The organism is Streptomyces sp. NPDC003042 (genome assembly GCF_053591315.1).
In genome coordinates, this window is sequence record NZ_JBSFTP010000042.1 from 1 (window position 1) to 56,645 (window position 56,645).

General features: G+C 72.2%; 45 protein-coding genes, 1 tRNA gene, 3 pseudogenes and 1 riboswitch (1 of these 50 running past the window's edge). Of the genes and pseudogenes, 31 read left to right on the plus strand and 18 right to left on the minus strand.

Going from position 1 to position 56,645, the window contains the following annotated elements:
* The first annotated feature begins 114 nt into the window (after positions 1-114).
* Genes shc through ACWDYJ_RS20845 form a run of 4 tightly spaced genes read left to right on the plus strand, consistent with a single transcriptional unit; the run spans position 115 to position 5,244 of the window.
* Entirely contained in the window at positions 115-2,127 is a 2,013-nt protein-coding gene (shc, locus tag ACWDYJ_RS20830; RefSeq protein WP_451567061.1) for a squalene--hopene cyclase, read from the plus strand.
* A complete protein-coding gene (locus ACWDYJ_RS20835) occupies positions 2,127-2,795 on the plus strand; it encodes a phosphorylase family protein (RefSeq protein ID WP_451567062.1) in 669 nt (222 codons plus the stop codon). Before shc ends, ACWDYJ_RS20835 begins: the two co-directional genes overlap by 1 nt.
* Positions 2,796-2,800: 5 nt before the next feature.
* Positions 2,801-3,832 carry an adenosyl-hopene transferase HpnH gene (hpnH, locus tag ACWDYJ_RS20840; RefSeq protein ID WP_451567063.1) on the plus strand — a complete coding sequence of 344 codons (1,032 nt, stop codon included), beginning with the start codon at positions 2,801-2,803 and terminating at the stop codon, positions 3,830-3,832.
* Positions 3,829-5,244, plus strand: coding sequence for an aspartate aminotransferase family protein (locus ACWDYJ_RS20845; RefSeq protein WP_451567064.1), 1,416 nt, complete (start codon positions 3,829-3,831; stop codon positions 5,242-5,244). Before hpnH ends, ACWDYJ_RS20845 begins: the two co-directional genes overlap by 4 nt.
* A gap of 90 nt (positions 5,245-5,334) precedes the next feature.
* On the opposite strand, the gene ACWDYJ_RS20850 is transcribed toward ACWDYJ_RS20845, so the two are convergent.
* Positions 5,335-6,165, minus strand: a complete 831-nt coding sequence (locus tag ACWDYJ_RS20850; protein WP_451567065.1) for a tyrosine-protein phosphatase — start codon at positions 6,163-6,165, stop codon at positions 5,335-5,337.
* A gap of 317 nt (positions 6,166-6,482) precedes the next feature.
* Positions 6,483-6,651: riboswitch (cyclic di-AMP (ydaO/yuaA leader) on the plus strand.
* Positions 6,652-6,653: 2 nt separating this feature from the next.
* On the opposite strand from ACWDYJ_RS20850, the gene ACWDYJ_RS20855 reads away from it, so the two are divergent.
* The 3 genes from ACWDYJ_RS20855 (at position 6,654) to ACWDYJ_RS20865 (ending at position 9,968) form a co-directional block, all read left to right on the plus strand.
* A complete protein-coding gene (locus ACWDYJ_RS20855; RefSeq protein ID WP_451567066.1) occupies positions 6,654-7,637 on the plus strand; it encodes a LysM peptidoglycan-binding domain-containing M23 family metallopeptidase in 984 nt (327 codons plus the stop codon).
* Positions 7,638-7,801: 164 nt separating this feature from the next.
* Positions 7,802-8,587 (plus strand): SGNH/GDSL hydrolase family protein, encoded by a 786-nt coding sequence (locus ACWDYJ_RS20860; protein WP_451567067.1) that lies wholly within the window; start codon positions 7,802-7,804, stop codon positions 8,585-8,587.
* A 163-nt stretch (positions 8,588-8,750) separates the two neighbouring features.
* Complete coding sequence (locus ACWDYJ_RS20865) at positions 8,751-9,968, plus strand: MBL fold metallo-hydrolase (protein WP_451567068.1); 1,218 nt, start codon at positions 8,751-8,753, stop codon at positions 9,966-9,968.
* Between the two features lie 179 nt (positions 9,969-10,147).
* Here the strand turns inward: ACWDYJ_RS20865 and ACWDYJ_RS20870 are convergent, their stop codons facing one another.
* Together ACWDYJ_RS20870 and ACWDYJ_RS20875 are read right to left on the minus strand one after the other, a co-directional pair.
* The gene (locus ACWDYJ_RS20870; RefSeq protein ID WP_451567069.1) at positions 10,148-12,139 is read right to left on the minus strand and encodes a calcium-binding protein; all 1,992 of its coding nucleotides are present in this window, start codon (positions 12,137-12,139) and stop codon (positions 10,148-10,150) included.
* A 215-nt stretch (positions 12,140-12,354) separates the two neighbouring features.
* Positions 12,355-13,482, minus strand: coding sequence for a site-2 protease family protein (locus ACWDYJ_RS20875; RefSeq protein ID WP_451567070.1), 1,128 nt, complete (start codon positions 13,480-13,482; stop codon positions 12,355-12,357).
* Between the two features lie 305 nt (positions 13,483-13,787).
* On the opposite strand from ACWDYJ_RS20875, the gene ACWDYJ_RS20880 reads away from it, so the two are divergent.
* The 6 genes from ACWDYJ_RS20880 (at position 13,788) to ACWDYJ_RS20905 (ending at position 19,724) form a co-directional block, all read left to right on the plus strand.
* On the plus strand, positions 13,788-15,635 hold the full coding sequence (locus ACWDYJ_RS20880; RefSeq protein ID WP_451567071.1) for a glycoside hydrolase family 15 protein: 1,848 nt from the start codon (positions 13,788-13,790) through the stop codon (positions 15,633-15,635).
* A gap of 326 nt (positions 15,636-15,961) precedes the next feature.
* Positions 15,962-17,575, plus strand: coding sequence for a sensor histidine kinase (locus ACWDYJ_RS20885; protein WP_451567072.1), 1,614 nt, complete (start codon positions 15,962-15,964; stop codon positions 17,573-17,575).
* 89 nt (positions 17,576-17,664) lie between these two features.
* Positions 17,665-18,096, plus strand: a complete 432-nt coding sequence (locus ACWDYJ_RS20890) for a roadblock/LC7 domain-containing protein (protein WP_451567104.1) — start codon at positions 17,665-17,667, stop codon at positions 18,094-18,096.
* A 107-nt stretch (positions 18,097-18,203) separates the two neighbouring features.
* Positions 18,204-18,545 carry a DUF742 domain-containing protein gene (locus tag ACWDYJ_RS20895; protein WP_451567073.1) on the plus strand — a complete coding sequence of 114 codons (342 nt, stop codon included), beginning with the start codon at positions 18,204-18,206 and terminating at the stop codon, positions 18,543-18,545.
* Positions 18,523-19,110, plus strand: coding sequence for a GTP-binding protein (locus tag ACWDYJ_RS20900; protein WP_451567074.1), 588 nt, complete (start codon positions 18,523-18,525; stop codon positions 19,108-19,110). Before ACWDYJ_RS20895 ends, ACWDYJ_RS20900 begins: the two co-directional genes overlap by 23 nt.
* A 68-nt stretch (positions 19,111-19,178) precedes the next feature.
* Positions 19,179-19,724 carry a GAF domain-containing protein gene (locus tag ACWDYJ_RS20905; RefSeq protein WP_451567075.1) on the plus strand — a complete coding sequence of 182 codons (546 nt, stop codon included), beginning with the start codon at positions 19,179-19,181 and terminating at the stop codon, positions 19,722-19,724.
* Positions 19,725-19,757: 33 nt separating this feature from the next.
* On the opposite strand, the gene ACWDYJ_RS20910 is transcribed toward ACWDYJ_RS20905, so the two are convergent.
* Both ACWDYJ_RS20910 and ACWDYJ_RS20915 read right to left on the minus strand, forming a co-directional pair.
* Entirely contained in the window at positions 19,758-20,015 is a 258-nt protein-coding gene (locus ACWDYJ_RS20910) for a hypothetical protein (protein WP_451567109.1), read from the minus strand.
* A 232-nt stretch (positions 20,016-20,247) separates the two neighbouring features.
* A pseudogene (locus ACWDYJ_RS20915) lies at positions 20,248-20,555 on the minus strand (transketolase); the annotation flags it as partial.
* Between the two features lie 160 nt (positions 20,556-20,715).
* Between ACWDYJ_RS20915 and ACWDYJ_RS20920 the strand changes: the two are divergent.
* Positions 20,716-20,789: transfer RNA gene (locus ACWDYJ_RS20920), tRNA-Pro, on the plus strand.
* Between the two features lie 65 nt (positions 20,790-20,854).
* On the opposite strand, the pseudogene ACWDYJ_RS20925 reads toward ACWDYJ_RS20920, so the two are convergent.
* A pseudogene (locus tag ACWDYJ_RS20925) lies at positions 20,855-20,971 on the minus strand (integrase); the annotation flags it as partial.
* Between the two features lie 78 nt (positions 20,972-21,049).
* Between ACWDYJ_RS20925 and ACWDYJ_RS20930 the strand changes: the two are divergent.
* From ACWDYJ_RS20930 to ACWDYJ_RS20950, 5 genes are all read left to right on the plus strand, one after another.
* Positions 21,050-23,530: a SpoIIE family protein phosphatase gene (locus ACWDYJ_RS20930; RefSeq protein ID WP_451567076.1), complete on the plus strand. Its 2,481-nt coding sequence runs from the start codon at positions 21,050-21,052 to the stop codon at positions 23,528-23,530.
* Positions 23,531-23,600: 70 nt separating this feature from the next.
* Positions 23,601-25,106, plus strand: coding sequence for a hypothetical protein (locus tag ACWDYJ_RS20935; RefSeq protein WP_451567077.1), 1,506 nt, complete (start codon positions 23,601-23,603; stop codon positions 25,104-25,106).
* Complete coding sequence (locus ACWDYJ_RS20940) at positions 25,084-26,046, plus strand: hypothetical protein (protein WP_451567078.1); 963 nt, start codon at positions 25,084-25,086, stop codon at positions 26,044-26,046. Before ACWDYJ_RS20935 ends, ACWDYJ_RS20940 begins: the two co-directional genes overlap by 23 nt.
* 264 nt (positions 26,047-26,310) lie before the next feature.
* Positions 26,311-28,125, plus strand: a complete 1,815-nt coding sequence (locus ACWDYJ_RS20945; RefSeq protein ID WP_451567079.1) for an ABC transporter ATP-binding protein — start codon at positions 26,311-26,313, stop codon at positions 28,123-28,125.
* A gap of 259 nt (positions 28,126-28,384) precedes the next feature.
* Entirely contained in the window at positions 28,385-29,398 is a 1,014-nt protein-coding gene (locus ACWDYJ_RS20950; protein ID WP_451567080.1) for an alpha/beta hydrolase family protein, read from the plus strand.
* Between the two features lie 156 nt (positions 29,399-29,554).
* Here ACWDYJ_RS20950 and ACWDYJ_RS20955 read toward each other — a convergent pair whose 3' ends face one another.
* Together ACWDYJ_RS20955 and ACWDYJ_RS20960 are read right to left on the minus strand one after the other, a co-directional pair.
* Entirely contained in the window at positions 29,555-30,613 is a 1,059-nt protein-coding gene (locus ACWDYJ_RS20955) for an NUDIX domain-containing protein (protein ID WP_451567081.1), read from the minus strand.
* Positions 30,614-30,755: 142 nt separating this feature from the next.
* Positions 30,756-31,379, minus strand: coding sequence for a LysE/ArgO family amino acid transporter (locus ACWDYJ_RS20960; protein ID WP_451567082.1), 624 nt, complete (start codon positions 31,377-31,379; stop codon positions 30,756-30,758).
* 68 nt (positions 31,380-31,447) lie between these two features.
* Here ACWDYJ_RS20960 and ACWDYJ_RS20965 point away from each other — a divergent pair, with 68 nt between their 5' ends.
* From ACWDYJ_RS20965 to ACWDYJ_RS20980, 4 genes are all read left to right on the plus strand, one after another.
* On the plus strand, positions 31,448-32,359 hold the full coding sequence (locus tag ACWDYJ_RS20965; protein ID WP_451567105.1) for a LysR family transcriptional regulator ArgP: 912 nt from the start codon (positions 31,448-31,450) through the stop codon (positions 32,357-32,359).
* 171 nt (positions 32,360-32,530) lie between these two features.
* Positions 32,531-32,842 carry a hypothetical protein gene (locus ACWDYJ_RS20970; RefSeq protein WP_451567083.1) on the plus strand — a complete coding sequence of 104 codons (312 nt, stop codon included), beginning with the start codon at positions 32,531-32,533 and terminating at the stop codon, positions 32,840-32,842.
* A gap of 94 nt (positions 32,843-32,936) precedes the next feature.
* Positions 32,937-34,019 (plus strand): magnesium/cobalt transporter CorA, encoded by a 1,083-nt coding sequence (corA, locus tag ACWDYJ_RS20975; protein WP_451567084.1) that lies wholly within the window; start codon positions 32,937-32,939, stop codon positions 34,017-34,019.
* 210 nt (positions 34,020-34,229) lie between these two features.
* On the plus strand, positions 34,230-35,051 hold the full coding sequence (locus tag ACWDYJ_RS20980) for a chitosanase (protein WP_451567106.1): 822 nt from the start codon (positions 34,230-34,232) through the stop codon (positions 35,049-35,051).
* Here the strand turns inward: ACWDYJ_RS20980 and ACWDYJ_RS20985 are convergent.
* From ACWDYJ_RS20985 to ACWDYJ_RS20995, 3 genes are all read right to left on the minus strand, one after another.
* Positions 35,024-36,463, minus strand: a complete 1,440-nt coding sequence (locus tag ACWDYJ_RS20985) for a glycosyltransferase 87 family protein (RefSeq protein ID WP_451567085.1) — start codon at positions 36,461-36,463, stop codon at positions 35,024-35,026. The two genes, ACWDYJ_RS20980 and ACWDYJ_RS20985, sit on opposite strands and share 28 nt — an antisense overlap.
* Positions 36,464-36,607: 144 nt before the next feature.
* Positions 36,608-37,252 carry a TIGR04282 family arsenosugar biosynthesis glycosyltransferase gene (locus tag ACWDYJ_RS20990; protein WP_451567107.1) on the minus strand — a complete coding sequence of 215 codons (645 nt, stop codon included), beginning with the start codon at positions 37,250-37,252 and terminating at the stop codon, positions 36,608-36,610.
* A 14-nt stretch (positions 37,253-37,266) separates the two neighbouring features.
* Complete coding sequence (locus ACWDYJ_RS20995) at positions 37,267-37,977, minus strand: glycosyltransferase family 2 protein (protein WP_451567086.1); 711 nt, start codon at positions 37,975-37,977, stop codon at positions 37,267-37,269.
* Between the two features lie 143 nt (positions 37,978-38,120).
* Here ACWDYJ_RS20995 and ACWDYJ_RS21000 point away from each other — a divergent pair, with 143 nt between their 5' ends.
* Positions 38,121-38,279 (plus strand): winged helix-turn-helix domain-containing protein, encoded by a 159-nt coding sequence (locus tag ACWDYJ_RS21000; RefSeq protein WP_451567108.1) that lies wholly within the window; start codon positions 38,121-38,123, stop codon positions 38,277-38,279.
* 269 nt (positions 38,280-38,548) lie between these two features.
* On the opposite strand, the gene ACWDYJ_RS21005 is transcribed toward ACWDYJ_RS21000, so the two are convergent.
* Positions 38,549-39,622, minus strand: coding sequence for an NAD-dependent epimerase/dehydratase family protein (locus ACWDYJ_RS21005; RefSeq protein ID WP_451567087.1), 1,074 nt, complete (start codon positions 39,620-39,622; stop codon positions 38,549-38,551).
* Positions 39,623-39,884: 262 nt separating this feature from the next.
* Between ACWDYJ_RS21005 and ACWDYJ_RS21010 the strand changes: the two genes are divergently transcribed.
* Together ACWDYJ_RS21010 and ACWDYJ_RS21015 are read left to right on the plus strand one after the other, a co-directional pair.
* Positions 39,885-40,238, plus strand: coding sequence for a DUF805 domain-containing protein (locus ACWDYJ_RS21010; RefSeq protein ID WP_451567088.1), 354 nt, complete (start codon positions 39,885-39,887; stop codon positions 40,236-40,238).
* Between the two features lie 237 nt (positions 40,239-40,475).
* A complete protein-coding gene (locus tag ACWDYJ_RS21015) occupies positions 40,476-42,698 on the plus strand; it encodes an NADP-dependent isocitrate dehydrogenase (RefSeq protein WP_451567089.1) in 2,223 nt (740 codons plus the stop codon).
* Positions 42,699-42,799: 101 nt separating this feature from the next.
* On the opposite strand, the gene ACWDYJ_RS21020 is transcribed toward ACWDYJ_RS21015, so the two are convergent.
* The 4 genes and pseudogenes from ACWDYJ_RS21020 to ACWDYJ_RS21035 form a co-directional block, all read right to left on the minus strand.
* Positions 42,800-43,291: a hypothetical protein gene (locus tag ACWDYJ_RS21020; protein ID WP_451567090.1), complete on the minus strand. Its 492-nt coding sequence runs from the start codon at positions 43,289-43,291 to the stop codon at positions 42,800-42,802.
* Positions 43,292-43,575: 284 nt separating this feature from the next.
* Positions 43,576-45,843, minus strand: coding sequence for a terpene synthase family protein (locus tag ACWDYJ_RS21025; protein ID WP_451567091.1), 2,268 nt, complete (start codon positions 45,841-45,843; stop codon positions 43,576-43,578).
* 10 nt (positions 45,844-45,853) lie between these two features.
* Positions 45,854-47,266 carry a family 2B encapsulin nanocompartment shell protein gene (locus ACWDYJ_RS21030; RefSeq protein WP_451567092.1) on the minus strand — a complete coding sequence of 471 codons (1,413 nt, stop codon included), beginning with the start codon at positions 47,264-47,266 and terminating at the stop codon, positions 45,854-45,856.
* Positions 47,267-47,284: 18 nt separating this feature from the next.
* Positions 47,285-47,594 (minus strand): annotated as a pseudogene (locus ACWDYJ_RS21035) (hypothetical protein); the annotation flags it as partial.
* 383 nt (positions 47,595-47,977) lie between these two features.
* On the opposite strand from ACWDYJ_RS21035, the gene ACWDYJ_RS21040 reads away from it, so the two are divergent.
* Positions 47,978-49,402 (plus strand): hypothetical protein, encoded by a 1,425-nt coding sequence (locus tag ACWDYJ_RS21040; RefSeq protein ID WP_451567093.1) that lies wholly within the window; start codon positions 47,978-47,980, stop codon positions 49,400-49,402.
* A gap of 44 nt (positions 49,403-49,446) precedes the next feature.
* Here the strand turns inward: ACWDYJ_RS21040 and ACWDYJ_RS21045 are convergent, their stop codons facing one another.
* Positions 49,447-50,562 carry a family 2 encapsulin nanocompartment cargo protein terpene cyclase gene (locus ACWDYJ_RS21045; protein WP_451567094.1) on the minus strand — a complete coding sequence of 372 codons (1,116 nt, stop codon included), beginning with the start codon at positions 50,560-50,562 and terminating at the stop codon, positions 49,447-49,449.
* 303 nt (positions 50,563-50,865) lie between these two features.
* On the opposite strand from ACWDYJ_RS21045, the gene ACWDYJ_RS21050 reads away from it, so the two are divergent.
* The 3 genes from ACWDYJ_RS21050 (at position 50,866) to ACWDYJ_RS21060 (ending at position 55,151) form a co-directional block, all read left to right on the plus strand.
* On the plus strand, positions 50,866-52,284 hold the full coding sequence (locus ACWDYJ_RS21050; RefSeq protein ID WP_451567095.1) for a family 2B encapsulin nanocompartment shell protein: 1,419 nt from the start codon (positions 50,866-50,868) through the stop codon (positions 52,282-52,284).
* Positions 52,285-52,328: 44 nt separating this feature from the next.
* The gene (locus tag ACWDYJ_RS21055) at positions 52,329-53,240 is read left to right on the plus strand and encodes a geranyl diphosphate 2-C-methyltransferase (protein ID WP_451567096.1); all 912 of its coding nucleotides are present in this window, start codon (positions 52,329-52,331) and stop codon (positions 53,238-53,240) included.
* Between the two features lie 156 nt (positions 53,241-53,396).
* Positions 53,397-55,151, plus strand: coding sequence for a glycoside hydrolase family 71 protein (locus ACWDYJ_RS21060; protein WP_451567097.1), 1,755 nt, complete (start codon positions 53,397-53,399; stop codon positions 55,149-55,151).
* A gap of 210 nt (positions 55,152-55,361) precedes the next feature.
* On the opposite strand, the gene cobF is transcribed toward ACWDYJ_RS21060, so the two are convergent.
* The gene (cobF, locus tag ACWDYJ_RS21065; protein WP_451567098.1) at positions 55,362-56,114 is read right to left on the minus strand and encodes a precorrin-6A synthase (deacetylating); all 753 of its coding nucleotides are present in this window, start codon (positions 56,112-56,114) and stop codon (positions 55,362-55,364) included.
* A gap of 18 nt (positions 56,115-56,132) precedes the next feature.
* Here cobF and ACWDYJ_RS21070 point away from each other — a divergent pair, with 18 nt between their 5' ends.
* On the plus strand, positions 56,133-56,645 hold the 5' portion of the coding sequence (locus ACWDYJ_RS21070; protein ID WP_451567099.1) for a (Fe-S)-binding protein. It continues 243 nt past the right edge of the window; 513 of the gene's 756 nt are visible here — the first part of the coding sequence; the start codon lies at positions 56,133-56,135; its stop codon lies beyond the right edge, outside the window.

Sequence of the window (56,645 nt, forward strand, 5' to 3'; positions counted from 1 at the left end):
ACACATATGGGCCCATTACCCTGGCGCGGCGCGGCCCGGCCCCCCCCCCCCCGGCGCCCCCCCCGCCGACGGCACACCCCAGCACAGCAGAGGACACTGTTCGAAGGGGAAGCCATGACAGCGACGACCGACAGCGGCGGTGCTCCCGGCGCGGGGCCCGCACGCCGGCCGGCCGGTACACCGGACCTCCTGCGGGGAGTCCAGGACGCCACCGCCCGCGCCACCCGCAACCTCCTGGACCGCCAGGACCCCGAGGGCTGGTGGAAGGGTGACCTCGAAACCAACGTCACCATGGACGCCGAGGACCTGCTGCTGCGGCAGTTCCTCGGCATCCGGGACGAGGCCACCACACAGGCCGCCGCCCTGTTCATCCGGGGCGAGCAGCGGGACGACGGCACCTGGGCGACCTTTCACGGCGGACCGCCCGAACTCTCCGCCACCGTCGAGGCGTACGTCGCCCTGCGCCTGGCCGGTGACCCGCCCGACGCCCCGCACATGGCCCGCGCCTCGGCGTGGATCCGGGCGCACGGGGGGATCGCCGCCGCCCGGGTCTTCACCCGGATCTGGCTGGCCCTCTTCGGCTGGTGGAACTGGGACCACCTGCCCGAACTCCCGCCCGAGCTGGTGTTCCTGCCGCCCTGGGTGCCGCTCAACATCTACGACTTCGGCTGCTGGGCCCGCCAGACCATCGTCCCGCTGACCGTCGTCTCCGCGCTGCGGCCGGTCCGCCCGGCCCCCTTCGCGCTCGACGAGCTGCACACCGACGCGCGCAACCCGAACCCGGTCAAGCCGCTGGCCCCGGCCGTCAGTTGGGACGGGATCTTCCAGCGGATGGACAAGGGCCTGCGCGTCTACCGGCGCATCGCCCCGCGCAAGCTGCGCAAGGCGGCGATGGCCACCGCCGGACGCTGGATCGTCGAGCGCCAGGAGAACGACGGCTGCTGGGGAGGGATCCAGCCACCCGCCGTGTACTCCGTCATCGCCCTGCACCTGCTCGGCTACGACCTGAATCATCCGGTGATGCGGGCCGGGCTGGAGTCCCTCGACCGGTTCGCCGTGTGGCGCGAGGACGGCGCGCGGATGATCGAAGCCTGCCAGTCCCCGGTCTGGGACACCTGCCTCGCCGCCATCGCCCTGGCCGACGCGGGCCTGCCGCCCGACCACCCGGCGCTGGTCAAGGCCGCCGACTGGATGCTCGAGGAGGAGATCCGGCGCACCGGCGACTGGGCCGTGCGCAGGCCGCAACTGGCCCCCGGGGGCTGGGCGTTCGAGTTCCACAACGACAACTACCCCGACATCGACGACACCGCCGAGGTGGTCCTGGCCCTGCGCCGGATCAGGCACCCCGAGCCGGCGCGGGTCGAGGCCGCCATCGCCCGCGGAGTGGCTTGGAACCTCGGTATGCAGTCGAAGAACGGCGCCTGGGGTGCCTTCGACGCCGACAACACCAGCACCCTGCCGAACCGGCTGCCCTTCTGCGACTTCGGCGAGGTCATCGACCCGCCCTCGGCCGACGTCACCGCCCACGTGGTGGAGATGCTCGCGGTCGAGGGAAAGGCCGCCGACCCCCGCACCCGGCGCGGCCTCGCCTGGCTGCTCGCCGAACAGGAGCCCGACGGCGGCTGGTTCGGCCGCTGGGGCACCAACTATGTGTACGGGACGGGCTCGGTGATCCCGGCCCTCACCGCAGCCGGGACGGCCCCGTCCCACCCCGCGATCCGGCGGGCCGTGCGCTGGCTGGAATCCGTACAGAACGACGACGGCGGATGGGGCGAGGACCAGCGGTCCTACCAGGACCGCTCCTGGGCGGGGAAGGGCGCCTCCACCGCTTCGCAGACCGCGTGGGCGCTGATGGCCCTGCTGTCGGCGGGGGAGCGCGAGGGCAAGGCCGTCGAACGGGGCCTCGCCTACCTGGTGGACACCCAGTGCGCCGACGGCACCTGGGACGAGCCGTACTTCACGGGCACCGGCTTCCCCTGGGACTTCTCCATCAACTACCACCTGTACCGGCAGGTCTTCCCGCTCACCGCGCTCGGCCGCTACCTCTACGGGGAACCCTTCGGCCCCGACGGCAGGCACGGCACGGCGGCTCCTGCCTCGGCCACGGTCCTCGCCGAGGAGGTCTGATGGCCATCGGCGCCGACCCTCCCGAGGCGCCGGCACCGCTGCTGATCGCCTGCGCCCTGCGCATCGAGCAGGCGGCCCTGCGCAGCGCGGGGCGGGGCGTGAGCGAGGCCGGCGTCGTGCTGCGCACCGGCATGGGCCCCCGCGCGGCCGAACGGGCCGTCACCCGGGCACTGGAACGGCCCGGGATGGCGCGGGCCGCCGTCCTCGCGACCGGATTCTGCGCCGGACTGGTCCCCGGCATGCACCCCGGCGACCTCGTCGTCGCCGACGAGACCCGGGACCCGCACGGGACCGTCACGTGCACCGGCACCGCCCTGCTCGCCGAGGCACTGGCCCGCGCCGCCCCGGGCCGGACCGTGCACACCGGCGTACTGACCGGATCCGACCACGTCGTGCGCGGCCAGGGACGCGCACAGCTGCGCGCCACCGGCGCCGTCGCGGTGGACATGGAGTCCGCGGCCACCCTGTGGGGCGCCACCCGCGACGGCCCCTCTCCAGCGGGAGCCGGACGCCCTGTTGCGGCCGTCCGGGTGATCGTGGACGCTCCTGAGCACGAGCTCGTCCGTATCGGCACTGTCCGCGGTGGAATATCGGCCTTCCGTGTACTGCGTGCCGTACTGCCCGCGTTTTATGAATGGCACCGTTCTTTGCTGCTCCCCAGGAGGTGAGCCAGATGGCCATGCCGCTGCGCCAGACCATCAGGGTCGGGACGTATCTTCTCGAACAGAAGCTCCGCAAGCGGGAGAAGTTCCCGTTGATCGTCGAGCTGGAACCGCTCTACGCCTGCAACCTCGCCTGTGAAGGCTGCGGGAAGATCCAGCACCCGGCCGGAGTGCTCAAGCAGCGCATGCCGGTGGCCCAGGCCGTCGGCGCCGTACTGGAGTCCGGTGCGCCGATGGTGTCCATCGCGGGCGGCGAGCCCCTGATGCACCCCCAGATCCACGAGATCGTGCGGCAGCTGGTGGCGAAGAGGAAGTACGTCTTCCTCTGCACCAACGCGATGCTGCTCCGCAAGAAGATCGAGAAGTTCACCCCGTCCCCCTATTTCGCCTTCGCCGTGCACATCGACGGACTGCGCGAGCGGCACGACGAATCGGTGGCGAAGGAGGGCGTCTTCGACGAGGCGGTCGCCGCCATCAAGGAAGCGAAGAAGCGCGGTTTCCGGGTGACCACCAACTCCACCTTCTTCAACACCGACACCCCGCAGACCATCATCGAGGTGCTGAACTACCTCAATGACGACCTCCAGGTCGACGAAATGATGATCTCGCCCGCCTACGCCTACGAAAAGGCCCCTGACCAGGAGCACTTCCTCGGCGTCGAACAGACCCGGGAGCTCTTCAAGAAGGCCTTCGCGGGCGGCAACCGGCGCCGCTGGCGGCTCAACCACTCCCCGCTCTTCCTCGACTTCCTGGAAGGAAAGGCCGATTTCCCCTGCACGGCCTGGGCCATTCCGAATTACTCCCTCTTCGGCTGGCAGCGCCCCTGCTATCTGATGAGCGACGGCTACGTGCCCACGTACCGGGAACTGATCAACGACACCGACTGGAGCAAGTACGGCCGGGGCAAGGACCCGCGCTGCGCGAACTGCATGGCGCACTGCGGCTACGAGCCGACCGCCGTCCTCGCCACCATGGGCTCGCTCAAGGAGTCCCTGCGGGCGGCCCGCGAGACGATCGGCGGCAACCGCGGCACGTCGGCATGACCGGGGCAGGAGCGGAGCCGGGGGGCCGGGGCAAGGGCTTCGACCTGACCGCGCTGCTCGCCGAGCGCGGCGGGGAGCGCTACGAGCTGCACACCCGCCACCTCAACCACCAGCTGCCCCGGATGCTGCGCACCATCGGCTTCGACAAGGTCTACGAGCGGGCCGAGGGAGCCCACTTCTGGGACGCCGAGGGCAACGACTACCTCGACATGCTGGCCGGGTTCGGAGTGATGGGCCTGGGCCGGCACCACCCGGTGGTCCGGCGCGCCCTCCACGACGTGCTGGACGCCCAGCTCGCCGACCTCACCCGCTTCGACTGCCAGCCGCTGCCCGGGCTGCTGGCCGAGAAGCTCCTCTCGTACAGCCCGCACCTGGACCGGGTCTTCTTCGGCAACAGCGGCACCGAGGCCGTGGAGACGGCCCTGAAGTTCGCCCGGTACGCCACCGGGCGGCCCAGGATCCTCTACTGCGACCACGCCTTCCACGGGCTGACCACCGGCTCCCTGTCGGTGAACGGGGAGGGCTCCTTCCGCGACGGCTTCGCCCCGTTGCTGCCCGACACCAGGATCGCGCTCGGGGACCTCGCCGCCCTGGAACGGGAGCTGGAGCGCGGGGACGTGGCCGCCTTCGTCGTCGAGCCGATCCAGGGCAAGGGGGTCCTGGCCGCCCCGCCCGGATTCCTGCTCGCCGCGCAGGAACTGCTGCACCGGCACAAGGCGCTGCTGATCGCCGACGAGGTGCAGACCGGCCTCGGGCGCACCGGCGATTTCTACGCGTACCAGCACGAGCCGGGCGTGGAACCGGACCTCGTGTGCGTGGCGAAGGCCCTGTCGGGCGGCTATGTGCCGGTCGGGGCGACCCTGGGCAAGGACTGGATCTTCAAGAAGGTCTATTCCTCCATGGACCGGGTCCTCGTGCACTCCGCGAGCTTCGGCTCCAACGCGCAGGCGATGGCGGCCGGGCTGGCCGTGCTGTCGGTCATGGAGGACGAGGAGGTCGTCGCCAACGCCCGCGCCATGGGCGACCTGCTGCGCGGGCGGCTGGCGGCGCTCGTGGACGAGTACGAACTGCTGAAGGAGGTGCGGGGCCGGGGGCTGATGATCGGCATCGAGTTCGGCCGGCCGTCGTCCCTGGGGCTGCGCAGCCGCTGGGCCATGCTCCAGGCGGCCCGCAAGGGGCTGTTCGCGCAGATGGTCGTGGTGCCGCTGCTGCGCACGCACCGGATCCTCACGCAGGTCTCCGGCGACCACCTGGAGGTCATCAAGCTCATCCCGCCGCTGATCGTGGACGAGCGGGACGTGGACCGGTTCGTCGGAGCCTTCCGGGAGGTCATGGACGAGGCGCACGGCGGCGGCTCGCTGATGTGGGACTTCGGGAGAACGCTGGTGCGGCAGGCCGTCGGTCATCGCTGACCGACCGAGCGACTGGCCGGCCGGTCGGCTGGGCGGTCGCTCGGCTGGGCGGTCGACTGGCGGGCCGGCTGACGGCCTGCCGCACCGGCGTCAGTCGAGCAGCCGGTCCCGGAGCCGGGCGAGGGTCTCGGGCGTGAGCCCGAGGCCCTCGGCCAGGTAGCGCTCCACCCCGCCCCACTGCTCGTCGATGGTCTCGTACGCGGCGACCAGGTACTCGGCCCGCGCGTCGAAGAGCGGCGCCAGCAGCTCCATGACCTCGGGGGAGCGCGCCTCGGGAGCGTCGCTGCCGCGGCGCACCCGGTAGCGGTTGTGCGGGGCGTTCGACTCCAGGTAGTCCGCCAGGACGGCCTCGCGCTCGACGCCGAGGGCCAGCAGCGTGACGGCGATCGACAGACCGGCCCGGTCCTTGCCCGCCGCGCAGTGCATGAGCGCCGGCACGCTGTCCTCGGCGAGCGCGTGCACGACCCGGCTGTGCTCGGCGGTACGGGTACGGATGATGACGCGGTACGACCCCGCCATGCGGGCGGCCGCCCTACCGTCGCCCAGGAGGGCGCGGAGCTGGTCGAGGTCGCCGTCGCGGACCATCGTCCAGAACTCCCTGCCGTCGGCGGGGTCCGTCAGAGGGATGTTGACGTTGCGCACCCCCGGCAGCTCCACGTCGGGGCCCTCCAGGGCGTGGTCGGCGCCGTTGCGGAAGTCGAAGACGGTGTGGAGGCCGAGCGACGCGAGGAACTCTGCGTCGGTATCGGTGGCATGCGCCAGATGTCCGCTTCGGAACAGTCGTCCCGACCTGACCCTTCGTCCGTCGGTGGTCGGCAGCCCGCCCACGTCACGGAAATTGCGCACTCCGGTCAATTCCGGCGCGGGTTCGGGCCGCGCGGTGTCGGGCTGGGGTGTGGGCTGGGGTATTCGCTGGGTCACGTGTACTCCTCCGCTTCGTCCGGGGTGTCCGAATTACTCCGGTTGAGGTCAACTTGCCATAGACGGAGGCGAGATCGGGCCGGGCTCCGTGAGCCAGATCATACGGTGACCGTGCGTGCCTGATCGCGAAAGCCGAATTCCCATGCCGGGACGGTTGTTGGGGGCGTGGAATGGACGCAGGGTGACGGGAATTCCGTCGCCGCCTCATATCTGTGATTGCGTCAGGGAATTCGTGGCTTGTTGGGTGCGGGTCCACTCGATTACCTTCGCGACCAATCCGGGTGGACCGCCGAATCCTGCCGCCGCCCGGGAACCGCACCCGACTATCGACGCGCGCGGCAGGAGCGGGGGAACCAGGTAAGCCGCCGTTCCGGATCTCTTTCCGGAACGGCTCGGGGTGAAGCCGTACACGTCCCGTACGTGTAAGGCCGGACATCTCCAGTCCGAACCCGACAGCTCACCTCGCAGGCGACGGAGAGGAATTCGCCATGCCTTCAAAGGGTAAGCACCGCCGTCCGAAGTCCCGCTCCATCTCCCGAGGTCTCGCTGTCGCCGGTACCGGTGGCGCCGCCCTGGCGCTGCCCCTGATGGGCGCCGCGGGCGCCCACGCCGCCGCCCCCGCGGTGGTCCCGGCCGCCGCCCCGGTGCAGGCCGCGCAGCTTCCCCAGGCGCCTCAGGCCGCCCCCGCCGCGGCCCTCGCCGCCGCGCCGACCGTCTACACGGTCGCGCCGGGCGACTACCTCTCGAAGATCGCCGCCGAGCGTCAGCTCTCCGGCGGCTGGGAGCAGCTGTACGCCGACAACCGTGAGGCGGTCGGCAGCAACCCCTCCCTCATCCACCCGGGTCTGAAGCTGACGCTGGGCGGACAGAGCCAGGCGGCAGCGGAGCCGGCTCCCTCCGAGAAGCCGAAGGAGCCGAAGAAGGCGAAGGAGCCGAAGAAGCGGCAGGCTCCGGCGACCCCCTCGTCCGCGGGCAAGGCCTCGGCTCCCGAGTGGTCCTCGACCGGCTCTTCGGCGTCCGGCGAGGCGGCGTCCGGCGCGGGTACGGCCCCGGCCAAGACCTCCGGCTCCGGATTCGTGTCCCCGGTCAGCGGTGGGATCTCCACCCCGTACCGGATGGGCGGCAGCATGTGGTCCTCCGGTTACCACACCGGCGTCGACTTCATGGCGAGCAGCGGAACCACCGTCAAGGCCGTAGGCGCGGGCACCGTCGTCTCCGCCGGCTGGGGCGGCTCGTACGGCAACGAGGTCATCGTCAAGCACGCCGACGGCAAGTACTCCCAGTACGCCCACCTGTCCTCCCTCGCCGTCTCGGTGGGCCAGAGCGTCACCGGCGGCCAGAGCCTCGGGCTCTCCGGTTCCACCGGCAACTCGACCGGCCCGCACCTCCACTTCGAGATCCGCACCGGCCCGTCCTACGGCTCGGACATCGACCCGGTGGCCTACCTCCGCACCAAGGGCGTGAGCATCTGACGGCAGCCGCCGTCGGAGCACTGACACGCACGAGGCCGGGGCCCCGAGAGGGGTCCCGGCCTTCTGTGTACTTATTCCTTATCCCCCGGGTGGTATAGATCACGGTCCGTCAACCCCTCATTACGTTGGCGTAGGTTGGCGACGGGGGTGAAGGATGGCTTCCCGTGGCAGCGACGACGACGACACTCAAGACCATCGGCTCGTACGCGGCGATCGGGGACAGCTTCACCGAAGGCGTGGGGGACCCGGGACCCGGGGATTCGTATCTCGGCTGGGCGGACCGGCTCGCCGTACTCCTGGCGGATCAGCGTGACGAGCACGACTTCCGGTACGCGAACCTCGCGGTGCGGGGCAAGCTCCTCGACCAGATCGTGGCCGAGCAGGTCCCCAGAGCCAAGGCACTCGCGCCGGACCTGGTGACCTTCTGCGCGGGCGGCAACGACATCATCCGGCCCGGCAGCGACCCCGACGACGTGGCGGAGCGCTTCGAGGCGGCCGTGGCCGACCTCACCGGGACCGTCCGCCAGGTCATGATCACCACCGGCTTCGACACCCGGGGCGTGCCGGTCCTCAAACACCTGCGGGGCAAGGTGGCGACGTACAGCGCACACGTGCGCGCCATCGCCGACCGGTACGACTGCCCGGTCCTCGACCTCTGGTCGCTGAAGTCCGTACAGGACCGGCGCGCCTGGGACGGCGACCGGCTGCACCTCTCGCCCGAGGGACACACCCGCGTCGCGCTGCGCGCCGCGCAGGTGCTCGGATTCCAGGTGCCGACCGATCCCGACCAGCCGTGGCCGCCCATGAGGCCGCGCGGATCGGTGGACGTGACGCGGGACAACATCCAGTGGGCCCGCGAGCACCTCGTGCCCTGGATCGGGCGGCGGCTGCGCGGGGAGTCCTCCGGCGACCACGTCGAGGCGAAGCGCCCGGACCTGCTGCCGCTGTAGGACACCCCCCGGGCGTGTTGTCCGCCCGCGCCGGGCCGGCTCGTGGCCGGGCACGGCGCGGGCGGAAAACCGTCCGGCGGAATCCTTGGTGGCCGGTGCGCGTTGGGATGATCGTGGACGTACGACCGTCCCGCCCCAACCTGCACCTTTCCCAGGAGGCGCCTTGACCGGCTCCCTGCCCCCGCGTCCCCGGCTGCGCGCCCTGCGGTCCGAAGCCTTCGGCGCGGATCCCTCCGGCGAACGGCTCGAGCGGATCCTGCGCTCGCCGAACTTCGCCGACGGCGTCTTCCAGAACCCGGTGGGCGCCCGGACCAGGCCTTCCGGATCGATGGCCGAGTTCGCCAAGATCTACCTCCACAAGGAGCAGCGGGCCCGGCGCAGCCCCGGCGCGCCGGTCCCGGTCTACCCGACGACCCTCGCCGAACTGGCGAAGCCGCCGGTCAGCGGGCTGCGCCTGACGTGGATGGGGCACTCCAGCGTGCTCGCGGAGATCGACGGACGCCGGGTGCTCTTCGACCCGGTGTGGGGCGAGCGGTGCTCACCCTTCCCCTTCGCCGGTCCCAAGCGGCTGCACCCCGTACCGGTGCCGCTCGCCTCGCTGGGCGAGGTGGACGTCGTGGTGATCTCGCACGACCACTACGACCACCTCGACCTCCCCACGATCAAGGCCCTGGCCGGTACGGGCACGGTCTTCGCCGTCCCGCTCGGCGTCGGCGCGCACCTGGAGCGCTGGGGCGTGCCGCCGGACCGGCTGCGCGAGCTGGACTGGAACGAGACCACCAAGGTGGCCGGCCTGTCGCTGACGGCCACCCCGGCGCGGCACTTCTGCGGACGCGGTCTGCGCAACCAGCAGTTCACGCTGTGGGCGTCCTGGGTGGTGGCGGGGGACGAGCACCGGATCTTCCACAGCGGGGACACGGGCTACTTCCCCGGTTTCCAGGAGATCGGCGCCGCGCACGGGCCGTTCGACGCCACCATGATCCAGATCGGTGCGTACGCGGAGTACTGGCCGGACATCCACATGACGCCGCAGGAGGGCATGCGCGCCCACCTCGACCTCCAGGGCGGCACCCCGGGCGGCACGATGCTGCCGATCCACTGGGGCACCTTCAACCTGGCCTTCCACGCGTGGGCGGAGCCCGGGGAGTGGACGGCCGACGCGGCCGAGGAGGCCGGGCAGAAGGTCGCGCTCCCGGTTCCCGGCCAGCCCTTCGAGCCGGCCGGCAAGCTCCCCTCGGAGCGGTGGTGGCGCCCGGTGTCCCGACCGATCGCCCGCCCGTGGCGTCGGCCGGAGATCGTGGACGTGTCCTCGGGCGAGCCTTCCCAGGGCGATCTCGACCTGGCGGGCGGACCGGGACCGAAGCCGACCAGGACCACCTGACGAGGTGAGGGGCCGCCCAGGCCCGCGCCGCACGGGCCGGTAGAGGGCCGAGCGGCGGGCGTCGACGAACCGGTGGTCCGGGCGTGCGCGCCGCCCGGCGCCCCTGAGGCGGCCGGGCGGTGGTCGACCTGGCGGCGGTCCACGACTCAGTGGCCGCCGCCGTCGGGAGACCAGTGCGCTCAGGGGCAGCTGATACGGGTGTCACCCGCGTCGGTCGCGCACGAGTCCGTGCCGTAGCCGCCGTCCGCCCTGTCGTTGCCGGCGACGCCGTCGACGGTGTTGAGCGTGTCGTTGCCGTAGTTGCCGAGCAGGGTGTCGCGGCCGGGGCCGCCGATGAGGGTGTCGTTGTGGTGGCCGCCGTCGACGTAGTCGTCGCCCGAGCCGGCGTGGACCGTGTCGCTGCCGTAGCCCGGGCGGATGGTGTCGTTGCCGCCGAGGCCGCAGATCACGTCGTTGCCGTAGCCGCCGTTCAGGGTGTCGGGGCCGCTGGTGCCGGTGATCGTGCAGCCGCGGGCGTTGTTCACGGCGGTGCTCGCCGTCGCGCGGTCGTTGCCGGGCGCCGGGTCGGGCTCGGCCGCGTCCGCGGTGGCGGTGTCGGTGAGGGTCCCGGTGGCGCGGGGTTCGGCGACGACGGTCACGGTGGCGGAGGCGCCGGGGGCCAGGGTGCCGAGGGCGCAGTTCGCCGAGGTGGCGGTGGTCGTGCAGCTGCCCCCCGGGCCGGTCGTGGCCGAGATCACCGTGCCGGGGCCGGTGAGGGTGTCGGCGAGGGTCACGGCCGTGGCGGACGCGGCGGTGCTGGTGTTGCGTACCGTCACCCGGTACGTGGCCTGGTCGCCGATGCTGACCGAGGCCGGCCCGGTCTTGGTGACCGACAGGTCGACGTCGGCCGGCGCGGGGGGCCCGGCGGACTGGTAGCGGGCGACGACGAAGTTGTCACCGTAGCCCATCCCGGACGCGACGATCTTGCCGTCCGGCTGTACCGCGACCGCGCGTCCCTCGTCCCACGCGCCCAGGCCGAAGTCGGTGTGCACCAGGCCGCCGGTGCCGAAGCCGGTGTCCAGGCTGCCGTCCGTGTGGTAGCGGGCGAGCGCGAGATCGCTCTGGTGGCTGCCGACCGCGAGGATCTTCCCGTCCGCCTGGAGGGCCACGTCGGACGCGCGGGCGGTTCCGAAGGCGGAGGTGACCCTGCCGCCGCTGCCGAAGCCGGCGTCGAGGCTGCCGTCCTCGTTGTAGCGGGCCAGCGCGAAGTTGAGGTCGCTGTACCCGCCGGCCACGGTCTTCCCGTCCGGCTGGAGCGCGAGCCCGCGCGCGATGTCCTCCCCGGCGAAGGCGGTGGTGACCTGGCCGCCGCTGCCGAAGCCGGGGTCGGGGCTGCCGTCGGGGTTGTACCGGGCCAGGGCGAAGTCGGGGGCGGAGGTCGGTGTGACGGTGCCGGCCTGCCCGGCGGCGACGATCTTGCCGTCGGGCCGCACGGCCACGTCGAACGCCGTGGAGAAGCCGGCCGGGAAGGCGGTGGTGACCCAGCCGTCGCCGCCGCCGAATCCGGTGTCCAGGGTGCCGGCCGGGTCGAGGCGGGCCACCGCGAAGTCGCCGCCGACGCTGCCCGCGACGACGATCCGCCCGTCGCCCTGGACCACGACCTCCTGTGCGGACGAGCTGACCGAGGGGCCGAAGTCGGGGAACACCTTGCCGTTGTCGCCGAAGCCGGTGTCCAGGGTGCCGTCCGGGTGGAAGCGGGCCACCGTGAGCAGGCGGCGGCTGCCGTCCGGCAGGTCACTGTGCCCGGCGACCACGATCTTGCCGTCCGCCTGTACGGCGGCCCCGTACGCCTCGTCGTTGGACCCGCCGTTCATGTCGGCGACGGCCACGCCGTCCCCGCGGCCGAAGTCGGGGTCCGGGGCGCCGTTCGGAAGGTGGCGGACCAGCGTGAAGTCGCCCGGGCCCTCGAACTCCCAGACGGTGCCCACGGTGAGGACCTTCCCGTCGGCCTGGATCACCAGGCCTTGGCTGTCCTCGGCGTTGGCGATGTCGGTGACGACCTTTCCGCCCGTCCCGAAGGTGGGGTCGAGGTCTCCGGGAGCGGCCCGCGCCACGCCGGGCAGGGCGGCGACCACCGCCAGACTCGCCGCCGCCGCCCATGCCGTACGCACGCCGGTCCTGACTTTTGACACGGGGAACCCCTCTGCCGCTGCCTCTGCGCTGGGTGACAGCCCACAGCTTCCGGCCATCGCCCCGCCGGCCCGGTGCGGCCTGGCGGGGCTCGTCCGACCACGCGCCCGGTTCCACCCGTCCGGGTGAGCCCGCGTCAGCTCCGTGACGTCACCGGCACGTCGTCGACCACGGACGCTCCGGAAAGTTCTCCTCCCGCACGAGCGCGTCCCACCCGCTACGGCTCCGTGCCGCGGAGCGCGTGGCGCTGGAGGAGCCGGGAGATGTCGCGGGCGGTGATGATGCCGACCAGGTGCTGGCCGTCGATGACGAGGACGCGCATGTCGCTGCCCGGGCGAAGCGTTTCCAGTACGTCTTTCAGCAGGTCGCCCGGCGTGGACGTGGTGCACTGCGAGAGCGGGGTCGCCACGTCGCGCACGCGCAGCGTCGGCCGCTGAGGCACCGGTGTCCGGGCGAGTTGCGGCAGGTGAACCATGCCGCTGGGGCGCCCTTCGAAGTCGAGCAGGGGCAGGGCCGAGTGGCGCGCCCGCATCGCCACGTCCTCGACGCAGCGTTCCACCGTCACCCAGTCGGGACAGGTCTCCACAGGGCTGGACATGGCATCGGCCGCTCGTACGCCGCTCAGGGCTTCGGCCAGGCCGGCGTGCCGCCGTTCGGCGTTGGCGACGATCACGATGAAGAAGCCGATGACCATCAGCCACAGGCCGCTCAGCGCACCGCTCAGGACGTAGATCCACCCGACGGCGATCAGCACGAACCCGAGAACCTGTCCGCTGCGCGCGGCTGCCCGTTCGGCCCGGTACCGGTCGCCGGTGCGCCACCACATCACGGCCTGCACCACCCGGCCGCCGTCGAGGGGCGCGGCGGGGAGCAGGTTGAACACGCCCAGCATGAAGTTGATCCACCCCAGCCACACGAGGACAGCGGCAGGGACCGCCCAGCCGGACAGCGCGTGCAGCCCGATGCCGGCCCCGAGCGCCGCCGCACCGACGAGCAGGCTGGTGAGCGGTCCGCTCGCGGCGACGAGGAGGGCCGCGCCGGCCGCTTGCGGCCGGCCCATCTGCGTCATCCCGCCCAATGCCCAGAGCGTGATGTTCTCCACCTTGATGCCCTTCCTCCGGGCCGTGACCGCGTGGGCCGCCTCATGGGCCAGGAGGCTCGCGAGAAGCAGCAGGCCCCCGGCGAGGCCGGCGACCGTGTAGGTGGCAGGTGACTGATCCGGAATCCAGGCGGGGAGGGTCCGGCTCCCCAGGCTGTAGGCGAAGAACACCACGAGGAGGGGCACGGTCCAGTGGATGCGCAGCGGTACCCCGAGGAGTTGTCCGATGCGTACGGAGCCGTTCATCACCGTCTCCCAGGGGGTGCACAGGCGGTCCTGCGGTGTGTGTGCCCACTGACAGTGTCGCTCGACGGGGCCGGCGGCGGTCGCCCGGCCCTCACCCCCGTTTCGCTCCGGGCTCCAGCGGGACGTCCTACTCGTGGTCTGCCCGGATGAGCCGCGCGGACGCCTGCCGAGTGCGCGTGGCCACGGCCGGACGATCACCTGCCGCCCCACGCGACGGCGTCGCCCGGTGGGTCGGTGGGTCCGGTGGGTCCCGTGGGTCCGGTGGGTCCGGTGGGTCCCGTGGGTCCCGTGGGTACAGGAAAGGTATGAGCGATTGGTCGTCCGTGTCCGGGGAGGGCTATCTGCCCATCGAGGACCACGGCCTGATCGGCGACGGCCGCGGTTGCGCCCTGGTGGGCCGCGACGGCGCGATCAGCTTCATGTGCGTCCCCCGCTTCGACGCCCCACCCCTGTTCTGCTCACTGCTCGACCGGCAGCGCGGCGGTTCCTTCCTCCTGGCGCCGGAAGGGCTGCTGCGGAGCCGCCAGCGCTACGTGCACGAGACCGGCGTCCTGGTGACAGATCTGCTCGCGGGCACAGGAGTCGTCGAGGTCACCGACGCATTCCTCCTCGAGCCCGGCGCGCGCCTGGAGGAAGACGCCCCGGCCGGCAGGGGAGAACTGATCCGGCACGCCAGGGTCACGCGCGGCAGCGTCGACCTGACAGTGGCGGTACGTCCGCACGGCGGCGCCCGATGCGAGCGGTGGGACGGGGAATGGCAGCTGCGTTGTCCCCGGCAGTCCCTGACGCTGTACCTGAACGCCTCCCGCCCGTTGCCCGGCCCCGACCAGCGGTGCACCGTGACGCTGCACGAGGGCGAGGACCTCTGGGTGGCACTGCGCTGGAGCGAGCGACCGGTTCGCGGGGCGAGCCCCTCGATCGATCGCTGGATCGTCGACACCGAAGGAGCGTGGCGGCGCTGGACGGCACAACTGGTCGACGACACGCCGCGCGCGGATCTGGTGCGCCGCTCGGCCATCACCCTCAAGCTGTTGGATCACGTCGAGAACGGCGCCATCGTCGCGGCTCCCACCTCATCGCTCCCCGAATGCATCGGGGGCGACCGGAACTGGGACTACCGCTACGCCTGGATACGCGATGCCGCGTACACGGTCTTCGCCCTTCGCCGGATCGGCCTGCCCGACGAAGCGGGAGGATTCCTCCACTGGGCGTTGAACGCCGCCCAGCGGGAAGGACGGCCGCGCGTCCTGTACGACGTGGACGGTCGGCCACCGCCGGTGGAAGTGATCGATGACGAACTGGAGGGCTACCGCGGCTCCTCGCCCGTGCGCTGGGGCAACGCCGCCTCCGAGCAGGTCCAGCACGACGTCTACGGGGAGATCCTCGACTGCGCCTTCCAATGGGCGGCCACGGGCAGAACCTTGAGTGCCGGCCTGTGGCAGCGCCTCGCCGACCTGACCGAACGGGCGCGCACCGCTTGGAAGACTCCGGACCATGGAATCTGGGAGGTCCGCACCCCCGGACGCCCGTTCACGTATTCCGCGGCGATGTGCCAGGTGGCGCTCGACCGCGCCGCACGACTCGCCACCCGCCTGGATCTCCCGGGTGACCCGACCACATGGGCAACGGAAGCCAGTTACCTCACCGCCCGGATCATCCGCGACGCGTGGGACGAACGCATGGACTCCCTCACCGAGCACCTCGGCCGAGGAGGGGGACTGGACGCCTCGCTCCTCGCCCTGCCGCTGAGGCGCGTCCTTCCCGCCGATCACCCGCGCATGGTCGCCACCACGCGGGCGATCAGCCAGCGGCTCGGCGCGGGAAACGGCCTGCTGTACCGCTACCTGCCGCAGGACTCACCCGACGGACTCCACGTACCGGAAGGGGCGTTCCTGCTGTGCAGCTTCTGGCTCGTGGACAACCTCGCGGGCCAAGGACGCGTCGAGGAAGCCTCCGAACTGTTCGAGAAGCTGTGCTCCTACGCCAGCCCGCTCGGGTTGTTCGCCGAGCAGATCGACCCCGGCGACTTCTCGTTCCTCGGCAACTTTCCCCAAGCACTCAGCCACGTCGGACTCGTCTCCAGCGCCGTCGTCCTCTCCCGCGCTCAGCGCGGCGTACGCCCCGAGCTCTCCACCCACGCCTGGTTCCAGTAAGGACCTGCCGTCAGGGTGTGCGTACGGCCACCGCGTCGATTCCGAAGAGCATGCCGGGACGGCGACGGCGGACGCTGACCGTGTGCGCGGGACGTCGTGAGCGGTTTGTCCACTCGCCTGCCGCCGACGCCATCGGTCGGGCGGGCGTGCGCCCCCCGGCGGATTCGGACCGCCGTACGAGCGCTCCGTCGGGAGCGGGACGCGACCGGGCGAAGTTCGCCAACTGGGCGTCCCCGGTGGGAGCGTGCGGTCTAGCGTGGGTATCCGGTGATCAACACCGGGCCCCGGGAACTGCGGGGGCCGGGACCCACGTACCGAGGACGCCGATGTCCGGACTCCGCGCCGCCCGCCACTCCCCGTCGAGACACGCCGTCACCGGTCCCGGGCGGCAGATACGTCCCCAACTGGTCCGTGCCGCCGTACTGCCCACCCTCGCCGCCGGGCTCAGCGGCGCCGCCGCGGTGATCTTCACCCTCCAGCTCGGCGGCGGCGCCGGCGACCGGGACGCCCGGCTGTGGCCCGTGCTCACCGGCTGCGCCCTGCTCGTCCTCGGCGCGCTCGCCGCCGCCCTGCTCGGGGCCCAGCGCGCGGCCAAGGCGGTCCGGGACCGCTGCGAGGCCCTGCGCCGCTCCAGCGTGCGCGGCCGCCAGGAGCTGCGTACGGCCGCCGACCGGCTGGAGCGCGGCGAGGCCCCGGCCCGTCCGGTGCGCGGCGGCCCGAGCGGGCCACCGCCCGCCACCGATCCGGCCGGGGTCGACGAGTTCTGGCTGCTCGCGCAGGAGCTGCGCGGCGCCCGCGAACTGGCGCACGCGACCCTCGTACGGCTGGCCGCTCCGGCCACTCCGAGCGACAGCGACCGCAAGGTCGAGGTCTTCGTCAACCTCGCGCGCCGGCTTCAGTCGCTGGTGCACCGCGAGATCTCGCTGCTCGACGACCTGGAAGACACGGTCGAGGACCCGGACCTACTGAAGGAGCTCTTCCACGTCGACCACCTCGCCACCCGGATCCGCCGGCACGCCGAGAACCTCGCCGTGCTCGGCGGCGCCACCTCCCGGCGCCAGTGGACCCGGCCGATCGACCTGAGCGAGGTGCTGCGCTCCGCGGTCGCGGAGGTCGAGCAGTACACACGGGTCAAGGTGGTGCCCCCGGCGGGCGGCACGGTCCGCGGCCACGCCGTCGCCGACGTCGTGCACCTGCTGGCCGAACTCGTCGAGAACGCCACCCTGTTCTCCGCCCCCGACACCGATGTGGTGCTGCGGGCGGAGCGGGTCACCGCCGGGATCGCGGTCGAGGTGGAGGACCGGGGGCTGGGCATGCCGGTGGAGGAGCAGCACCGGATGAACGCCCTGCTCTGCCACCCCGACCAGGTCAGCGTCCGGCATCTGCTGGCCGACGGGCGGATCGGCCTGTTCGTCGTCGCGGCGCTGGCCCGCCGGCACGGGATCGCCGTGGAACTGAAGTCCAACATCTACGGCGGCGTGCTGGCGGTGCTCGTGCTGCCCCAGGGGCTGCTGGGCGCGGAGGCACCGAACGCCGCCGACCTGCTGGGTGGTTCGCGGGCCACCTCCTGGGGGACCGGCGAGGGGAGCGCAGTCCCGCCGCTGGAGCCCGTACGACTGAACGTGCCGCCGCGGGCGAGGCCGAGGCCCGATCCCGAGCCGTATCCCGAGCCCTGTCCCGAGCCCTGTCCCGAGCCGTATCCGGTGGCCGCAGCGGTGCCCGCCCCACCGCACGTGCCGGTGTCCGTGCCCGCCGCCCGGGAGGACCCGGACCGGCCGCCCCTGCCCCGGCGCCGCGCCCAGCAGCACCTCGCGCACCAGCTACGGGAAACCCCCGCCCCGCGACGGTCGCCGGAGGCCGACCAACCCGTGCACGACCCGGGCCTGATGGCGGCCTTCCAACGCGGCTTCGGCCTCGCCCAGTCGGAGCGGCAGGCATGAACCGGGAGCCGATCCCCCACCCCACCCCGACCCCGACTCCCCCCTCCACCTCCACCCCCACCCCTCACCTCGGCAAGGAGCTCACCCCCATGGGCGGCGAAGCGGCGACGAAGACAGGCAGCCTCTCGGACCTCGACTGGCTGCTCAGCGGACTGGTCCAACGGGTGCCGTACACGCGCAGCGCGGTGCTGCTCACCGCGGACGGGCTCGTCACCTGCGTGCACGGCCTGGACGCCGACAGTGCCGACCACATGGCGGCGCTGGCCTCCGGACTGTACTCGCTGGGACGCAGCGCCGGATCCCGGTTCGGGGACGGCGCGGAGGTCCGGCAGGTGGTGGTCGAACTCGACACGGCGCTCGTCTTCGTCTCCGCGGCCGGATCCGGCACCTGCCTGGCGGTGCTGGCGGACCGGGAGGCCGACGCCGGCGTGGTCGGCTACGAGATGGCCATGCTGGTCAAGAGCGTACGGCCGTACCTGGCGGCCGCGCCGCGCCGGCCCGTCGCCGACCCGGAGCGATGAGGGGCCGCGCGAGGGGGGCGTACGGACCAGGACCGTACGGGCCGGGGGCGTATGGACCGGGGACGGCGCGGGACACACCCTGGCTGGACGATTCGGCGGGCAAGGTGATGCGCCCGTACACGGCGAGCGGCGGGCGGACCCGGCCCGCCGTGGCGCTCGACCTGCTGTCCCTGGTGACCGCGACCGGGGTCCGGCCGCGAGCACCGCTCGGGCCCGAGCACACGCTCGCGCTGCGGATGTGCGCGGGTGCGGCGGCGGTGACCGTCGCCGAGGTGGCCGGGCAGCTGCGGCTGCCGGCGGTGGTGGTGAAGGTGCTGCTGTCCGACCTGATGGAGTGCGGGGCCGTGGTGGCGCAGGCGCCGCGGTTCCCGGGCGGGAGCGGCACGCTCGCCGCCGACGACCAGTGTCTGCTGCGGGCGGTGCTCGATGGCCTACGCCGACGACTGTGATGACGTCCGCGCCCTTCCCGCGACCCTGAAGATCCTGGTCGCGGGCGGGTTCGGGGCGGGCAAGACCACCTTCGTGGGCGCGGTGAGCGAGATCGAACCGCTGTGCACGGAGGAGTTGCTGAGCGGACTGAGCGAGAGCGCCGACGCGCTGGACGGGGTCGGGACGAAGACGTCGACGACGGTCGCGCTGGACTTCGGCCGGATCACCTTGGACCACGGGCACGTGCTGTACCTCTTCGGCACGCCCGGCCAACAGCGCTTCTGGTTCCTGTGGGAGGAACTGTGCGCGGGAGCGCTGGGGGCGGTGGTGCTCGCCGACACCCGCCGGCTCGATGACTGCTTCCCGGCCGTGGACTTCTTCGAGCGGCGGCGGATCGGCTTCATCGTCGCCGTCAACGAGTTCGACGGCGCCCACCGCTACACGGCCGAGGAGGTCCGCGAGGCAGTGGGGCTCGGGCCGGACGTGCCGGTCGTACGGTGCGACGCGCGCCTGACGGGTTCCGGCACCGCAGTGCTGGCCGCACTCGTCCACCACCTGCTGTCCACGGCGCCGTCCAAGAAGTAGAGCAGTCAAGAAGCAGAAGACACGAAGCAGAAGAGACGCAAGAAGCATCCGGAGTCGGGGGAACCGCCATGACGTACTACGAATCGACCGGTCACCTGTTGCTCACCCCGGTGGACCGTGAGGCACCGGCGCGCGCCGTCCGGTTGCGCGAAATGGGCCTGGGGGAGCGGGTCGACGCGGACCTCGACGCCTTCGCGCGGCGGGTCGCCCACACCCTCGACGCGCCCTACACGGGCGTGAACTTCGTCGGTGAGGAACGGCAGTTCTTCGCCGGACTCCACCACCGCCCGGACGCGGCGGCGAGCGGCTATCCGGCGCGGGTACTGGCCCGCGACCACGGGTACTGCCCGCACGTGGTGGTCCGGCGGCGGGCGCTGGTGCTGGAGGACGTACGGGACTTCGCGCGCTTCGCGGGCAACGCGGTGGTCGACGAGAGCGGGGTGCGGTCCTACCTGGGCGCCCCGCTGACGGACCGGCGGGGCGTCGTACTGGGGACCGTGTGCGCGGTGGACGTGGTGCCGAGGCGGTGGGGGACCGCGGGCCTGGCGACGGTCAAGGCACTGGCGGCAGAGCTGGTGGAGCAGCTGCACGCCCGGGAGGACCGGCGCGGCTGACGGCCGCCGCCGGCTCGTCCGGTCGGGCGGCGGTCAGCGCAGGAACGCGGTGATCCGCCGCCGCACGGAGCCTGCGTCCAGTCCGTGGGTGGCGGTGTGCTCGTCCGTCGAGCCGTAGCGGCGCGGCTCGGCGCGCCCGACCCCGAGCGGCAGGATCCGGTGCCGGACCTCGGCGAGCACGGCGCCGGCCGCCGCCGAGGAGGTACCGGCCAGGTACGGCTCGACCAGGACGACGTCCGGCGTGGCCCGCCCGGCGGCGGCGCGCGGGGCCGCGTCGTCGAAGGGTGACATCGAGGCCCTCGGTCGCGGCGAGGACGTTGCCGAGCAGCGGGCCGACCGCGATCACCACGCCCGCGCGTCCCTCTCGTACCGTCTGGGAGCGCAGGTCGCCGAGGGGGCGCGGCGTGTCGTTCGACTGCTGGGTGAGCCGGACGTACGCCTTGTCGTCCCCGGCGGCGTAGGCGTGGCGCAGCAGTGCCTCGGCCTCGTCCGGGTGCCCGGGCACGTGGACGGTCCAGCCGTCGTCCGGGTGGTGTCCGAGGGGCGAGTCGTAGGACCCAAGCCGCTGAGCCAGTCGACGGGGAAGAACCCCTTGGCGGCGAGAACGGCGTAGTAGGCCATCGGCCCGTGCCCCTTGGACAGCAGGAACCGGTCCCGCCCGTCGTCCTCGGCGCTCTCGGGCCCGACGCGCAGCACCCGGTCGTAGAGCACCCACAGCACGTCGAGTGTGGAGGTGGCGGCGGGCCCGTGCTTCTCGGCTCCGGTCATGAGCGAGAGGAGACGGCCCAGATGCTCATAGCGGAACCCCGTGTCCGCGGTTGCCTGTGTCATGCAGCAACCATGCGCCCTCAAGCGGACTTGAGGTCAAGCCCCGACCGGCCCGTACGTCCGACGGGGCGGGTACGGGAAAGGTGCGCGCGACGACCCCGGGAAGTGCGGTATTGTTCTCGTGCCAGTTCAACCCGGAGGGAAACCCCAGGTCAGCGGGCATCGGGACGTGGCGCAGCTTGGTAGCGCACTTGACTGGGGGTCAAGGGGTCGCAGGTTCAAATCCTGTCGTCCCGACTCGAAAGAGTCGCAGATCAGGGCCGTTTTGGAGCAATCCAAAACGGCCCTTTGATCGTTTTGGGACCGGCGTCGGCGAACCAGGTCAGCCCCGTGTGCCGGAGGTCGTGGCGCCGCCGGTGCTCGTACCGGAGCGTGGTGACCACCTCGTCCCAGTGGGTCGCTTCGCGTAGGACCGCCGTGATGGCTCACGCGGCGTGAGGCGACACCGCCCGTCGGCTTGCGTTCCGACTCGCCCGAACGGTGCCGGGCGCGACAGCATGGAGAGATGGCGGTCGGCGGGATGTCGTCGGGAGAAGGTGATACGGACAGTGACCAGACATCGCTTTGCGTTCTGCGGGGCTGAGCTCGCCGCTGTCTATGTGCTCGCCGACCAGGGCCAGGAACTCCATCTCGCCGAGCTGACCGGAAACCGCGGCGTCCTCTACGGACTGCCCGCGATCCTCGCCGTGGCCAGCCATTCGCCCGCCGCCAATGCCTTCCGCTCCGGCCGCCCGCTGTGGCTGACCCCCAAGGAACTCGCCACGTTCATCGAGGATGACCCCCACCACTTCCCCACCCGGGTCCGGGACGGTGACCCCCACTCGCCGGCCAGGATCTCGCTGGGCGCGCTGCCGCTGGGACACGGCGACCAGGGGCTCGGGTGCCTGATCGTCGCCGGCGAGGTTGGGGACGGCTTCAGCGCCGACGACCGCAGCCTTCTGGAGCTCTACGCCGATCAGGTGACCGCCGGACTCGAATCGGTCGCCGCTCGCTTCGCCGGACGCAGAGCCCCGCAGGCACATCTGGGCCAGTCCCTGGTGCCTGACCAAGGCGGCGCGTTCATCCTGGAACTGAGCACCGGCCGCATGGAGGCCCACGCGCATGTGCTGGAACTGCTCGGTCTGCCTCCCGAGCGGTTCGACGGGCAGGTGGAGACCCTGCTCGCCTGCGCCGTCCCCGACGACATGCCCGCACTGATGGCGATCGTGGAGCCGGACCGGCTGGCCGCCGGACAGCAGCTGGCGTTCCGTATCCGCCGCCCGAACGGCGAGCTGCGCTGGCTGGGACTGCGTTGCCGTGTGGAGGTGGACGCCGATGGCACGCCGCAGCGCGTCCTGGGTGTGGTGGCCGATGCCACCTATCTGCGCCCCAGCGCCGACGAGGTCTCCCTCGTGCAGCGGCTGTCGGCCACGCTGGCGGGAGCGGTGACCATCCGAGAGGTCAGCCGGCTGGTGGTCGCCGCCCTGCGCGAGCCGCTCGGCGCCTCCCGGGTCGCGGTCGGCGAACTGGAGGCCGAGCGGCTCGTAGTCACCGCCCTCGACCCTCCGGAGCCCGATGCCTGGCCCGAGGCCTGGCGCTCGGAATGGCGGTCCGAGTGGCCCGACGCGTCGCTCAGCGACCTGCCCACCCTGCAGAGCGCGCTGCGTGGGGGGCATATGAGTCTGTGGCCGCCGGGCGCGGCTCTCGAACGCGGTCTACTGGGCGTCGGGCCCGGTGGTCTCGCGGTGCTGCCGCTGCCCGCCGAAGGCCGGATGGTCGGGGTGTGCCTGGTGGGGTGGGACGCGGAGCACCGGTTCGGACCGGAGGAGCGGTCGCTGCTGACCGCGACCGCGGGGTTGGTGGGACAGGCGCTGGTGCGCGCCCACGCACTGGACGCGGGCCACGAACTCGCCACCATGCTCCAGCGCAGTCTGCTGCCCCGTAAGCTCCCGGAGCTGCCGGGCGGGGTCGCTGTCGCCCGCTACCTGCCCGCGACGGCGGGACTCGAGGTCGGTGGCGACTGGTACGACGTCATTCCGCTCAGTGACGGTCATGTGGCGTTCGTCATCGGGGATGTACAGGGGCACAGCGCGGGAGCCGCCACCATCATGGGCCAGATGCGTACGGCGGTCAGGGCCTACGCGGTGGAGGGCCACCCGCCCGACGTGGTGGTCGCGCGGGCCAACCGTCTGCTCGTCGGAATGGAGACCGATCTCTTCGCCACCTGTGGGTATGTGGACTTGGACATGGAGGAGGGCATCGCCAGGGTCGTACGGGCCGGCCATCTGCCGCCGATACTGCGCCATCCCGACGGCGTCACCGAGGAGATGGAGGTCGAGGGAGGGCCCCCTCTGGGAGTGATCGCGGAAGCCGAGTTCCCCATGACCGAGGTGGGGCTGGTCCCCGGAACCCTGCTCGTTCTGTTGACGGACGGCCTGGTCGAGTCCGCCAGGCTGCCTCTGGAGGAGGGCATGCGGCGGGTGTGCGATGTGCTCGCCGCGGCCAACCCGGTCGATGCCGGGAGGGTCGCCGACGAGTTGGTCGTCGGTGTGGGCCGTCGCGACGACGATGTGGCGGTGCTGTTGCTGCGCTACGACGGCACACGGGGCCGGCCGATGCGGAGCCACTGGACGGTATGGCGGGTGCCCAACGCGGTCATGCACGCGCGCCGCTTCACCGCGCGCACCATGCGGTCCTGGGGAGTGGTGGAGGAACTCGACGCGGCTCTGCTGGTCGTGTCCGAGCTGGTCACCAACGCCATCGCGCACACCCAGGGCAAGGTGGGGATGGATCTGACGCTGTCGACGGACCGGCTGCGGATCGCCGTGAACGACGCGTCGCCGCGCAGCCCCGTCAAACCGGTGTCGGTGAGCTGGGAGTCGACCGGCGGTCGCGGGCTGCTCATCGTCGAGGCGACGACGGTGGCTTGGGGCTCGGTGCCGCTCAGCGGCGGCAAGCAAGTGTGGGCCGAGATCCCCTGGCGCCGTGCGAGCGACTGACGCACAGGGTGAGGCGTCCTGGTCACGGGCCCCAGGAACCTCAGGAGCCTCGCCATACGTCGTACCGGGCATGATCGTCATACCTGATGCCCCGACCGCCGAGTTGTACGCACAGTGGTCCCGGGCCGGTGCCCGCACCGATCCGGCCGAGGCCGAGCCGCTCGCGCTCCACTGTGTGCGCCGACTTGCCGCCGATCCCGGCGGTGAGTCGGCGCATGTGTGGGTGGCGGGGCTTGCGGAGATGGTCCGCTATCTCGCCTGGCGGCCGCGGCCCGAGACGGCGCGCGCCGCTGTCGCCGCGCTCGTGGCCGCCGCGTCGGCGCTGGACGCGACGGACTGCGGACACGAGGCGCATCCGTACGAGGAGGAGCTGGAGCACCTCTCCGAGGACTCCTGGGGATCGGTGGGGGCCGCCGCCGGCTACCTGATCGGGGAGCACCCCGAACACCCCCGGCGGGAGGGCGAGCTGTGCCCGAGCAATGTCGCGGGCATCGCACGCGTCACGGCCGATGTGATCGCGCCGTTCTCGGCATCCGGAATACCCGAGGTGGTGCCGCAGGAGCATGCGCAGTCGGTGCGGGACCTGAAGGAGATCCTCAACGACTACCCCGTCATCGAGCCCGCTCCCGAGATCGAGTCCAACACGGGCTACCTGTCCGACCGTCCCACCCGGGGCGCGCTCGCGGGGTACGTCCTCACGCAGCATGTGACGGTTCCGTACGCCGTCCACCGGATCACCCTGCGTCCGGTCTTCGACGCGATGATCGAGGGCCTGGAGCGGGCGCTCGGGCTGCTCGGCGATGCGGGCGGCTGTGCGCACGCGGCCGGCGAGCACCCCGACGAGGACGATCTGTACTACGAGTCGGTGGCCGAGATCGGCTTCCATGTGCGCAGCCCCGGCGGGCGGGCCGAGCTCGCCGGATGGCTGGACGAACCGGCCGACGTATGGGTGTGCCCGGACTATCTGCGCCGCCTCGCCGAGGAGTCGCTGGGTGAACTGCGCGCCGCGCACGAGGAATTGTTCGGCGTACGCGACACCAGCGGCCTGGACGCCGCGTTCGTACGGCCCGACGGGCACCTCGACATCGGTGCGCTGACGCGGACGTTCGTCGACGCCGACGACCTCGACGACTCCGGTGTCGTGGGCCAGAACGCCGGCCTGTGGGCGGCACGCCGGCACGCGGAGGCCACCGACCCGCACGAGCGGCTCGTTCTGCTTCACCTCGCCCTGTGGGCCGCCTCGGTCTTCGACCTGCCGTACGGCGTGGGGCGCGAGGTGCGCGCCTTGCTGCGGGGTGTCGACCCCGAGCCGCTCGACCATGACTGCCCCCACGGCGACGGTCATCCGGACGCGGATCTGCGGGAGTCCGGGCACCGGCGTGAGGTGTTCAAGGCGCACCTCGATCACCTCTACGCCCCGGCGGAGTTCGGTGCGCCGGACGGCGCGTACCCCGTCGGCGTATGGGCCTGTGCGAGCCTGCTCGCCGACTGGGCGCGGGACCCGGTCGTCGCGATGGACGAGCGGTACGAGGAGATGGACGAGGAGGACGACGATGACGGATCGATCTTCCGCTGAGCGGGCGGACGAACTGGTCGACGCCTGGGACGAGATGAGGGAGTACGTCGACCACGAACCGCAGACGTACGAGCGGCTCGTCGTCGAGTGCGCCAGTGAACTGGCCGCCGATCCGCGCGGGCCGCTCGCGTACAGCTGGACGCTGGGTCTGGTCCTCGCGCTTCCGTACCTGGCTACGAGGAAACCGGAGGACGGTGACGTCGGGGCGGCGTTCGACGCGGCGCGGGCCGTCGACAGGGCGCTGCGGGACGCGCCCTGCACGCACCAGGGCCACCCCTTCGGGGCCGACTTGGAGGGGGAGCTCGGCAACATGGCGGACGTCCTGCGGGAGCTCGCCGACGACGGGAGGCCCTGGACGGACCTCAGGCCGCGCGACGCATGGCTGTGCCCGCGCAACGTCGCCGGGCACGCGCGCGTGGTGATGGAGTCGCTGCGGCCCGGCTCGGCCGGCGACGTACCGCCGTTCCTGCCGTTCGAGGACCGGTACGAACTGGAGGGGCTCACCGCGATCACGGAGGGCTATCCGCTCGCCAGGACTTTCGACGTGGCCTGGGACCTCTCCTTCGCGGCCTCCGCGCTGCGGGAGGCGGCGGACGACGAGCTGGCCGGCCGGGTCTTCGTGGCCACCGCCGTCGCGTGGTACGTCGAGGCCGAGGCGGACGACGCCGACGCGCGCCAGCTCGTCGACGAGCTGGCGGACGCCTTCGAGCGCGCGATCGGCCTCCTCGACGACGGGCCCTGCCCCCATGGCGCGCATCCGGACCTTCCGAGCGACACCACCGAGGCCCTGTGGGTGGGCATGCACCTGGCGAGCGCCCGCGGCCGCGCGGCGTACGCGAAGTGGCCCGAGCCGTGGGCCCCGCCCCTCGACACCGCCCTGTGTCCGGCGTTCGTCGCGGCCACGGCCCGCGACTCCCTGACACGGCTGAGGAGCGCCTGATGACGTACGAGCGACTGGTCCGCTCCTGGGGACCTGAGCAGCGTCGGCGGACGCGGGGTCTTGGGACGGAGGAAGGGCCCCAGTGACCTGAGTCAGAGATTGGGTTTCAGTTCGGCATGAGCCGTCCGGCAGCCGTGCTGGTTCGACCGGTTGCGGGGTATGCCGCTGCTCTTGGTCGGTCGGGGAAAACGCTTGGACTGCGTGGGCGCCCTTGCGGGACACTGCGATTCCTGGCCTGCCGGTCCAACAACATGTGGGGTGGGGATGGGATCGCCCGAATTACGTGATGGTTCACCGCGCCGGGGCTCGGTGCTCCTCGCGCTTCGTTGCTATGGACGGGAGTTGGCCCGGCTCCGATGGCTGACGGTGCCCGCGATGCTGCTTCCGGCGCTGGGCAACATCGGCATCCACTACATCGCACCGCTGATCGTCGCGAAGCTCGTCGGCCGAATCGCGGGGGACGCCGATACCGGTATCGGCTCGATGCTGCCCTATGTCCTCGGCTTCGCCGGAGTCCTGTTGCTCGCGGAGACGCTGTGGCGCGTCGGACTGCACTGCCTGAACCGCGTTGACGCCCGCGGCGTCGAGCACCTGTACGTGATCGGCATGGAAGAGCTGTTCGCCAAGGACGCCGCCTTCTTCCACGACAACTTCGCCGGGTCGCTGACCAAGCGGGTGCTGAGCTTCGCCTCCCGCTTCGAGGAGTTCGTCGACACGCTGACGTTCTCGGTCGTGGGCAGCTTCGTGCCGCTGCTGTTCGGATCGGTGGTGCTGTGGCACTACGAACCGCTGCTCGTCGTGGGGCTCCTGGCGATGATCGCACTGACGGCGTTGTGTGTGACGCCTCTGATCCGTCGCCGCCAAGCCCTCGTCGACCAGCGGGAGGAGGCGATCGCCCGGGTGTCGGGTCATGTCGCCGACAGCCTGATGAACATGGACACCGTCCGGGCGTTCGCCGCCGAGGAGCGCGAGGCCGCCGAGCACCGGTCGCGGGTCGCGGAGTCGCGGCGGCTCATGCTGCGTTCGTGGGACTACGGCAACCTGCGCATCGACACGCTGGTCGCGCCGATGTCCGTGCTGACCATCACGCTCGGCCTGCTGCTCGCCATCGCGCTCGCCGGGGGAGGGCACGGCGTGGAGCCGGTCGTCGTCGCCTTCACCTACTACACCAACGCAACGCGGATCATGTTCGAGTTCAACCAGATCTACCGCCGCCTGGAGAGCTCGATGACGGAGGCCGCGCAGTTCACCGAACTGCTGCTGACGCCGCCGACCGTGCTCGACCCGGTGTGCCCGGAACCGCTGCTGTCCCAGGCCGCCGACGTGCGCTTCGAACAGGTGACCTTCGGTCATGCCGGTGCGGAGCCGCTCTTCAAGGGCCTCGACCTGGTGGTGCCCAGCGGGGCGAAGATCGGTCTCGTGGGCCGGTCCGGCGGGGGCAAGACCACGCTCACCCGGCTGTTGCTGCGGATGACGGACATCGACGCCGGCCGCATTCTGATCGGGGGGCAGGACATCAGCAAGCTGACTCAGGCCGACCTGCGCAGCTTGATCGCCTACGTGCCGCAGGACCCGGCGATGTTCCACCGCACGCTGCGGGACAACCTCGCGTTCGCCCGACCGGACGCCACCGACGCCGAGATCCGCCGCGCCGCCGAGGCGGCGCACGTCACGGAGTTCGCCGACGCGCTTGCGGACGGCTTCGACACCTTGGTGGGCGAGCGCGGGGTGAAGCTGTCCGGCGGACAGCGCCAGCGGGTCGCCCTCGCCAGGGCGATCCTGCGCGACGCGCCGATCCTCCTGCTCGACGAGGCGACGAGCGCCCTGGACTCCGAGAGCGAGATCCTCGTCCAGGAGGCGCTGTGGCGGCTCATGGACGGGCGGACGGCGCTCGTGGTGGCCCACCGACTGAGCACGGTCGCCACCATGGACCGGCTCGTCGTCCTCGACCGCGGGCGGATCGTCGAGCAGGGCACGCACCAGGAGCTGCTCGCGGCCGACGGCGCTTACGCGAAGCTGTGGCAGCACCAGTCGGGAGGCTTCCTCGACGACACGCCCGCGAGTGCCGACCTGCACTGACCCGAGCGGATGTACCCCCAGGGATGTACGGCCGCCGCCGACCTGCATCCAGGGGGTGATGGCAGCCGCGCCCACCCTCCCTAGCGTGGAGGCATCAGCGCGCGACGGTCCGTCGCGGTGAGATGTCGACAGAGGGAATCCGGTGAAACGCATATATCTGGCGGGCGTTGCTGTTGCCGTCGCCATGGCCCTGGCAGGGACCTGTACCGCGACCGCCCAGGCCGACCCCGGGGCGGTTCAACCACCTGGCGCCACACTCGTGTTGCCCGAGCCGTCCGGGCGTCATCCGGTCGGCAGGGCCACGGTCCACCTGACGGACGAGGGCCGGGCCGACCCGTGGGTGCCTCTGGGCGACCGGGAGTTGATGGTCTCCCTCTGGTATCCGGCCGTGAGGCCCTCGGACACGCCCGCGCCCTACATGACCCCCGCGGAGTCCACGCAGTACACGCAGGCCAATCGACTGGGCCTGCCGCCAGAGCTGTTGAGCACCGTGGCGACCCACTCCACCATTGACGCCGAGCCGTCGAGGATACGGGGCGGGCTGCCCCTCGTCGTGCTGTCACCGGGCTTCGGAATGCCACGCGCCACCCTCACCGGGCTGGCCGAGGAACTCGCCAGCCGTGGGTACGCCGTCGCCGGGGTCGGACACAACTACGAGGCCAGCGGCATCTCGTTCCCCGACGGGAGCACGACCTCCTGCGTGGCGTGCGAGAACAGGGACTACCCCAAGGTCGGCGCCGTCCGGGCCGAGGACATCTCCTTCGTGCTCGACGAACTCACCGGAGAGCGGCCGGCGTGGAAGGGGGGCGCACTCATCGACACCGACCGGATCGCCATGGTCGGGCACTCGGCCGGCGGCTTCAGCACGGTTCCGGCCATGCTGCGCGACCCGCGCGTCAAGGCGGGGGTCAACATGGACGGCAATTTCCACTTCCCCAACGACACTCCGCTGGACCGGCCGTTCCTGATGCTGGGCAAGCCCAGTCATGTACCCGCCGGCCCCGATCCCACGTGGGACGAGACCTGGGCCGAACTGACCGGCTGGAAGCGCTGGTTGACCGTCGACGACACCGAGCACCTGTCCTTCACCGACCTGGCGCCCCTGGCCAAGCAGCTCGGCATCCCGCTCCAGGACCTGGACGGTGATCGTACCGACACCATCACCCGGGCGCACGTCACCGCGTTCGTGGACACGCACCTGCGCGGGAGGAACGCGCCGCTCCTGGACGGCCCGTCGGCGCGCTTCCCGGAAGTGCGGTTCCACCGGCCCTGAGGAGCTGGAACATCGGGCTGCGGCAGTACAGCGGGCACACGCGCTTCAGGGGTCCCAGCCGTTGCGGCGCCGCCAGGAGGATGCCGGGCCGCGTGGTTGCCGGTGGAACCGGGCGGGGGTGGGGCATGGGAAGGCCTCCGGCGTCTCAGCGCACCGTCAGGCCTGGCCCACGGGGCGGCCCTCGTGGAGTTCGAGGGGCCCGGTGCCCTGCGCGAGGGCGGTGAGGCAGGCCTCGATCTGGCGCCGCAGCAGCGGTTTGACCAGGCCGCGCAGCTCCTCCCGGCGCGCGGTCCGCCAGCCCAGGAGCTCCGTGGGCTGGAGGCGGATTTCGGCGAGGGTGGTGGGGTCGAGGACGCCGCCGTCGTAGAGGAAGCGGATGCGGGCCGGGTGGCCGGGGCGGTGGGCCCAGTTGACGGCGAGGAGGCGCCCGGGGGCGAGGTCCAGGCCGATCTCCTCGCGGACCTCTCGCGCGGCGGCGGTACGGGGGGTCTCGCCGAGGTCGCTGTCGACACCGCCGCCGGGGAGCAGCCAGCGGCCCGGGTCGCCGTAGCCGGGCCGGACCAGCAGGACCGCGCCGTCCGCGTCGGTGAACACCACGTTCGCCGCGGTGAGCGCCTTGGGCCGGACGGCGAGGTGACCGGCGGCGTCGAAGGCGCCCGCGTGCTCCAGGGCCGCGCGCTGCGCCGGGTCGAACCCCGCGGGCGAGCCGGGCTGGGGGACGCCGTCGACCAGATGCGCGATCGAGCCCGAGTGCAGCGCCGCCAGGCCGGCGCGCAGTCGTGGCGCGACGCGGGCGGGGAGCGCGGCGCAGGCGTCCTCGGGGGTGAGCCAGCGGGCCTCGGTGACCTCTCCGTCGGGGAAGGAGATCGCCTCGATCAGGGTGGGGGTGAGCGGTCCCACGAGGTGCGCGTGGACGACGATCGAGCGCCCGAGCGGGCCCGGCGGGCAGGAGTCGACGGCCAGCAGCCGGCCGACGGGGACCGCCAGATCCAGCTCCTCCTCCAGCTCGCGGGCCAGGCCCGCCTCCGGGGTCTCGGTGTCCTCCACGGTGCCGCCCGGCAGTTCCAGGTCGTCCTTGTAGGAGGTGGTCAGTACGAGGACCCGCCCTTGGGGGTCGAGCACGATCCCGGTGGCGGCGACGAGCGGGGACGGCTGGGCGGCGTAATAGGCGCGCACGGAGTCGGGGGAGGGGCGCGGCGGCGGGCGGTCGGGCACGGGGGCGGGCTCCTCTGGGGCGGACGCGGGCGAGGCGCAGGCGGGGCGGAGGTTGCGCTGAGACGATCCGGTGGCCGGTGCGGCGGGCAGTACGCCGCATCAGTACCACGCCGGACCCCCAGAACCCCGGCGCCCCCTCCCCTCAGGCCCGGGCGAGCAGCATTCCGCCCATCGTGACCATGGTCGTGGCGACCAGTCCGTCCAGTACCCGCCAGGCGGACGGCCGCGCCAGCAGGCCGCTGAGCAGCCGGGCCCCGTAGCCCAGCGTGCAGAACCAGACCAGACTCGCCAGGACGGCCCCGATGCCGAAGGCCCAGCGCAGGTCGCCCCGGTCTGCGGCCAGGGAGCCGACCAGCAGGACGGTGTCCAGGTAGACGTGCGGGTTGAGCCAGGTCATGGCCAGGCAGGTGAGGACCGCCCCGCGGGCGGACCCGGCGACGGCGCCCCGCGCGGTGAGCGCCGCGCCCGGGGTGGGGCGCAGCACCCGGCGGGCCGCGAGGACCCCGTAGCCGATCAGGAAGGTGCCTCCGGCGATCGCGACGGCGGTCAGGGCGGCCGGCCAGGCGGTGACGAAGGCACCGACCCCGGCCACGCCCAGGATGATCAAGGCCGCGTCGGACAGGGCGCAGATGGCGACGACGGGGAGGACGGCGTGGCGGCGCGCGCCTTGGCGCAGGACGAACGCGTTCTGCGCGCCAATGGCGACGATGAGGGAGAGGCCGGTGCCGAAGCCCGCCAGGGCCGCTGTGGTGATGCCGTGTGTCATGACTCGACCGTAGGCAGCGCGTCGGTCCCCGTACAGCTAAAGATTTTTACGTACCATTAGCGACTGTGATGGAAGAACTTCCCCTCGAGCAGGTACGGACGCTGCTCTCCGTGGTCGACGAGGGCACCTTCGACGCGGCAGCCGCCGCCCTGCACGTGACGCCCTCTGCCATCAGCCAGCGCGTCAAGGCGCTGGAACAGCGCACCGGCCGCGTGCTGCTCATGCGGACGAAGCCGGTGCGGCCGACGGAATCCGGACAGGTCGTGATCCGGTTCGCACGGCAACTGGCCCGGCTGGAGCGGGACGCCCGCGCCGAGCTCGGCATGGGGCTGGGCGAGGGGCTGGGCCCCGTCCGTCTGCCGATCGCGGTGAACGCGGACTCGCTCGCCACGTGGTTCCTGCCCGCGCTGACCGGGGTTCCGCAGGACCCGCCGGTCTGCTTCGAACTGTACCGCGAGGACGAGTCCCATACGACGGCGCTGCTGCGGGAGGGGCAGGTGATGGCGGCGGTCACCTCCTCGCCCGACCCGGTGGCGGGGTGCACCGTACGGGCGCTGGGGCTGGCGCGCTACCTGCCGATGGCGAGTCCCGGCTTCGCCGCCCGGTATCTGACGGGACGCCCGGAGCGGGACCTGTGGGAGGCGCCGGTGATCGTCTTCGACCGGCGCGACGACCTCCAGGACGCCTTCGTGCGGGCGCTGACCGGCGGCGGTGCGGGCGCTTCGGCCGCACGGCACCAGGTGCCGACCTCGGAGGGGTTCCGCGACGCGGTGGCCGCCGGACTGGGGTGGGGCATGGTGCCGGAACAGCAGGCGGAGCCGCTGGTGCGGGAGGGGGCGCTCGTGCCGATCGCGCCGGGGCGGCCGCTGGACGTACCGCTGTACTGGCAGCAGTGGAAGCTGGACTCGCCGGCGCTGGCGGTGACCGCGCGGGCGATCACGGAGGCCGCGGCGCAGGCCCTGCGCCCGGTGACGGGCTGATCGGCGACGGCTGCCCGGACACGGTCGGCGTCTTCGTCGACCGTGGCTGACGCGGCAGGGAAGGACGGCAGGGAAGGACGGCAGGGGGACCGCGCCGCAGATTGCCGGGACCTGGCATGAACGCGGCAAAGAGCGGCCCCCATCGTGACCCCCACACCGGAAAGGGACCGCATGAACGGAAACCCGCAGTACCACGCCATCGCGCCGGCGTCGGCGACGCTGCTCCTGCTGCCTCTTCCGCCGGCCGTCCTGGCCGGGCGGACGCCCGCCTGGGTCCGGGCCCGCGTCGCGGAACCGCGCTGGTACGCCCTGGCGATGACCGCGGTGTGGCTGCCCGCGCCCTTCAACGCCCTGCCGCGGATGGCGGGCGCCGGGACCGGCGTGGTCATGACGTGCACGGTGGTGTCCGTGGCCTGCGCCGCCACGGCGGTGGCCCTCTTCGCCCGCGCCGCCCGCCGCGCCGGCGCGGCGGCCCGGCCGTAGGCGCTGTCCGGGTACGGCGAAGGCCTGGTGGGGCGGCGGTGGTCGCGGTGGCACACTGGGCGCTGATCCGCCGAAGGGGAGTACGCCGTTGTCCATGTTCAGCAACCTGCGCAGGGCCGTGCGCCGCGGCTACCGCCGGGCCGTCGACCTCAGCCACCCGGCCCGCTCCCCGCTCGGCAGCGCCGTGGTCAACTGCGTGGCCTACCAGAACGGCATCCGCCAGGACGGCTGCACCGAGACCGAGGAGGCGCTGCACCGGGTCCGCAAGACCGGCGACGGCTTCGTCTGGATCGGCCTGCACGAGCCCTCGCAGGAAGAGCTCGCAGGCCTCGCCACGCTGTTCGGCCTGCACCCGCTCGCCGTCGAGGACGCCGTCAACGCGCACCAGCGGCCCAAGGTGGAGCGCTACGACGACACCCTCTTCGCCGTCTTCAAGACCGTCCGCTACGTCGACCACGACGAGCTGACGGCGACCAGCGAGGTGGTCGACACGGGCGAGTTGATGGCTTTCGTCGGGCAGGACTTCGTCATCACCATCCGGCACGGCGGCCGCGGCACCCTCGGCCCGGTCCGGGAGGCCCTCGAAGCCGAGCCGGAACAGCTGGCCATGGGCCCGGCGGCCGTGCTCCACGCCATGGCGGACCACGTGGTCGACGACTACCTGGCCGTCACGGACGCCGTGCAGCGCGACATGGACGCCGTCGAGTCCGCCGTGTTCAGCGAGGACGGCGGCCGGGGCGACGCGGGCCGGATCTACCAGCTCAAGCGGGAACTCCTCGAACTGCGGCGGGCGGTGGCGCCGCTGGGCCGGCCGCTCGAGCAGCTCGCCACGCAGCCGATACCGGTCATCGCGCCGGAGATACGCGCGTACTTCCGCGACGTGGCCGACCATCTGACCCGTGCCACCGACCAGATCGGCGCCTACGACGGCCTCCTCGACTCCATCCTCCAGGCCCACCTCGCGCAGGTGACGGTCGCCCAGAACGAGGACATGCGCAAGATCACGGCCTGGGCGGCGATCATCGCCGTCCCGACGATGGTCTGCGGGGTCTACGGCATGAACTTCGAGTACATGCCCGAACTGCGCTGGACGTACGGATACCCACTGGTCGTCGGTGTCATGGCGGTCGCCTGCTTCACCATCCACCGCCGCTTCCGGCGGGCCGGCTGGCTCTAGGTGTATTGATCACGAGCGTTGTTGACACTCGGCAGGTCTTGAACATGTAGACAGCGTCTACTTCTGGCGGAACGGTGACGCCTGTCCGGCGAAGTGGACGCGCCGGTGTCTGTTGGCGCGCCGCGATATCTGGTAGGAAAGTTTCCTAACGGAATCGGGACGCCTCAACCACCGTACGGAGGCCTTGTGTTCACCCCTCACCGCAAGACGATGACGATCGGCGCGCTCCTCGCCGCCGCCCTGCTCACCGCCCCTGTCGCGGCGCACGCCACCGCCGACCCGGCGGCGACCCCCGCGACCCGGGCCTCCGCCGCCGCGGCGGCGGTCGGGCTCGACGATCCGGCGAAGAAGGAGATCGCCATGCAGATCGTCTCCAGCGCGGAGAACTCCACGCTGAACTGGAAGGCGCAGTACAAGTACATCGAGGACATAGACGACGGCCGCGGCTACACGGCCGGGATCATCGGCTTCTGTTCCGGCACCGGCGACATGCTCGACCTCGTCGAGTACTACACGCAGGTCAAGCCGGGCAACGTGCTCGCCAAGTACCTGCCGGCCCTGCGCAAGGTCGACGGAACCGACTCGCACGCCGGCCTCGACCCGAACTTCACCCGGGACTGGGCGAAGGCCGCCCAGGACAGCGCGTTCAGGAAGGCCCAGGACCGCGAGCGCGACCGGGTCTACTTCAACCCGGCCGTCAAGCAGGGCAAGTCGGACGGGGTCGGCGTACTCGGCCAGTTCATCTACTACGACGCCATCGTCATGCACGGCGACGGCACCGACTCCACCAGCTTCCGCAACATCCGCAAGCGGGCGATGTCCAAGGCCAAGCCCCCCTCCCAGGGCGGCAACGAGGCCGTCTGGCTCGGTGCCTTCCTCGACGCCCGCGTCTGGGCGATGAAGCAGGAGGAGGCGCACAGCGACACCAGCCGCGTCGACACCGCCCAACGGGTCTTCCTGAAGAAGGGGAACCTGAACCTGAACACGCCGCTCGACTGGAAGGTCTACGGGGACTCCTTCCACATCGGCTGACCGCCGCCCGCACGCTGCCCGGGGCGGGCCCCCTTCCCGCCCCGGGCCCCGCGCCTCAAAGCGCCGGCACGGCGGCGCACCCACCATCCGCCGGCCACCGCCGCACCCGCCAGGCCGTACGCCACCTCCACCGTCGCACCGCCCAGCGCCCGCCCGCCGACGTACGCCGCCGCGCCCGCGACCGCGACGCCCAGCCACTCGGCGCGACCGTCCAGCGCCACCAGGGCGACCAGCGGCAGCGCGTACCAGGAGTACCCCGGGGTCATCAGCAGGAAGGCCGCCCCCGTTACCAACAGGGCCGCGCTCCAAGGGCATTCGGGATCACCCCGCCGCCAGACGTACGCCACCACCGCGAGCATCCCGAGCGCCACCGCCGGGATCGCCCAGGCGTCCGGGAGCACCAGCCGCAGCAGCGCGTACCGCCCGCCCGCGCCCGGGTCCTCGTACCCCTCCTCCTCGGAGTAGCCGCCCAGGTAGCCGAACACCGAGGACCGCGACGCCGACACGTACGGCAGGTACACCAGCCCCACCACCGCGGCCGCGGGCAGCAGCACGGCCGCCGCGTCCCGCCACCGCCGTACGCCGGCCAGCGCGCCCGGCAGCAGCACGGCCGGCAGCAGCTTCGCCGCGACCGCCAGCCCGAACAGCGCGCCGCCGACCACCCGTCGGCGCGCCACCGTGCCCAGCGCGGCCACCGACAGCAGCACGGCGAGCACGTCGACGTGCGCGTTGTTGACCGCCTCCACCGCCACGGCCGGGCACCACGCCCAGTACGCGGCCGCGGAAGGGTCCGCGCCCCGGCGGCGCAGGACCGCCAGCAGCGCCCCCGTGACGCCGAGGGAGAGCAGGGCCCCGCCGCACTGCAGCGCCTTGTGGCGTACGTCCGGCGGGGAGAGGGCGTGCACCAACGCGAAGTAGCCCTGCGCCACCGGGGGATAGACGGTGTGGACGGTCGGGCGGTTGATCCGCGTGCAGATCCCGGGGCCGACCGGCACCCGGTCCGGTCCGGCGCAGGCGGCCGTACCGCGCGGGAACAGCCAGTCGTCGCGCAGGGCCCGCAGGGCGGGATCCGCCGGGGCGTGGTCGTAGGGGGAGATCCCGGCGGCCTGGACCCGGCCGTCCCAGGCGTAGCGGAAGGAGTCGCTGCTCGTCAGCGGCGGCCCGGCCAGCCCGGCGGCGGCCACCGCCACGGCGCCGGCCGCCACCAGCCGGGCCGCGTGACGGCGCGGCACCCGGCGCAGCGACCAGGCGGCAACGCCGAACAGGGCCCAGGCGGCCGCGTACCACCAGAGGAGTCCGGCCGGATCGGTGGCGTAGCCCGGGTGCCGGACGGCCGGCACCAGTACGGCGGTCAGCGCGGCGAGCAGCAGCAGGGTCACGGCGACCGGGATCCGGGGGCGGGCGTGGTTCATGCCGTCAGCCTGGCAGCGCGGGCCGGTCACGAACGCCCGACCCGGCCCGGTGTCCGCGTTCCGTAAGGTGTCGGACGGCCCGTGGAGGGCCGGGCGGCGGTTGTGAGGTACCGGTCGGCCGTCGCCGCGACCGCGGTGCGGTACTCACCGGACACCGCCGAGTTCCGCGAGCCGGGCCGCGAAGGCCCCCGCCGGGGCCTGCGCCGCCACCAGCCCGGCGTCATCGGCGGTGTCCACGTCCCGCAGCAGCGGCAGCCGGCCGATCCGCAGCCCGGCGGCGCGCAGCCGCTCGTACTGCACGGCGCCGGTCTCGGGCACGGACATCGGTACGCCGCGCAGCAGGGCGGGATCCGGGACCGCGAGGCCCAGCGCCCAGAACCCGCCGTCCACGGCGGGCCCGAACCAGGCGTCGTACGTCGACCAGCCCGCCGGTTCCGTCACGCCGGCCAGCAGCTCCGGCGTGACCTGGGGCGTATCCATCCCGATCAGCAGCGCGGGCCCGGCACACGACCCGAACGCCGCCGCGAGCCGTTCGTCCAGTGTCCCGGCCGCCTGCGGGAGCACCTCGAAGCCGGGCGGCAGCCAGGGTCCGGGCCGCCCTTCCAGGACGAGCACCCGCCGCCCGGCCGGAGTCGCGGCCACGGCGGCCAGGGTGTCGGCGAGCGCGGCCTCGGCCAGCGCGGCCGCCTCGGCGGGGGTGAACGGCGGGGTGAGCCGGGTCTTGACCCGTCCGGGCAGCGGCTCCTTGGCGATCACGAGCAGCGTGGTCACCGGGGTGGCCGGGGTCATCGCCGTGTCCGGGGTCACCGGGCACCTCCGGCGGGGGTGGCGCCGTCGCCGTGCGCGACGGGCGGTTCCGCGAGGATCCGGCTCATGTCACGCACGGCCTGCCAGGTGCCGCGCCAGGTCCCGGTCACCTTGGACTTCCCCGACCGGGGCAGGTACGGCACGTCCACCTCCCGGATCCGCCAGCCCTCGTCCGCCGCCCGGACCACCATTTGCAGCGGATAGCCCGAGCGCCGGTCGGACAACCCGAGCGCGAGCAGCTCCTCGCGCCGTACGGCGCGCAGCGGGCCCAGATCGCGCAGCTTCAGGCCGGTCCGCCGGCGCAGCAGCCGGGCCAGCACCAGGTTCCCGGCCCGTGCGTGCGCGGGCCAGCTGCCCCGGCCGCGCGGCCTGCGCCGGCCCAGGACGAGATCGGCCTCACCGGCGGCCACGGCGGCCACGAATCCGTCGAGCAGCCCGGGATCGAGGGAGGCGTCGCAGTCGCAGAAGCAGACGAACTCCGCCTCGGCGGCGAGCAGTCCGGCGTGGCAGGCGGCGCCGAAACCGCGCCGGGGCTCGGACACCACGGTGGCGCCCAGCGCGCGGGCGACGTCGGCGGAGCCGTCGGTGGACCCGTTGTCCACGACCAGGGCCCGCCAGCCGTCCGGGATCCGGGCGAGCACCCACGGCAGGGCCTCGGCCTCGTTCAGGCAGGGGAGGACGACGTCAACACTCACGGTCACGGTCACGGGTCCCACGGTAGGAATCACCGGCCCGGAAAAGGGCCGTGGACTCCTTACGAAACGCGGACGTCGACCCGACGGCCCCGGTGCGGCCCTTCCGCGAAGGCCCCCGGATGGCAGGCTGGACGGCATGAGCATGGACGCGCCGCCTGAATGGTGACCTGTCAACGGTGACAGTGCGCGTACGCAGGCTGCGCGCCAAGGTCGAGGAGAGTCCGGGGCGGCCGCGCCTGATCCAGACGGTGTGGGGTGTGGGCTACCGCTTCGAGCCGGTCGCCGCAACCGGGCCGGAAGGGGAGCGGGCGTGAAGGACCTCCCGCTCATCGCCCTCTTCGCCCTCGGCGGGGCCGCCTGCGCCGGGATACTCGGCGCGGTCGTGCTCCGCCTGGTGCGCCACCGTTCGGCGGGCCGTCTCCCTCACGGTCATCGCCGCCGTCACCGTCACGGCCATGCCGGCCGGCACGCCGGCCGTCGCCCAGGCCATGTTCCTCTCCGCGCACGACCTCGGCGTGGTGACCCTGCCGCCGCTTCCGGGCGGGTCGGCGTAACCCCCAGGGCTCCGCCCCGGACCCGCGCCTCAAACCCCGCCGGGGCTGGAGGTGGCGGCCGGGCGTTGGGGGGCGTGGGCGAATTGCCTCATGCCCGTCGCGAAGTCGGTCCGGGGCCGCCAGCCCAGGTCGGCGCGCAGCCGGCTCGAGTCGGCCGTGATGTGGCGGACGTCGCCGAGCCGGAACTCCCCGGTGATCACCGGCGCCGGGCCGCCGTGGGCGGCCGCCAGGGCCAAGGCCATCTCCCCGATCGTGCGCGGATCGCCGCTCCCGGTGTTGTACGGGGTGCAGCCGCCCGGCGCGACGGTGCCCAGCGCCTCCAGCGCCACCACGTTGGCCTCCGCCACATCGCCGACATGGACGAAGTCCCGCCGCTGCGCCCCGTCCTCGAAGACCCGTGGGGCCTCGCCCCGGGCCAGCGCGGAGCGGAAGAAGGAGGCCACCCCCGCGTACGGGGTGTCGCGCGGCATCCCCGGCCCGTACACGTTGTGGTAGCGCAGCGACACCGCCCGGCCGTCCACGCACCGGGCCCACGCGGCGGACAGGTGCTCCTGGGCGAGCTTCGTCGTGGCGTACACGTTGCGGGGGTCGGCGGGGGCGTCCTCACCCACCAGGCCGGGCGTCAACTCCGCCCGGCAGGACGGGCATCGGGGTTCGAAGCGGCCTTCGGCGAGATCGGCCGCGCGGCGCGGCCCCGGGCGGACGACACCGTGGCGCGGGCACGCGTACCGGCCCTCCCCGTAGACGACCATCGACCCCGCCAGGACGAGGCCGCGCACCCCCGCGTCGGCCATCGCCGCGAGCAGGACCGCCGTCCCGAGGTCGTTGACGGCGACGTACCGCGGCGCGTCGGCGAAGTCCTTGCCGAGTCCGACCATCGCCGCCTGGTGGCACACGGCGTCCACCCCGCGCAGGGCGGCCCGTACGGTTTCGGGATCGCGTACGTCTCCCCGAAGGAATCCCGTGTCGGGCACCGGTGGCGGGACCGGGTGGGCGGCGGGGAGCAGCGCGTCCAGGACGACGGGGTCGTGCCCGCGCCGGCGCAGTGCCGTGACGATGTGCGAGCCGATGAACCCGGCTCCTCCGGTGACGAGTACACGCATGAGACGGACGCTACGGAGCGTCGGCCGCGTCCGGGTCCCGCCACGCTCTCGCGCAAGACTTCCGTCACCCGTCACCCCCGTCGCATCCTCACCAGGCAGGCCCGCCGGATCCCTCCCGTGAACCCCAACTCCCTTTCGCACCAAGGGCGCTGGCCTGTATTGGATGCCGCGAAACGGCTTGAGCGTGCCGTAAGGAGGGCATAAGTCCGGCCCGGCCCCGTTCCGCTGGAGGGGCCGTCGATCCCGTCCGTAGGGGGGACTCGTGCACTACTACGTCGACGTCATCAAGCGCTACGCGGACTTCTCCGGCCGTGCGCGCCGCCAGGAGTACTGGATGTTCGTCCTGTGCAGCATCCCGATCGTCGCCGTCCTCATGGCGGTCGACTTCGCGCTGGGGAGTTACCCGGTCATCACCTGGATCTACAGCCTCGCCGTCTTCCTTCCGAGTCTCGGCCTCAGCGTCCGCCGCCTGCACGACATCGGCAAGTCCGGCTGGTGGTACCTCGTCGGCCTGATTCCGTTCGTCGGCTGGATCTGGCTGCTCGTCCTCATGGCCACCGAAGGCCACGCCGGACCGAACGTGTACGGCGCGAACCCCAAGCAGGTCCACGCCTGAGCCACCGATCCACCCGGCGCCGCCATCGACCGCTCCCGGTCGGTGGCGGCGCTTTCGCCGTGCGCGAGCGGGGCGCACCGGACCGCGACCGGACCCGGCCGGGTGGACGAGCGCGGACGTGACACGTGTCTCCCGGAGCTTGCGGCAGGGGGCTGTCCCGGCCGGGCCGATCACGAGATATCTTGATGTCGAGCAATGTTGCAGACGAGAGACGCAGACTGTGGAGCGGAGCATCCGGTGACTGACTCGACCATCATCTACACGCACACTGACGAGGCCCCGGCCCTCGCGACGTATTCCTTCCTGCCTGTGGTCCAGGCTTACGCGTCGACGGCCGGTGTGAATGTCGAGACCCGTGACATCTCCCTGGCCGGTCGGATCATCGCCAGCTTCCCCGACCGCCTCCCGGAGGGCCAGCGCGTCGCCGACGCCCTCGCCGAGCTCGGCGAGCTGGCGAAGACGCCCGAGGCGAACATCATCAAGCTTCCCAACATCTCGGCCTCGATCCCGCAGCTGAAGGCCGCGATCGCCGAGCTCCAGGGCCAGGGCTACGCCCTCCCGGACTACCCGGACGACCCGAAGAACGACGCGGAGCGCGAGGTCCGCGCCCGCTACGACAAGGTCAAGGGCAGCGCCGTCAACCCGGTCCTGCGCGAGGGCAACTCCGACCGCCGCGCCCCCGCCTCGGTGAAGAACTACGCCAAGGCTCACCCGCACCGCATGGGCGCCTGGAGCCCCGAGTCGAAGACGAACGTCGCCACCATGGGCGCCGAGGACTTCCGCTCCACCGAGAAGTCCACCGTGATCGCCGAGGCCGGCACGCTGCGCATCGAGCACGTCAGCGCCGACGGCGTCACCACCACGGTGCTGCGCGACTCCGTACCGGTCCTGGCCGGTGAGGTCGTGGACGCGTCCGTCCTGCACGTCGACGCCCTGCGCACCTTCCTGAACGCGCAGATCGCCCGCGCCAAGGACGAGGGCGTGCTGTTCTCCGTGCACCTCAAGGCCACGATGATGAAGGTCTCCGACCCGATCATCTTCGGCCACGTGGTCCGGGCCTTCTTCCCGAAGACCTTCGCGCGGTACGGCGAGACCCTCGCCGCCGCCGGCCTGTCCGCGAACGACGGCCTCGGCGGCATCCTGAACGGTCTCGCCGCGCTGCCCGAGGGCGACGCCGTCAAGGCCTCCTTCGACGCCGAGCTCGCCGAGGGCCCCGCCCTCGCGATGGTCGACTCCGACAAGGGCATCACCAACCTGCACGTCCCGAGCGACGTCATCGTCGACGCCTCCATGCCGGCCATGATCCGCACCTCCGGCCACATGTGGGGCCCCGACGGCCAGGAGGCCGACACCCTCGCCGTCCTGCCGGACAGCAGCTACGCCGGTGTCTACCAGGTCGTCATCGACGACTGCCGCGCGCACGGCGCGTACGACCCGTCCACCATGGGCTCGGTCTCGAACGTCGGCCTCATGGCGCAGGCGGCCGAGGAGTACGGCAGCCACGACAAGACCTTCGAGGTCGCCGCCGCCGGCACCGTCCGCCTCGTCGACACCGCGGGCAACGTGGTCCTGGAGCAGCAGGTCGCCAAGGGCGACATCTTCCGCGCCTGCCAGACCAAGGACCTGCCGATCCGCGACTGGGTCAAGCTCGCCGTCACCCGCGCCCGCGCCACCGGCGACCCGGCCGTCTTCTGGCTCGACGAGACCCGCGCGCACGACGCGCGGCTCATCGCCAAGGTCACGACGTACCTCGCCGACCACGACACCGAGGGTCTGACCATCAAGATCCTCTCCCCGGTCGAGGCCACCGCCTTCTCCTTGGAGCGCACCCGCCGCGGCGAGAACACCATCTCGGTCACCGGCAACGTGCTGCGCGACTACCTGACCGACCTCTTCCCGATCCTGGAGCTGGGCACCAGCGCCAAGATGCTGTCGGTCGTCCCGCTGATGAACGGCGGCGGCCTCTTCGAGACGGGCGCCGGCGGCTCCGCCCCGAAGCACGTGCAGCAGCTGGTCAAGGAGAACTACCTGCGCTGGGACTCGCTCGGCGAGTTCTTCGCGCTGGCGGCCAGCTTCGAGCACCTCGCGACGACCACCGGCAACGCCCGCGCCCAGGTGCTGGCCGACACTCTGGACCGCGCGACCGGCACCTTCCTCAACGAGGACAAGTCGCCGAGCCGCAAGCTGGGCGGCATCGACAACCGCGGCAGCCACTTCTACCTCGCGCTGTACTGGGCGCAGGAGCTGGCCAAGCAGACCGAGGACGCCGAGCTGGCGGCCTCCTTCGAGGCCCTCGCCAAGACGCTGGCCGAGCAGGAGCAGACCATCGTCTCCGAGCTCATCGCCGTCCAGGGCTCCCCGGTCGACATCGGCGGGTACTTCCGGCCCGACCCGGCCAAGGCCGAGGCGGTCATGCGCCCGTCCGCGACCCTGAACCAGGCGCTCACGATCCTGGGCTGACGCCGCTGATCCGCACCAGCACCATGGGTCCGCCCCGGCCGGCATCGCGCCCGGCCGGGGCGGACCCGTATGCGGTGTTCATCCACAGCGGCGGTGTTCCGTCAGAGGCGGTGCACCCGTCCCTGCCCGACGGCCAGCGGGTACGGCCCGGCGGCCAGGATGCGCAGCCCGGGCGCGACGGCGAGCAGCGCGCGCAGCCATGACAGCGCCTCGCCGGTCAGCCGGTCGCTGTCCTCCAGGACGAGCAGCATGTCCCGCTCCGCGAGCCACGAGGCGGCGTTCGCCGTCCCGCACGGCAGGAAGGGCATGCCGGGTACGCAGCCCAGCGCGCCCACCAGCTCCCGTACGCCGCCTTCACGGGCGACGGTGACGACGGCGGCGCCGTCGCAGAAGTTGGACGCGAGCCGCTGCGCGATGTCCCGCACCAGCAGGCTCCGGGGCTCCCGGGAGCGGCCGGTGACGGTCAGGACGCGGCCCCGTCGAACGGCGGTGAGCAGCACGGACAGTTCGGTGGGCGTGGCCGGCAGCGTCCCGGTGGAGCCGGGGCGGCCGGTGGAGCCGGGCGGGCCGGTCGGTCGGGGTTCCCCCATCATCACGATGCCCCCCCATTGCATGCGTGACCCAGTGCGGCAAGAGGGTTGTTTCGAGCCGCATGCCGACGATTATGCGCCAATTCCAGCGCATCACCAGGGGAATGTCGTATTCCGCCGAATGGCCCGTGCCGCCCGGTGATCACATCAGTTGCCCGGAGAGCGGCCGGCCGCCACCTGCGATCGGATCGGCGGCCGGCCGGCCGGTGAGGAGGATGACCAGGCCGCCGATGACGACGGCGACCGAGCCGGGTGCGCGACCCGGTGGCGGTCAGGCGGTCAGGCGGTCAGGTGGTCCAGGTGGTCCAGGCGGTCCAGGAGGGCCGGTGCGGCGGTCCGGGCAGGCGCGGCGGTTCGGGCGGGGAGGCCGCCCCCCGCGTCCGCGCCGCGTGGTGACGTAGCAGGTCCTCCTCCTTGTACCGGCCGCACTTGGCGTGCCACTCGGCGATGCCGGCCATCCACCACTTGAGCTCCTCGACCGTGCGGTCCAGGGCGGAGCGGGCCGCGGCGTCCAGCCCGAAGTCCTCGTACATGACCGGGAACTCCTTCTGCGCCACGTGCTCGAACTGGCGCATCCGCGACGTCATCAGATCGTTCGCGACGCGCAGCGCCGTCGGGTAGTCGCAGTCGAAGAACGTCTCCAGGACGAGCACGAAGTTGTGCAGCTCACCCTCGAACTCCACCTCCTTCTGGTACGAGTACACGTCGTTCATGACGGCCGAGTAGTCGAAGGCGGCCTGCTCCAGGGACCGCATGGCCGAACTCTCGTACACCTCCTGGGGGACGACGTCCATGTGCGCCAGCCGCGAGAGCACGCTGGTCATCGGTGAGCCGAAGGTCAGCCGGCGCATCTCCAGGTAGTCCACCGGATCCGGCACCCGGTTGTGGAACTGGTTGTCCAGCTCCCAGTGCCAGCTGCTCAGCATCAGCTCCACGCCACCTCGGAACAGCTCTCGGTGCCGCTTCGGCATCGGTCCGGCCGTGCGCCGCCACAGGTCGGCCAGCGCGCGTTCCAGCGCGTTGGCGGGGACCGGCGGCGCGGCCAGGTCCAGCGGCATGCAGCCGCGCAGCCGCTCGGTCTGCGCCTTGGCCCCGGCGAGGTCCCGCCGCGCCCCGAAGACCAGCGGATAGGCGTCGTCGCCGTACGTGCCCCAGCTCAGCCAGCCCGCGCTGATGTCCAGCACCTCGGGTGACGCCTCGGGGTCCATGCCCGCCGAGCACAGCGCGAAATCGTAGTCCCTGGCCTTCTCCTCCCACCACATCCCCTCGTCGAAGAACCCCATCGCCCGGTTCCACTCGATGAGCCGTTCCCGGGCGCCCTCCAGGTGCGGATTGAGCACGTTGTGCAGCGGCAGGTAGAACTCCGGGATGACCGAAGGCCCCACCGGGTGCGGCGTGTTGCCGTACTGCCGCGCCCGGCGGGCACCGCCCGTCAGACCCAGCAGTGCCTTGATGTTGGCGCCGGCCGTGCCCAGCCCGGAGGGGCCGGTCGGCAACCCGGGCACGTCCGCCGCGGCCGCGGCGCCCGCGCGCTTGTTCATGTACCGGCTGGAGCGCATGTGCCACTCGTGGCCACCGGACTGCCAGTCCTGGAGTCCCCGGGCGTAGGTGAGCACGGCCAGGATGTCGGCCGGGCCGAGGGCGTGTTCCGCGAACAGGGCGGGAAGTTCGGTGAAGAAGGTGTTCTCGAACTGCTGGAGCCGGGAGGTGAGCATGTTGTTGAGCTGGTCGGCCGCCTCCTGGGTGGTGCAGCCGAAGAAGGTCTCCAGGACCAGCACGCCGTTGCTGAGTTCCCCCTCCTTGCCGATCTCCCGTTCGTAGGAGAAGAGGTCGTTGCGGAAGTGCACCGAGTCGGCGAAGCAGTCGCGCAGGACGCGCAGCGCCCGCGCGCCGGAGACGCGGACCGGGACCTCGGCGCCCACCGCGTGCTCGATGAGCCCCGCCGACCAGGGGGCGCCGCCCACCTTGCGGCGCTGTTCGACGTACTCCATCGGATTGGAGACGCGGCCGATGGCGATGTTGTCCAGCTCCCACAGCGATTCGTTGAGGAGGTTGCGCGTGCTGACGGTGAAGCGTTCGATCCAGTCCGCCGAGTGGCCGGGGACCGTACGCCGCCACAGGTCGGCCAGGCCCGCCTCCACGGGGTTGGCCGCATCCGGCAGGGGCGCGGCCGGGTCGGCGGGCATGAACAGGGCCAGCCGGTCGAGGGCGTCACGGCCCGCGGTGCGGTTCCCGGAGTGCTTGAAGAGCTCCAGGAACCAGTCGTCGAAGAAGAACACCCACACGTACCAGTCGGTGACGAGGGACAGCATCGGTCCGTCGCACTCGGGGTGCGTGTAGGCGCACAGCAACGCGTAGTCGTGCGCCTCCAGGTCGGCCGGCTCCCACACCCCCGATCCCTCCAGCATCCCCAGGTCCGCGGCCCAAGCGCGGCTGTGGGTGCGTGCCTCCTCCAGGTGGGGGTTGAGGCGGGCGGGGTGCGGGAGATAGAACTCGGGCAGCTCGAAGGGTTGTTGGTGCTCGTGCTCGTGCTGTTGCTTCTGGTCGGCGCTCATGATCCGGCCCTCAGTCGTCGAAGCGGGCGATTTCTACGTTCTCCAGCACCCCGACGGCGTCCGGCACCAGGATCGCCGCCGAGTAGTAGGCGGTGACCAGGTAGGAGATGATCGCCTGCTCGTTGATGCTCATGAACCGGACGGACAGGCCGGGCTGGTACTCGTCCGGGAGGCCGACCTGGTGCAGGCCGATGACCCCTTCGTTGTCCTCGCCGGTCCGCAGGACGAGGATCGAACTGGTGCGTTCCTTCGTCACCGGGATCTTGTTGCAGGGCAGCAGCGGGACCCCGCGCCAGGTGGGCAGCCGGTGGCCGTGGAAGTCGATGCTCTCCGGGTAGAGGCCGCGGCGGCTGCACTCCCGGCCGAAGGCGGCGATGGTGCGGGGGTGGGCGAGGAAATACTGCGATCCACGCCTGCGGCTGAGGAGTTCGTCCATGTCGTCGGGGGTGGGCGGGCCGGTGCGGGCGAAGATCCGCTGCTCGTAGTCGGCGTTGTGCAGCAGACCGAACTCCTGGTTGTTGATCAGCTCGCTCTCCTGGCGTTCCCTCAACGCCTCGATCGTGAGCCGCAGTTGCTGCTCCGACTGGTTCATCGGCTGGTTGTAGAGGTCGGCGACCCGTGAGTGCACGCGCAGGACGGTCTGCGCGACGCTGAGTTCGTACTCCCGCGGCCTCAGGTCGTAGTCGACGTACGTGCCCGGCAGCCGGATCTCGCCGGTGTGGCCGACGGACAGGTCGACCGCCTCGCTGCCCCGGCGGCCGAGCCGCTCCGCCTCCAGATAGGCGTCGGCGTGCCGGCGCAGGGCGGGGGAGCGGTCGAGCGCCGCCGCCCAGTCGTTCCGGTTGTAGGTCATCGTCACCACGTCGGTCAGTGCCCGGGCCGTGAACTCCCACTGGGAGTCGGGAGCGGGGTGGTGGCCGAAGTGGTCCCCGTCGCTGAGGACGCCGAGGCTGGCCTCGTCCCCGTAACTGCTGCTGGCGAGCTGTTCGATGCGGCCGTGGGCGATGAGGTAGATCTTGTCCACGGGCTCGCCGCGCCGGACGATGACATCGCCCTTGCGGAACTCCTCCTTGACGAACCGGTCGGCGATCGACTTGACCACCTCGTCGTCGGGGAAGTGCCGGAGCATGCCGAGCTCGCGCAACATGGCCGGGATGACCTGGAGTTCGGTCCCCGTCTTCACGAAGCTGATGCGGCCGTCGCCGAGGGTGTAGCTGACGGTGCGGTTGACGCGGTACGTGCCGCCGCCCGTCTGGACCCAGGGGAGGATCTTCAGCAGCCAGCGGGAGCTGATGCCCTGCATCTGCGGGGCCGACTTGGTCGTGGTGGCCAGCTTCCGGGCCGCCTCGGTACTGAGGCTCTGGCGGGCGGTGGCGGGCTGCTCCGCGGTGGCGCTCTCTTCGGTGGTCGGGTCGACGGACATGGCGGGCCTTCCTCTCGGTCAGTCGTGCGGGGTGGTCGCGGTGTCGGTGTCGGCGTCGGCGTCGGCGGTGAGTCTGAGCGCCTCCTCCAGCAGGGTTTCGACGATCCGGGACTCCGGTACGGTCTTGATCACCTCCCCCGGACGAAGATCCGGCCCGTCCCGTTGTCCACCTGGGCGTGTCCGGGGGAGGGACAGGAGACGATCTCCAGACGGCGCGGGCGCCGATGCCGTCGGCCGGCGGCACGCCGAAGGCGACGGCGGACTTGATGGTGCCCCGCGTCAGCGGCCCGCCCTCGGTGACGCCGGGACGCAACGGGTAGTCGCAGGCCGCGACCGGGTCCGCCACCGTCCGGCGGACGCGGCACGGACAGGTCGGCACGGTTCAAAGGGACGGCCTCCTGTGGGGGTCGAGCGGGGGGACCGGCATCGGCGCCGGCGGGTACGGGCGTGCGGGTGGTGTCGTACGGGTCGCACGGGCAGGGGCGCGCGGCATGCGGCGCGCGGGAGCGAGCGGCGGGAACGGTCCCGCTCCACCGTGATCTCCAGTGCTCCCGCACGCCCGGGGGTCGCTGTGTGACCGTGTCGCACGGTGTGCACAGGTCTTAGTTAGGGGCAGGAAGGCCCCACCCGGTACGTCCGCTCCCACCCCACCCTGTTGAATGTCGGGCCGATGTTGAAACGGTGGACACGTGTACGACTTGGGCGGTTCTGATGGCCAAGCGTGAACCCAACGGACGACTCCGCACCCTTCTCGCCGACGCCCGCTGGAGCGGGCAGGACTTCGCCCGCGCCGTCAACGGCGTGGCGGCCGAGACCGGCCTCACCCTTCGCTACGACCGGACCTCCGTCTCCCACTGGCTGGCCGGCACCCGGCCGCCCGCCCACGTGGTCGCCCTCGCCGCCGAGGCACTGAGCCGGCGCACCGGCCGCCGGGTCAGCCCGGCCGACACCGGACTCGCGCGCTCCGGGGCGCGCCGCCGGGCCCGGGAGCGACCCGCGTCCGACGATGCCGGCACGCCGGAAACCACCTCGCGGACGCCGGGCCGTGACGGGCCCTTGGCAGCGGACTTCGGGGCCGGGCTCTTCGGCGAGGTCCCCGTCTACTCGTCCTCCTGGCGGCCGGGCGACGAGCCGCCGACGCCGACGCCGACGCCGAGTCCGGTCCCGGCCCCGGCCCCGGCCCGGGCGTCAGCCCCCGGGGCGCCCGCGTACGAGGCGCCGGCGTCCGGGGCAGCCGCCTCCGGGGCCAGGCTCGGGCAGCACCACGTAGCCGCCGCCGAGGCGCTGCTGCCGGTCTTCCGCAACGCCGACATGATGTTCGGCAGCGGCCATGTCCGGCCCGCCGTGACCGCGTACCTCACCACCACGGTCGCCCCCTGGCTGCGCGCCGACGCGACGCCCGCCGTGCGCCACCGGCTGCTGGGCGCCGCCTCCCGGCTGGCCTGCACGGCGGGCTTCCTGTGCTTCGACGGCAACCAGCAGGGCCTGGCCCAGGCCTACTACCGGGCCGCGCTGCGGCTGGGCCGGGAGGCGGGTGACCCGCAGTGCCACGCACCCGCGCTGCGGGCCATGAGCGTGCAGGCCCACCATCTGGGACACCGCAGGCAGGCCTGGGAACTGGCCGAGGCGGCGGCCCGCGAGGCGACCCGGCTTCCGGGCATCCAGGCCGCGTGCGTCATCGGTCAGCTGGCCGTGACCGAGGCGGCCTGCGGTGACCGGCGCGCGGCGATGGCGCATCTGGCCAGCGCGCAACGGTTGTTGGAGCGTGCCACGGGGCAGCAGGCGGCGACCGGGGACTACCACCGAGCGGCGCTCCACCACCAGGAGGCGGAGGTGCTGGCGGCGCTGGGCGATACGCGGGGCGCGATCTCCGCGCTCTCCGCCTCGCTGCGCCACCGGCCGGCCGCCGAACGCCGGGCCCGCGCGCTCACCGCGGCGCGGCTGGCCGAACTCCAGCTGGAACTGGGACACGTGGAGCGCGCCTGTGCCACCTGGCACGAGCTGCTCGACACCGTGGCGCAGCTGGAGTCGGCCCGGGTGGGCGACGCCCTGCGCCGACTGCGCGGCCGGCTGCACGCGGTGCGCGGCAACCGCAGCGCGCGGGCGCTGCTGGCGCGGGTGGGAGCCCTGCCGTAGGGAGGGAGCGGACGACGGCCGGCGGGCGCGGCTGAACGGTCGTGTCAGTGGTCCGCCGGTACCCCGTGGTAGCGGGGGCTGGTGGCGTGCCACTCCTTGGCGCCGCCCATCCAGTTCCAGACGCCTTCCAGGAAGCGGCCCAGCAGCGGCGAGCCGAGTGCGGCCAGGGCGGCCGACTCCGCCTCGACGGTACGCATGACGTCGTCGTGGATCGCGGCCGTACGGTTCACCGCCTCCTGGAGCGAGCAGCCGTCCTCGGCCGCGATCAGCTGGGGGAGGTTGCTGTCGGCCGGGCCCTCGCGGGACATCGAGTAGAGGTCGTTGAGCAGGCAGGTGGCCACTCCCGCGTACATGTACGTACGCCGCACCCGGGCGTCCGCGAACTCGTGCGCCGGCACCTCGTAGCCGCCGAGCGGGTCGGTCAGAGCCATGCAGGGGAAGAAACCGTTCTCGTACCGGTGCATCAGGTACTCCCAGACCGGCGGCCGGCGCCCGGACATCCGCCACTGGGCCTCCTGCCCGTACCCGACGAACATCACGGCCAGCTGGTACCGGAGCCGGGTCACCTGGGTGGGGGAGGCGAACCGGCCGAGATGGTCGAGGGCGGTCCGGAAGGCGCGCAGCACCGGCTCCGACTCCACCATCTCCTCGAACTGCCGGGCGTAGCGCGGCGGCATCCGCACCGGGTCCACCACGGCGTGGGCCATCGCCGTCCGCAGCCCCACCAGTCCCGGGTCGGCGTCCTCGCCCGCGTCGACCCAGTGGTCGTCGACGGACCACTCCGCAAGCCCGCACTTGGCCGCGGCCAGCAGCCGGTCCGGGTCGTCGCAGTCCGGGTGCGCGAGCATCATCAGCCGCCCGAAGTGGCAGGAGCGGAGCATCTCCAGCCGGCCCCGGTAGATGCCGGTCTCGTCGGCCCACTCGACGAGCCGCTCGTTGACCACGTGCGCCAGCGCCGGATCGTCCCGTACGGCATCGGGGCAGTACAGGGGCGGTACGACGATCCGCGTGCCGGGCTCGGCGGAGCCGGAGTCGCGCGGGGCGCCCGGCGGCTCGGGCTCGCCGGCCCGTGACGCCGGACGGACGGGCAGCCACCCGCCCGTACCCAGGCCGGTGCGCCCGCCCAGGAGACGGGTGAGGTCGAGGTCGACGTGGTCCATGGGGGCCTCCCGCTGAGTCGGCATCGCATCCATGGAGCGGCGTCGGCGGCCCGTCCCGGAAGTCCGGTCGCCCGACGGGGTGTTGAAATCGACGTCGCCGTTGAAAGTCTGGACACCCGTCCGTATTCCGGCGTCGGGTACCCGCCGCGAGCGGAAGTTCGTACTCGCGTCCACCGATTCAACCATCCGGGATTTTCAACACGTGCCCGGTCCCGTCCGGCTATCACGCGTGACACCTCACAGGTCACGGTATGCGGTGCAGCAGACGCTTGACGCGTTACCCGAGACCGGGAGGACCTCGCAATGACAGCAGAGGCGCAGCCACCCCTGGACCCCGCCGCCGACGAGCGGCAGCTGAGCCTGAGTACGGCCGCTGCCCGCAACCTCGCGACAACCACCAAATCCCTCCCCCAGATGCAGGGCGTCAGCTCGCGCTGGCTGCTGCGCATGCTGCCCTGGGTGCACCTCGGCGCCGGCACCTACCGGGTGAACCGCCGCCTGAGCCACGCGGTCGGCCGCGGCCGGGTCTCCTTCGTCCAGACGGGCGCCGACCACGTGCGGATCCTCGCCCCCACCCTCGCCGAACTGCCCACCCTCAAGGGCTACACCGATCCCCAGGTGCTGACCGAGCTCGCCGCCCTCTTCGTCCAGCGGGACCTGCGCGCGGGTGACGTGCTCGTGGAGGCCGGGGCGCCGGTCGAGGAGGTCTTCGTCATCGCCCACGGCCGCTTCGAGAAGCGCGCGCCGGGCAAGTACGGGGTCATCGACCTGCTCGGGGTGAGCACCGACGGCGACCAGCTCGGCGAGACCGCCCTCGGCCAGGCCGATCCGCACTGGCTGCACACCGTGCGGGCCGCCACCGCGGGCACCGTGATGGTACTGCGCTGGAGTTCGTTCCAGGAGGTGCTGGACCGCTCGCCGAGCCTGCGCACACACCTCGAGCAGTACGTGGCCAACGGCGCCCGTCCCGTCAACCGGCGCGGCGAGGCCGACATCCGGCTCGCCTCCGGCCACGCGGGCGAGCCGCAACTGCCGGGCACCTTCGTGGACTACGAACTGAGCCCGCGCGAGTACGAACTCAGCCTCGCCCAGACGGTGCTCCAGATCCACACCCGCGTCGCCGACCTCTACAACGACCCGATGAACCAGTTCGAGCAGCAACTGCGCCTGACGGTCGCGGCGATGCGCGAGCGGCAGGAGTCGGAGCTGCTCAACAACCGGGAGTTCGGGCTGCTGCACAACGCCGAGTACGAGCAGCGCATCAGCACGTGGTCCGGTCCGCCCACCCCGGACGACATGGACGACCTGCTCTCCATGCGCCGGGGCACCGCCTTCTTCCTCGCGCACCCGAAGGCCATCGCCGCCTTCTTCCGCGAGTGCAACAAGCGCGGCATCACCGTCGACACCACCCTGGCGAACGGCAAGCAGGTGCCGGCCTGGCGCGGCGTCCCCGTGCTGCCCTGCGGGAAGATCCCGGTCGTCGGCGGCCACACCAGCTCCATCCTGGCGATGCGCACGGGCGAGGAGAACGAAGGGGTCATCGGCCTGCGCCCGGCGGCCGTCCCGGAGCAGATCGAGCCGGGCCTCAACGTGCGCTGCATGGGCATCGACCGGAAGTCCGTCATGTCCTACCTGGTCAGCGCCTACTACTCGACGGCCGTCCTGGTCCCGGACGCCATCGGGATCCTGGAGAACGTGGACATCGCCGGCGGCCGCTCCTGACCCCGCCCGTGAGCCCCACCGCCCGCACCGCAAAGGAGTCGAAGATGACCACCTCCCACCGGACCGCGGAGTCGCAGGAGTCACAGGAGTCAGAGGAGTCGCCGCCGGCGGCCACCGCCGCCGCCGTCCTCGACAGCCTCTACCAGCGGTCCGTCGCCGACTACTGGAACCGGGAGCAGAACCCGGTCAACCTCCGCCTCGGCGAGGTCGACGGCACCTACCACCACCACTACGGCACCGGGGACGCCGACTGGTCCGTCCTGGAGGGTCCCGAGGAGGGCCGCGACGACCGCGTCATCCGCGAACTGCACCGCCTCGAAGGCGCGCGGGCGGACCTGCTCGCCGCCCAGCTCGGCGAACTCGGTCCGCGGGACCGGGTGATGGACGCCGGATGCGGCCGGGGCGGCGGCAGCTTCGTGGCCAACCTCCGCTACGGCTGCCAGGTCGACGGGATCTCCATCTCGGAGTCGCAGGTGGCCTTCGCCAACGATCAGGCGAAGCGGCGCGGGGTCGGCGACCGGGTCCGCTTCCACTTCAAGAACATGCTCGACACCGGCTTCCCGACGGGCTCCATGAGTGCGATCTGGAACAACGAGAGCACCATGTACGTCGAACTCGCCCTCCTCTTCGCCGAACACGCCCGCCTTCTGCGCCGCGGCGGCCGGTACGTGACGATCACCGGCTGCTACAACGACGCCTACGGGCTGCCGTCGCGGGCCGTCAGCGAGATCAACGCCCATTACATCTGCGGCATCCACCCCCGCAGCTCCTACTTCAGGGAGCTGGCCGCCCACCGTCTGGTCCCGGTGTCCGTGGTGGACCTGACGGCCGCGGCCATCCCGTACTGGGAGTTGCGCGCCAGGTCCTCGCTGACCACCGGCATCGAGGAGGCCTTCCTCGACGCCTACAAGGGCGGCAGCTTCCAGTACCTGCTCATCGCCGCCGACCGGGTCTGAGGAGTGCGGCGCGCGAGACGAGGCGCGTAGTCACTCTGGTCCCGGTGACGTACGTGCGGCGGCCCCGCTCCCGGTGAACAGTTGTCCGGGGGCCGGGAATCGGCTCTACTGCTGGGAGCCCCGGCAGCGGGGCATATTCCAGGGAGGGGCGCCACGATGAGAGCGGACCGGCGAGCGGACCGGCGGACCGACGGGCGGGCCCTGCCCTTGTCGCACCGGCGCCGCCCGGGTTTCCGGGGGCCCAAAGCCCTGCTGACCCTGCTGCTCTCCGGCTTCCTGCTGGTCGGCGTCTGCGCCGCCGCAGGCATCGCCTGGGACCCCTTCACGGCCGGGGCCCGGCAGGACCGGTCGGCGCCCGGCCTCGACGTGTCCTCGTCCACCGGCCCCGGTCACGGCGCGGCACCGGACGCCTCCGGCACGACCGCCGCGCCCGGTGAGGGCAAGGGCCAGAGCAACGGCAAGGGCAACGGCACCGGCAACGGAAAGGGCACGGCCACACCGCCCGGAACCTCGCGGGGGCAGGTCGACACGGGCGGGCCGCGGCCCGCCGGCGCCCTGCCCTTCGACATGCCCCAGCCGGCCGCGCTGCGCTCCGGGGCCGCGGGCAAGAAGCTGGTGTTCGCCCACTACTTCACTCCGTACCCGCTCTCCCTGGACAACGCGAGCGCCGACGCCGACTACTACACCCGCAACTACCTCGATCCGGACGGCGAGAGAGGCAAGCACGAACGGTACGGCGGCCTGCTGCGCGACCGCCCGCTGCCCGTCCAGCCCAAGGACGGCGACTGGGAGCTCGCCAACCTCCAGCAGGAGGTGCGCACCGCGCGCGGCGCCGGCATCGACGGCTTCACCCTCGACCTGCTCTCCCTCACCGGAAGGAACTGGGAACGCTCCAACCTCCTGATGGAGGCGGCCCGTTCGGTGGACCCGGCCTTCAAGGTCATGCTGATGCCGGACATGACCTCGCTCAAGACCGACGACCCCGGTGTGCTCGCCGACGCCCTCGCCGCCCTCGGCAAGGCCCCCTCCGCCCACCGCCTCGGTGACGGCCGGCTCGTCGTGTCCCCGTTCAAGGCCGAGCAGAAGAGCGTGGCCTGGTGGACGCGGGTCATGGACCTCCTCACGTCCCGGCACGGCATCCGTACCGCCTTCGTCCCGCTCTTCCTCGACTTCGACGCGCACCACCAGGCGTTCGCGCCCATCAGTCACGGGTTCTCCGAGTGGGGCAGCCGCAGCTACGTCGGCCAGGAGGGCGCCGCGCGCGACATCCAGCGGGCCCACGGGGCGGGCAAGATCTGGATGCAGCCGGTGTCGGTGCAGGACGCCCGCCCGAACCAGGGCGTCTACGACGAGGCCGGCAACACCGCGACGCTGCGCTCCACCTGGACGCACGCCATCGACGACGGCGCCGACTGGGTGCAGCTGACCACCTGGAACGACTACTCGGAGAGCACCCAGTTCGCCCCGTCCCTGCACAACGGGCACGCGTACCTGGACCTGAGCTCGTACTACCTGACCAAGTTCAAGACGGGCAGCTGGCCGAAGATCACCCGGGACACCCTGTACCTGACCTCCCGAACCCAGTTCGCCGGCGCCGACCCGACGGGCGACCAGTCGCTGGTGATGGCCCTGCGCCAGGGCAGTGCGGCCCCCCGGGACACGGTGGAGGTGCTCAGCTTCCTGACGCAGGCCGGGACGGTGCGTACCGCCGTCGGCTCCGCCGAGGACGAGCACGAGGCGCCGGCGGGGGTCCACTCCGAGCTGCTGCCGCTGAAGCCGGGCACCAGCTCGGCCGAGGTGGTGCGGGGCGGGAAGGCGGCGGCGCAGGTGGAGCTGGCGTACCGGGTGGAGTCGAGGGTGGAGGTGCAGGACCTCCAGTACTACGCGGCGACCAGCGGCCGGGGTTCGTAGGGCTGGGGCATGTCCTGCGGCAGGCCACCCTGGCGTGATCGGCCCTTCTGGGCCGCCCGCCGACCCCGCGTGATCCGGTAGACGCACACCGCGTAGTACGCCATGTGACACACCAATGTCACACGCCCCGGAGGCACCGATGACCGCGCCGTCCGCGCCGCCCGCCTTCCCCGGGGGCCCCGCCCGGCCACCTGAAGGCCCTGGGGGGCCTCAAGGGCGCCTGAGCAGGTAGGTGTCCATGATCCAGCCCTTGCGGGTGCGGGCCTCGGTCCGCAGCTCCTCGATCCGGCCGGCGACCTCCGCGAGCTTCCCCGAGACCAGGATCTCGTCCGGCGTGCCGACGTAGGCGCCCCAGTAGATGAAGAGGTCCTGGTCGAGGTGGGCGGTGAAGGCGTGCCGCGCGTCCAGCATCACCACCACGTCGTCCACGTCCTGCGGCCAGCTCTCCGCCAGCCGCCGGCCGGTGGTGATCTGGACCGGACGGCCCACCCGGTTCAGGTTGGTGCGGTGCCGGGCCAGCAGCGCCGACACACTGCTGATGCCGGGCACCACCTCGTGCTCGAAGGCGACGCGGCCGTGCTCCAGCACCTCGTCGAGGATCGCGAGGGTGGAGTCGTAGAGCGAGGGGTCGCCCCAGACCAGGAACGCACCCGTCTCGCCCTCGGCCAGGTCCTCGGCGATGAACCGCTCGAAGATCGCGGCCCGCGCGCTGCGCCAGCCGTCCACGGTCGGGGTGTAGTCGGCGGGGGTCCGGTCCCGGTCCGGGTCGCGGCCCTCCACCAGCCGGTGGCCGGGGCGGGCGTGCGCGTCGAGCATCCCACGCCGCAACCCCGTCAGGTCCGACTTCTCCTCCCCCTTCTCCAGGATGAGGAATGCGTCCGCCGCGCCGATCGCCTTGACCGCCTGGAGGGTCAGGTGGTCCGGGTCGCCCGCGCCTATGCCGATCACTGAGAACTTCTTCACCGGGCTATTCTGCCTGTCATGCGTGTCGCCCTGTTCGTCACCTGCGTCAACGACGCGTTCTACCCCCGGACCGGCATCGCCGTCGTGCGCCTGCTGGAGCGCCTCGGTGTCGACGTGGACTTCCCGGCCGCCCAGAGCTGCTGCGGCCAGCCGCAGTACAACACCGGTTACCGGCGCGAGAGCGAACCGCTGGTGCGCCGTACCGCGGAGGCCTTCGCCGGCTACCCGTACGTCGTCACCCCGTCCGGATCCTGCGCCGCGATGATCCGCGAGCACTATCCGCGCATCGGCCGCAAAGCGGCCCAGGAGGGGCGGGGCGACGCGCTCGCGGAACTCGTCGCCGATCTCGTACCGCGCGTGTACGAGCTGACCGAATTCCTGGTCGACGTACTGGGCGTGAGCGACGTGGGTGCGTACTTTCCGTACACCGTCACCTATCACCCGTCATGCCACGGTATGCGCAGCCTCCGCCTCGGCGACCGCCCCCGCCGCCTGCTGGAGGCCGTCAGAGGCCTGGAACTGGTCGAGCTG

What these genes read in the sequence shown, in the direction of transcription:
- shc (WP_451567061.1), top strand. Translation starts at nt 115, where the DNA reads ATGACAGCGACGACCGACAGCGGCGGTGCTCCCGGCGCGGGGCCCGCA.
- ACWDYJ_RS20835 (WP_451567062.1), top strand. Translation starts at nt 2,127, where the DNA reads ATGGCCATCGGCGCCGACCCTCCCGAGGCGCCGGCACCGCTGCTGATC.
- hpnH (WP_451567063.1), top strand. Translation starts at nt 2,801, where the DNA reads ATGGCCATGCCGCTGCGCCAGACCATCAGGGTCGGGACGTATCTTCTC.
- ACWDYJ_RS20845 (WP_451567064.1), top strand. Translation starts at nt 3,829, where the DNA reads ATGACCGGGGCAGGAGCGGAGCCGGGGGGCCGGGGCAAGGGCTTCGAC.
- ACWDYJ_RS20855 (WP_451567066.1), top strand. Translation starts at nt 6,654, where the DNA reads ATGCCTTCAAAGGGTAAGCACCGCCGTCCGAAGTCCCGCTCCATCTCC.
- ACWDYJ_RS20875 (WP_451567070.1), bottom strand. Translation starts at nt 13,482, where the DNA reads ATGAACGGCTCCGTACGCATCGGACAACTCCTCGGGGTACCGCTGCGC.
- ACWDYJ_RS20880 (WP_451567071.1), top strand. Translation starts at nt 13,788, where the DNA reads ATGAGCGATTGGTCGTCCGTGTCCGGGGAGGGCTATCTGCCCATCGAG.
- ACWDYJ_RS20885 (WP_451567072.1), top strand. Translation starts at nt 15,962, where the DNA reads ATGTCCGGACTCCGCGCCGCCCGCCACTCCCCGTCGAGACACGCCGTC.
- ACWDYJ_RS20890 (WP_451567104.1), top strand. Translation starts at nt 17,665, where the DNA reads ATGGGCGGCGAAGCGGCGACGAAGACAGGCAGCCTCTCGGACCTCGAC.
- ACWDYJ_RS20895 (WP_451567073.1), top strand. Translation starts at nt 18,204, where the DNA reads ATGCGCCCGTACACGGCGAGCGGCGGGCGGACCCGGCCCGCCGTGGCG.
- ACWDYJ_RS20900 (WP_451567074.1), top strand. Translation starts at nt 18,523, where the DNA reads ATGGCCTACGCCGACGACTGTGATGACGTCCGCGCCCTTCCCGCGACC.
- ACWDYJ_RS20905 (WP_451567075.1), top strand. Translation starts at nt 19,179, where the DNA reads ATGACGTACTACGAATCGACCGGTCACCTGTTGCTCACCCCGGTGGAC.
- ACWDYJ_RS20910 (WP_451567109.1), bottom strand. Translation starts at nt 20,015, where the DNA reads ATGTCACCCTTCGACGACGCGGCCCCGCGCGCCGCCGCCGGGCGGGCC.
- ACWDYJ_RS20930 (WP_451567076.1), top strand. Translation starts at nt 21,050, where the DNA reads ATGGAGAGATGGCGGTCGGCGGGATGTCGTCGGGAGAAGGTGATACGG.
- ACWDYJ_RS20935 (WP_451567077.1), top strand. Translation starts at nt 23,601, where the DNA reads ATGATCGTCATACCTGATGCCCCGACCGCCGAGTTGTACGCACAGTGG.
- ACWDYJ_RS20940 (WP_451567078.1), top strand. Translation starts at nt 25,084, where the DNA reads ATGACGGATCGATCTTCCGCTGAGCGGGCGGACGAACTGGTCGACGCC.
- ACWDYJ_RS20945 (WP_451567079.1), top strand. Translation starts at nt 26,311, where the DNA reads ATGGGATCGCCCGAATTACGTGATGGTTCACCGCGCCGGGGCTCGGTG.
- ACWDYJ_RS20960 (WP_451567082.1), bottom strand. Translation starts at nt 31,379, where the DNA reads ATGACACACGGCATCACCACAGCGGCCCTGGCGGGCTTCGGCACCGGC.
- ACWDYJ_RS20965 (WP_451567105.1), top strand. Translation starts at nt 31,448, where the DNA reads ATGGAAGAACTTCCCCTCGAGCAGGTACGGACGCTGCTCTCCGTGGTC.
- ACWDYJ_RS20970 (WP_451567083.1), top strand. Translation starts at nt 32,531, where the DNA reads ATGAACGGAAACCCGCAGTACCACGCCATCGCGCCGGCGTCGGCGACG.
- corA (WP_451567084.1), top strand. Translation starts at nt 32,937, where the DNA reads ATGTTCAGCAACCTGCGCAGGGCCGTGCGCCGCGGCTACCGCCGGGCC.
- ACWDYJ_RS20980 (WP_451567106.1), top strand. Translation starts at nt 34,230, where the DNA reads ATGACGATCGGCGCGCTCCTCGCCGCCGCCCTGCTCACCGCCCCTGTC.
- ACWDYJ_RS20985 (WP_451567085.1), bottom strand. Translation starts at nt 36,463, where the DNA reads ATGAACCACGCCCGCCCCCGGATCCCGGTCGCCGTGACCCTGCTGCTG.
- ACWDYJ_RS20990 (WP_451567107.1), bottom strand. Translation starts at nt 37,252, where the DNA reads ATGACCCCGGCCACCCCGGTGACCACGCTGCTCGTGATCGCCAAGGAG.
- ACWDYJ_RS21005 (WP_451567087.1), bottom strand. Translation starts at nt 39,622, where the DNA reads ATGCGTGTACTCGTCACCGGAGGAGCCGGGTTCATCGGCTCGCACATC.
- ACWDYJ_RS21020 (WP_451567090.1), bottom strand. Translation starts at nt 43,291, where the DNA reads ATGATGGGGGAACCCCGACCGACCGGCCCGCCCGGCTCCACCGGCCGC.
- ACWDYJ_RS21025 (WP_451567091.1), bottom strand. Translation starts at nt 45,843, where the DNA reads ATGAGCGCCGACCAGAAGCAACAGCACGAGCACGAGCACCAACAACCC.
- ACWDYJ_RS21030 (WP_451567092.1), bottom strand. Translation starts at nt 47,266, where the DNA reads ATGTCCGTCGACCCGACCACCGAAGAGAGCGCCACCGCGGAGCAGCCC.
- ACWDYJ_RS21040 (WP_451567093.1), top strand. Translation starts at nt 47,978, where the DNA reads ATGGCCAAGCGTGAACCCAACGGACGACTCCGCACCCTTCTCGCCGAC.
- ACWDYJ_RS21045 (WP_451567094.1), bottom strand. Translation starts at nt 50,562, where the DNA reads ATGGACCACGTCGACCTCGACCTCACCCGTCTCCTGGGCGGGCGCACC.
- ACWDYJ_RS21050 (WP_451567095.1), top strand. Translation starts at nt 50,866, where the DNA reads ATGACAGCAGAGGCGCAGCCACCCCTGGACCCCGCCGCCGACGAGCGG.
- ACWDYJ_RS21055 (WP_451567096.1), top strand. Translation starts at nt 52,329, where the DNA reads ATGACCACCTCCCACCGGACCGCGGAGTCGCAGGAGTCACAGGAGTCA.
- ACWDYJ_RS21060 (WP_451567097.1), top strand. Translation starts at nt 53,397, where the DNA reads ATGAGAGCGGACCGGCGAGCGGACCGGCGGACCGACGGGCGGGCCCTG.